General features: G+C 58.1%; 52 protein-coding genes (2 of these 52 running past the window's edge). 20 read left to right on the top strand and 32 right to left on the bottom strand.

Features of this window, described 5'->3' with window-relative positions; translation table 11 throughout:
- A protein-coding gene (locus C7436_RS16320) for a tellurite resistance TerB family protein (protein WP_121208464.1) crosses the window boundary here: on the top strand, positions 1 to 357 show its final stretch. 363 nt of this gene lie to the left of the window's left edge; the window shows 357 of its 720 coding nt (coding positions 364-720); its start codon lies beyond the left edge, outside the window; the stop codon is at positions 355 to 357.
- A 45-nt stretch (positions 358 to 402) separates the two neighbouring features.
- On the opposite strand, the gene C7436_RS16315 is transcribed toward C7436_RS16320, so the two are convergent.
- Together C7436_RS16315 and C7436_RS16310 are read right to left on the bottom strand one after the other, a co-directional pair.
- Positions 403 to 741, bottom strand: coding sequence for a zinc ribbon domain-containing protein YjdM (locus C7436_RS16315; RefSeq protein WP_011785654.1), 339 nt, complete (start codon positions 739 to 741; stop codon positions 403 to 405).
- Between the two features lie 40 nt (positions 742 to 781).
- Positions 782 to 1,324 (bottom strand): histidine phosphatase family protein, encoded by a 543-nt coding sequence (locus C7436_RS16310; RefSeq protein ID WP_228198166.1) that lies wholly within the window; start codon positions 1,322 to 1,324, stop codon positions 782 to 784.
- A gap of 303 nt (positions 1,325 to 1,627) precedes the next feature.
- On the opposite strand from C7436_RS16310, the gene C7436_RS16305 reads away from it, so the two are divergent.
- The 6 genes from C7436_RS16305 (at position 1,628) to C7436_RS16280 (ending at position 8,491) form a co-directional block, all read left to right on the top strand.
- Positions 1,628 to 2,080 (top strand): YaiI/YqxD family protein, encoded by a 453-nt coding sequence (locus C7436_RS16305; protein ID WP_011785656.1) that lies wholly within the window; start codon positions 1,628 to 1,630, stop codon positions 2,078 to 2,080.
- A gap of 79 nt (positions 2,081 to 2,159) precedes the next feature.
- The gene (locus C7436_RS16300; protein WP_121208462.1) at positions 2,160 to 3,947 is read left to right on the top strand and encodes an ABC transporter ATP-binding protein; all 1,788 of its coding nucleotides are present in this window, start codon (positions 2,160 to 2,162) and stop codon (positions 3,945 to 3,947) included.
- Between the two features lie 83 nt (positions 3,948 to 4,030).
- Positions 4,031 to 4,804, top strand: coding sequence for an ABC transporter ATP-binding protein (locus tag C7436_RS16295; RefSeq protein WP_121208461.1), 774 nt, complete (start codon positions 4,031 to 4,033; stop codon positions 4,802 to 4,804).
- The gene (locus C7436_RS16290) at positions 4,794 to 5,723 is read left to right on the top strand and encodes an ABC transporter substrate-binding protein (RefSeq protein WP_121208460.1); all 930 of its coding nucleotides are present in this window, start codon (positions 4,794 to 4,796) and stop codon (positions 5,721 to 5,723) included. The genes C7436_RS16295 and C7436_RS16290 overlap by 11 nt, the downstream gene beginning before the upstream one ends.
- The gene (gene fhuB / locus C7436_RS16285) at positions 5,710 to 7,743 is read left to right on the top strand and encodes a Fe(3+)-hydroxamate ABC transporter permease FhuB (protein ID WP_121208459.1); all 2,034 of its coding nucleotides are present in this window, start codon (positions 5,710 to 5,712) and stop codon (positions 7,741 to 7,743) included. The genes C7436_RS16290 and fhuB overlap by 14 nt, the downstream gene beginning before the upstream one ends.
- Positions 7,730 to 8,491 (top strand): (2Fe-2S)-binding protein, encoded by a 762-nt coding sequence (locus tag C7436_RS16280; protein WP_121208458.1) that lies wholly within the window; start codon positions 7,730 to 7,732, stop codon positions 8,489 to 8,491. The genes fhuB and C7436_RS16280 overlap by 14 nt, the downstream gene beginning before the upstream one ends.
- Positions 8,492 to 8,669: 178 nt before the next feature.
- Here C7436_RS16280 and C7436_RS16275 read toward each other — a convergent pair whose 3' ends face one another.
- Positions 8,670 to 10,847 (bottom strand): TonB-dependent siderophore receptor, encoded by a 2,178-nt coding sequence (locus tag C7436_RS16275; protein WP_121208457.1) that lies wholly within the window; start codon positions 10,845 to 10,847, stop codon positions 8,670 to 8,672.
- 213 nt (positions 10,848 to 11,060) lie between these two features.
- Between C7436_RS16275 and C7436_RS16270 the strand changes: the two genes are divergently transcribed.
- Entirely contained in the window at positions 11,061 to 12,188 is a 1,128-nt protein-coding gene (locus C7436_RS16270) for a PQQ-dependent sugar dehydrogenase (protein ID WP_121208496.1), read from the top strand.
- A gap of 3 nt (positions 12,189 to 12,191) precedes the next feature.
- Here the strand turns inward: C7436_RS16270 and C7436_RS16265 are convergent, their stop codons facing one another.
- Together C7436_RS16265 and C7436_RS16260 are read right to left on the bottom strand one after the other, a co-directional pair.
- A complete protein-coding gene (locus C7436_RS16265; RefSeq protein ID WP_121208456.1) occupies positions 12,192 to 12,605 on the bottom strand; it encodes a GFA family protein in 414 nt (137 codons plus the stop codon).
- An 86-nt stretch (positions 12,606 to 12,691) separates the two neighbouring features.
- On the bottom strand, positions 12,692 to 13,459 hold the full coding sequence (locus C7436_RS16260) for a glutathione S-transferase N-terminal domain-containing protein (protein ID WP_121208495.1): 768 nt from the start codon (positions 13,457 to 13,459) through the stop codon (positions 12,692 to 12,694).
- Positions 13,460 to 13,708: 249 nt separating this feature from the next.
- On the opposite strand from C7436_RS16260, the gene dacB reads away from it, so the two are divergent.
- Entirely contained in the window at positions 13,709 to 15,280 is a 1,572-nt protein-coding gene (gene dacB / locus C7436_RS16255) for a D-alanyl-D-alanine carboxypeptidase/D-alanyl-D-alanine endopeptidase (protein ID WP_121208455.1), read from the top strand.
- Between the two features lie 74 nt (positions 15,281 to 15,354).
- Here dacB and C7436_RS16250 read toward each other — a convergent pair whose 3' ends face one another.
- A complete protein-coding gene (locus C7436_RS16250) occupies positions 15,355 to 16,389 on the bottom strand; it encodes a fasciclin domain-containing protein (RefSeq protein ID WP_121208454.1) in 1,035 nt (344 codons plus the stop codon).
- A 175-nt stretch (positions 16,390 to 16,564) separates the two neighbouring features.
- A complete protein-coding gene (locus tag C7436_RS16245) occupies positions 16,565 to 16,825 on the bottom strand; it encodes a DUF2798 domain-containing protein (RefSeq protein WP_014420803.1) in 261 nt (86 codons plus the stop codon).
- A 154-nt stretch (positions 16,826 to 16,979) separates the two neighbouring features.
- Here C7436_RS16245 and C7436_RS16240 point away from each other — a divergent pair, with 154 nt between their 5' ends.
- The gene (locus C7436_RS16240) at positions 16,980 to 17,846 is read left to right on the top strand and encodes a DUF6279 family lipoprotein (RefSeq protein WP_121208453.1); all 867 of its coding nucleotides are present in this window, start codon (positions 16,980 to 16,982) and stop codon (positions 17,844 to 17,846) included.
- A 72-nt stretch (positions 17,847 to 17,918) separates the two neighbouring features.
- On the opposite strand, the gene C7436_RS16235 is transcribed toward C7436_RS16240, so the two are convergent.
- The 5 genes from C7436_RS16235 to C7436_RS16215 all read right to left on the bottom strand — a co-directional run bounded on the left by C7436_RS16235 (position 17,919) and on the right by C7436_RS16215 (position 22,886).
- Positions 17,919 to 18,689 (bottom strand): SDR family oxidoreductase, encoded by a 771-nt coding sequence (locus C7436_RS16235; protein ID WP_014420801.1) that lies wholly within the window; start codon positions 18,687 to 18,689, stop codon positions 17,919 to 17,921.
- Positions 18,690 to 18,703: 14 nt separating this feature from the next.
- On the bottom strand, positions 18,704 to 19,393 hold the full coding sequence (locus C7436_RS16230) for a histidine phosphatase family protein (RefSeq protein WP_121208452.1): 690 nt from the start codon (positions 19,391 to 19,393) through the stop codon (positions 18,704 to 18,706).
- Positions 19,393 to 20,457, bottom strand: a complete 1,065-nt coding sequence (locus C7436_RS16225; protein WP_121208451.1) for a phosphotransferase family protein — start codon at positions 20,455 to 20,457, stop codon at positions 19,393 to 19,395. Before C7436_RS16225 ends, C7436_RS16230 begins: the two co-directional genes overlap by 1 nt.
- 21 nt (positions 20,458 to 20,478) lie before the next feature.
- Positions 20,479 to 21,300 carry an SDR family oxidoreductase gene (locus tag C7436_RS16220; RefSeq protein ID WP_011785673.1) on the bottom strand — a complete coding sequence of 274 codons (822 nt, stop codon included), beginning with the start codon at positions 21,298 to 21,300 and terminating at the stop codon, positions 20,479 to 20,481.
- A 374-nt stretch (positions 21,301 to 21,674) separates the two neighbouring features.
- Positions 21,675 to 22,886, bottom strand: coding sequence for an acyl-CoA dehydrogenase family protein (locus tag C7436_RS16215; RefSeq protein WP_121208450.1), 1,212 nt, complete (start codon positions 22,884 to 22,886; stop codon positions 21,675 to 21,677).
- Between the two features lie 144 nt (positions 22,887 to 23,030).
- On the opposite strand from C7436_RS16215, the gene C7436_RS16210 reads away from it, so the two are divergent.
- Positions 23,031 to 23,933: a LysR family transcriptional regulator gene (locus C7436_RS16210; protein WP_011785675.1), complete on the top strand. Its 903-nt coding sequence runs from the start codon at positions 23,031 to 23,033 to the stop codon at positions 23,931 to 23,933.
- Here the strand turns inward: C7436_RS16210 and C7436_RS16205 are convergent.
- Both C7436_RS16205 and C7436_RS16200 read right to left on the bottom strand, forming a co-directional pair.
- Positions 23,927 to 24,283 carry a hypothetical protein gene (locus tag C7436_RS16205; RefSeq protein ID WP_011785676.1) on the bottom strand — a complete coding sequence of 119 codons (357 nt, stop codon included), beginning with the start codon at positions 24,281 to 24,283 and terminating at the stop codon, positions 23,927 to 23,929. The genes C7436_RS16210 and C7436_RS16205 overlap by 7 nt on opposite strands.
- Before the next feature lie 23 nt (positions 24,284 to 24,306).
- A complete protein-coding gene (locus C7436_RS16200; RefSeq protein WP_211329882.1) occupies positions 24,307 to 25,071 on the bottom strand; it encodes an EAL domain-containing protein in 765 nt (254 codons plus the stop codon).
- Positions 25,072 to 25,275: 204 nt separating this feature from the next.
- Here C7436_RS16200 and C7436_RS16195 point away from each other — a divergent pair, with 204 nt between their 5' ends.
- Both C7436_RS16195 and C7436_RS16190 read left to right on the top strand, forming a co-directional pair.
- Positions 25,276 to 26,430, top strand: coding sequence for an isocitrate/isopropylmalate dehydrogenase family protein (locus C7436_RS16195; RefSeq protein WP_014420795.1), 1,155 nt, complete (start codon positions 25,276 to 25,278; stop codon positions 26,428 to 26,430).
- Between the two features lie 43 nt (positions 26,431 to 26,473).
- A complete protein-coding gene (locus tag C7436_RS16190) occupies positions 26,474 to 27,733 on the top strand; it encodes an aspartate aminotransferase family protein (protein WP_121208449.1) in 1,260 nt (419 codons plus the stop codon).
- Between the two features lie 93 nt (positions 27,734 to 27,826).
- Here the strand turns inward: C7436_RS16190 and C7436_RS16185 are convergent, their stop codons facing one another.
- The 3 genes from C7436_RS16185 to C7436_RS16175 all read right to left on the bottom strand — a co-directional run bounded on the left by C7436_RS16185 (position 27,827) and on the right by C7436_RS16175 (position 29,909).
- Entirely contained in the window at positions 27,827 to 28,393 is a 567-nt protein-coding gene (locus C7436_RS16185; RefSeq protein WP_022990919.1) for a DUF1439 domain-containing protein, read from the bottom strand.
- Between the two features lie 89 nt (positions 28,394 to 28,482).
- Positions 28,483 to 28,674 (bottom strand): CPXCG motif-containing cysteine-rich protein, encoded by a 192-nt coding sequence (locus C7436_RS16180; RefSeq protein ID WP_022990918.1) that lies wholly within the window; start codon positions 28,672 to 28,674, stop codon positions 28,483 to 28,485.
- Between the two features lie 8 nt (positions 28,675 to 28,682).
- Positions 28,683 to 29,909: a pyridoxal phosphate-dependent aminotransferase gene (locus tag C7436_RS16175; RefSeq protein WP_011785682.1), complete on the bottom strand. Its 1,227-nt coding sequence runs from the start codon at positions 29,907 to 29,909 to the stop codon at positions 28,683 to 28,685.
- A 200-nt stretch (positions 29,910 to 30,109) separates the two neighbouring features.
- Between C7436_RS16175 and C7436_RS16170 the strand changes: the two genes are divergently transcribed.
- Entirely contained in the window at positions 30,110 to 31,090 is a 981-nt protein-coding gene (locus C7436_RS16170; protein ID WP_011785683.1) for a D-2-hydroxyacid dehydrogenase, read from the top strand.
- Here the strand turns inward: C7436_RS16170 and C7436_RS16165 are convergent.
- The 5 genes from C7436_RS16165 to C7436_RS16145 all read right to left on the bottom strand — a co-directional run bounded on the left by C7436_RS16165 (position 31,087) and on the right by C7436_RS16145 (position 38,712).
- On the bottom strand, positions 31,087 to 32,163 hold the full coding sequence (locus C7436_RS16165) for a fatty acid desaturase family protein (protein WP_228198164.1): 1,077 nt from the start codon (positions 32,161 to 32,163) through the stop codon (positions 31,087 to 31,089). The two genes, C7436_RS16170 and C7436_RS16165, sit on opposite strands and share 4 nt — an antisense overlap.
- A gap of 459 nt (positions 32,164 to 32,622) precedes the next feature.
- Positions 32,623 to 33,288 carry a response regulator gene (locus C7436_RS16160; protein WP_011785685.1) on the bottom strand — a complete coding sequence of 222 codons (666 nt, stop codon included), beginning with the start codon at positions 33,286 to 33,288 and terminating at the stop codon, positions 32,623 to 32,625.
- Between the two features lie 39 nt (positions 33,289 to 33,327).
- Positions 33,328 to 35,277 (bottom strand): acetate--CoA ligase, encoded by a 1,950-nt coding sequence (gene acs, locus C7436_RS16155; RefSeq protein ID WP_121208447.1) that lies wholly within the window; start codon positions 35,275 to 35,277, stop codon positions 33,328 to 33,330.
- Between the two features lie 298 nt (positions 35,278 to 35,575).
- A complete protein-coding gene (locus C7436_RS16150) occupies positions 35,576 to 37,117 on the bottom strand; it encodes a fatty acyl-CoA reductase (protein ID WP_121208446.1) in 1,542 nt (513 codons plus the stop codon).
- 269 nt (positions 37,118 to 37,386) lie between these two features.
- On the bottom strand, positions 37,387 to 38,712 hold the full coding sequence (locus C7436_RS16145) for a MinD/ParA family ATP-binding protein (RefSeq protein ID WP_014420790.1): 1,326 nt from the start codon (positions 38,710 to 38,712) through the stop codon (positions 37,387 to 37,389).
- Positions 38,713 to 38,960: 248 nt separating this feature from the next.
- On the opposite strand from C7436_RS16145, the gene C7436_RS16140 reads away from it, so the two are divergent.
- The 4 genes from C7436_RS16140 to C7436_RS16125 all read left to right on the top strand — a co-directional run bounded on the left by C7436_RS16140 (position 38,961) and on the right by C7436_RS16125 (position 45,071).
- Entirely contained in the window at positions 38,961 to 40,928 is a 1,968-nt protein-coding gene (locus C7436_RS16140; protein WP_121208445.1) for an HDOD domain-containing protein, read from the top strand.
- 24 nt (positions 40,929 to 40,952) lie between these two features.
- Complete coding sequence (locus C7436_RS16135; protein WP_014420788.1) at positions 40,953 to 43,130, top strand: putative bifunctional diguanylate cyclase/phosphodiesterase; 2,178 nt, start codon at positions 40,953 to 40,955, stop codon at positions 43,128 to 43,130.
- Positions 43,131 to 43,365: 235 nt separating this feature from the next.
- Complete coding sequence (locus C7436_RS16130; protein ID WP_011785691.1) at positions 43,366 to 44,019, top strand: class I SAM-dependent methyltransferase; 654 nt, start codon at positions 43,366 to 43,368, stop codon at positions 44,017 to 44,019.
- 44 nt (positions 44,020 to 44,063) lie between these two features.
- A complete protein-coding gene (locus C7436_RS16125; RefSeq protein ID WP_014420787.1) occupies positions 44,064 to 45,071 on the top strand; it encodes a DUF2156 domain-containing protein in 1,008 nt (335 codons plus the stop codon).
- Here C7436_RS16125 and murI read toward each other — a convergent pair.
- Positions 45,049 to 45,894: a glutamate racemase gene (murI, locus tag C7436_RS16120; RefSeq protein ID WP_121208492.1), complete on the bottom strand. Its 846-nt coding sequence runs from the start codon at positions 45,892 to 45,894 to the stop codon at positions 45,049 to 45,051. The two genes, C7436_RS16125 and murI, sit on opposite strands and share 23 nt — an antisense overlap.
- Positions 45,887 to 46,771 carry an NAD(+) diphosphatase gene (gene nudC, locus C7436_RS16115; protein WP_121208493.1) on the bottom strand — a complete coding sequence of 295 codons (885 nt, stop codon included), beginning with the start codon at positions 46,769 to 46,771 and terminating at the stop codon, positions 45,887 to 45,889. The genes murI and nudC overlap by 8 nt, the downstream gene beginning before the upstream one ends.
- Positions 46,772 to 46,863: 92 nt before the next feature.
- Between nudC and plsB the strand changes: the two genes are divergently transcribed.
- A complete protein-coding gene (plsB, locus tag C7436_RS16110) occupies positions 46,864 to 49,335 on the top strand; it encodes a glycerol-3-phosphate 1-O-acyltransferase PlsB (RefSeq protein ID WP_022990909.1) in 2,472 nt (823 codons plus the stop codon).
- Between the two features lie 18 nt (positions 49,336 to 49,353).
- On the opposite strand, the gene C7436_RS16105 is transcribed toward plsB, so the two are convergent.
- The 6 genes from C7436_RS16105 to ppc form a co-directional block, all read right to left on the bottom strand.
- Positions 49,354 to 50,190 (bottom strand): class I SAM-dependent methyltransferase, encoded by an 837-nt coding sequence (locus tag C7436_RS16105; RefSeq protein WP_121208444.1) that lies wholly within the window; start codon positions 50,188 to 50,190, stop codon positions 49,354 to 49,356.
- Positions 50,190 to 50,579: a hypothetical protein gene (locus tag C7436_RS16100; protein WP_011785697.1), complete on the bottom strand. Its 390-nt coding sequence runs from the start codon at positions 50,577 to 50,579 to the stop codon at positions 50,190 to 50,192. Before C7436_RS16100 ends, C7436_RS16105 begins: the two co-directional genes overlap by 1 nt.
- A gap of 87 nt (positions 50,580 to 50,666) precedes the next feature.
- Complete coding sequence (gene tsaB / locus C7436_RS16095) at positions 50,667 to 51,368, bottom strand: tRNA (adenosine(37)-N6)-threonylcarbamoyltransferase complex dimerization subunit type 1 TsaB (RefSeq protein WP_121208443.1); 702 nt, start codon at positions 51,366 to 51,368, stop codon at positions 50,667 to 50,669.
- A gap of 33 nt (positions 51,369 to 51,401) precedes the next feature.
- Entirely contained in the window at positions 51,402 to 52,055 is a 654-nt protein-coding gene (adk, locus tag C7436_RS16090; protein ID WP_011785699.1) for an adenylate kinase, read from the bottom strand.
- A gap of 226 nt (positions 52,056 to 52,281) precedes the next feature.
- The gene (locus tag C7436_RS16085) at positions 52,282 to 53,652 is read right to left on the bottom strand and encodes an HDOD domain-containing protein (protein WP_113879887.1); all 1,371 of its coding nucleotides are present in this window, start codon (positions 53,650 to 53,652) and stop codon (positions 52,282 to 52,284) included.
- Positions 53,653 to 53,713: 61 nt separating this feature from the next.
- Positions 53,714 to 56,359 (bottom strand): phosphoenolpyruvate carboxylase, encoded by a 2,646-nt coding sequence (gene ppc, locus C7436_RS16080; RefSeq protein WP_121208442.1) that lies wholly within the window; start codon positions 56,357 to 56,359, stop codon positions 53,714 to 53,716.
- 102 nt (positions 56,360 to 56,461) lie between these two features.
- Between ppc and C7436_RS16075 the strand changes: the two genes are divergently transcribed.
- Entirely contained in the window at positions 56,462 to 56,698 is a 237-nt protein-coding gene (locus tag C7436_RS16075; protein ID WP_011785702.1) for a hypothetical protein, read from the top strand.
- Between the two features lie 71 nt (positions 56,699 to 56,769).
- On the opposite strand, the gene C7436_RS16070 is transcribed toward C7436_RS16075, so the two are convergent.
- Together C7436_RS16070 and mazG are read right to left on the bottom strand one after the other, a co-directional pair.
- Entirely contained in the window at positions 56,770 to 57,114 is a 345-nt protein-coding gene (locus tag C7436_RS16070) for a hypothetical protein (RefSeq protein ID WP_011785703.1), read from the bottom strand.
- 148 nt (positions 57,115 to 57,262) lie between these two features.
- Positions 57,263 to 57,472 carry the final stretch of a nucleoside triphosphate pyrophosphohydrolase gene (mazG, locus tag C7436_RS16065; protein WP_121208441.1) on the bottom strand. Its footprint extends 630 nt past the window's final position, so only the last 210 of its 840 coding nucleotides appear in the window; the start codon falls outside the window, past its right edge; its stop codon occupies positions 57,263 to 57,265.

The following is a 57,472-nucleotide window of genomic DNA, read 5'->3' as shown; positions in this document are numbered from 1 at the left end:
GACCAGGAGCGTCGTGGGCTGGAAATTCTCCAGGCCATGATTATGGCCGCCCGTGCCGATGGCCATATTGATGCCAATGAAAGACAACTACTGACTCAGGAAATCGAGCGACTGGGCCCGGACGACGAACTCCAGGCATGGATCCAGCAACAATTCGATGCGCCACTGGATGCCAGTGCTCTGGCACGCAACGCCGATTCGCCCCAGGCAGCCCGGGAAATCTACGTCGTCAGCGCCGTGATGATTGACGAACAGAACCCGATGGAGCGTGCCTGGCTGGAACAGCTGGCCGGTGCCCTGAAGATAGAACCCAATCTGGCCAAAGAACTGGAACAACAAGTGCTGGCTGCCAGTTAATCAATCACAGCAGACGGCACCGGACTCCCCGGTGCCGAATCCAAGTCAGGCCTTCTTAACAAACTCCGACTTGAGCTTCATGGCCCCCACACCATCAATCTTGCAATCAATGTCGTGATCGCCATCCACCAGGCGGATGTTCTTGACCTTGGTTCCCACCTTCACCACCAGGCTGGAACCCTTCACCTTCAGATCCTTGATTACGGTGACGGTATCGCCATCCTGCAGCTCATTGCCATTGGCATCACGAACCACCTTGCCTGCTTCAGCCGCTGCCTGCTCGGCCTCCGTCCATTCATGGCCGCACTCCGGGCACACCAGCTGAACGCCATCTTCGTAGGTGTATTCAGAACTGCACTTGGGGCAAGGGGGCAACTGAGACATTATCATTTCCTGTTAACTGAATGAGCACAGGATTATACCACTATTGCCCCGGCGCCACCCTCGCCAGAATGTCCGGGTTCTCCGACAACGGCAACGCCAGAATCACCCCTTCATTCGAAGCCGGAAAAATGCCCGTCAACGCCGTCACATTCACCTGGTGTGAGACCATCACCACCGGCATGCCGGGCCCAAGGGCACTCACCAAGTTGATGGTTTCACGGGTCTGTTGCGGGCCATCGCCCCGGTTGCGAAAAAATGAATTCAGAGCCGGCCACTCAGTCACTGGCCCCATATTCATTTCCTGGGCGGTCTCAAGACATCGACACCACTGGCTGGAAAACACCCTCGCCTCATCAATTCCATGTTCTGCCAGAAACGCTTTCCACGCCCGGGCCTGCTCACGCCCCGTGTCGTTCAGGTTCCTCTGGGTACTGCAATCTCCGAGCACAAACCCGACTGGATCACCGGTGCCTGGAGCCAGGGCATGACGCAGCATCAAAACGGCTCTCCCCTCTCTAAGGGCAGCCCAGGCGTCCTTTTCTGAGGCATGGGTTTGAGAAAACCCTAAAGCGCCGATGGCCATCAAACAAAACACAAACGCTTTCATAATGATTCCTCAAAGATTCCGTCAGCGCGCATATCGCGGCGGTATCACCAGTGCCAGATCTGTGTCATTGGGGGTTACTTTCCAAAAATTTCGAAGGCCATGGATGGCCTGAGAGAAGCGCACATGGATGTGCTCGTAGCGGTTTTTGGAAAGTAGCCCCCAATGACACAGGCACCCAATGTCTTACCGCCTACTAGCCAATACGCGGAACCAAACTAACAGGCTCACCACATGAAAGGTTAAACTGACCAACAGCCAAACCAACGAAGGAAAACCGAAATGCCAATCTGGGTCGACGCCGATGCCTGCCCCGTTCCCATCCGGGAAATCCTCTGCCGTGCCGCTACCCGCTGGCAAATCCAGACCACCTTCATCGCCAACCACGCCATCAGCCTGCCACCAAGCCCACACATCAGCCGCCGGCAAGTCCCCCACGGTTTCGACGTTGCAGACAACGAAATTATGGACCAGATGAGCAAAGGCGATCTGGTGATTACCCAGGACATTCCCCTGGCCGCCGAAGCCATCGAAAAAGGCGCAGACGTCTTCAACCCCCGTGGGCAGGCCTTCACCAAAGAAAACATCCGCCAGCGCCTTGCCATGCGCAACTTCATGGAAGAAATGCGCAACGCCGGCCAGGTAACCGGCGGGCCGGCCCCATTCAGCCAGGGAGATCGAAAAGAGTTTGCCGACCAACTGGACCGGTGGCTGCAAAGAAACGCCCGCAAGTGAAAATGATTCTGTTTTAAAAAACGAAAGAATCCGCTACCCTTCCCGCCTCTGACAACCAGACAGCAGAAGGAAGCGGAACATGACCACACGCGCCCAGCACACCAGCAGCTTTGCCGCTCTCGGCCGCCTGCTTCGATACGCGCGTGGTTACCGGCGCCAGATCATCGCCGCCACCACCTGCTCCATCATCAACAAGCTCTTCGACATTGCCCCGGAAATACTGATCGGCGTCGCCATCGATGTAGTGGTGAACCAGGAAGAGAGCTTCGTTGCCGGCCTGGGCTTTGAGACTGCGCAGGAGCAGATCACCATCCTGGCGGTGCTCACCTTCTTCATCTGGGCTGGTGAGTCGCTGTTTGAGTACCTGTTCCAGATTCTCTGGCGCAACCTGGCCCAGCGACTGCAGTCCGATCTCCGACAAGACGCTTACGAACACGCCCAGCGTCTGGACATGGGCTTCTTTGAGGCCAACAGCTCCGGACAATTGGTAGCCACCATGAACGACGATGTAAACCAGCTGGAGCGTTTCCTGGATGGCGGCGCCAATGCCATGATTCAGGTAGCGGTTACCGTAGTGGCTGTGGGTGCCGTATTCTTTGTGCTGTCGCCACTGATTGCCCTGTTGGCGTTCACACCTATTCCCCTGATCATCTGGGGTGCCTTCTATTTCCAGCGCAAAGCCGGTCCACTGTACGCAGACGTAAGGGAGAAAGTAGGCGACCTGTCCAGCCGCCTGGCCATTAATCTGGGTGGCATCGCCACGATCAAGAGCTTCACCGCCGAACAGCGGGAAGCCAAACGCCTGAAGGACGCGAGCGAAGCCTATGTTGATGCTAACCGCCGCGCCATTCGTATCAGCTCCGCATTCATTCCGGTCATTCGAATGGCCATTCTGGCCGGCTTCCTGGCCACCTTTACCGTTGGCGGTATGATGGCGCTGGAAGGCAGCCTGAACGTGGGCGCTTACGGGGTGCTGGTGTTCCTCACCCAGCGACTGCTCTGGCCCCTGACCGGCCTGGCGGAAGTGATTGATCTGTTTGAACGGGCCATGGCCAGTACCCGACGGATTCTCGATCTGCTCGCGGAACCGGTAAACGTCCGGGATGATGCCGGCAAGTCCCTGGAACAACCCGTTCGCGGAAAGGTCTCATTCAACCAGGTGAGCTTCCGTTACGCCGGCAGCGGCGCAGGCATACAGGACATTACCCTGAGCGTTCCAGCAGGCAATACCCTCGCGTTGGTGGGGGCGACCGGCTCCGGCAAGTCCACATTGATCAAGCTGTTATTGCGGTTCTACGACCCCGCCCATGGAGACATCCGGATTGACGGCCAGCCCATTCGTGGGGTGAGCCTGAAGTCCCTGCGCGATGCCATTGGCCTGGTCAGCCAGGATGTCTACCTGTTTGAGGGCAACATCCGCGACAACCTTGCCTATGGCAAACCCGATGCCAGCGAAGAAGAGATCATTGATGCCGCTCGTACTGCCGAGGCCTGGTCCTTTATTGAGGCGCTACCGGAAGGCCTGGACACTCCTGTTGGTGAACGAGGCATTCGCCTGTCCGGCGGCCAGCGTCAAAGGCTGTCCCTGGCCCGGGCGCTGCTGAAGAATCCGCCCATTCTGGTGCTGGACGAAGCAACCAGCGCCGTGGATAACGAAACCGAAGCCGCCATTCAGCGCTCACTCAAGCGCATTGGTCATAACCGCACCGTTATTATGATTGCCCACCGGCTTTCCACCATTGTGGATGCGGACACCATTGCCGTGGTCGAGAATGGCCGGATTGTTGAGGAAGGCGATCACGACAGCCTGATACGCAATAACGGAGCCTACGCCGCGCAGTGGCGCGTGCAAACAGGTCAGGCGTAAGAAGGTAATGCTGTTTACCACTTATTATTGATAGGTATTCGCATTTAGATTATCCTGCCAGCCACAGAAACAGGGGAATCTGAATGTCCGCGTTTTTTGATGTCCGCGATCTCGCCGTTCACATTGGTAGCACGGCTATCCTTCATAACATTAACCTGGCCTTTAACGAAGGCCAGGTGACCGCCCTGCTTGGCCACAACGGCTCGGGGAAATCCACTTTGTTAAAGACACTGGCCAGGCAGATTCCAGCCAGTACCGGTGATGTCAGGCTTGAGGGTAACGCTGCGAAAAGTCTGGGCGCCCGCGCTTTCGCCAGGATTGTCGGCTACCTGCCCCAGCACCCGCCGGGCACCGATGGCCTGACGGTCCGGGAGCTGATCGCGCTGGGCCGCTACCCCTGGCGAGGCCCTCTTGGCCGCTACAGCGATGCGGATTATGCGCTGATTGATCAGGCTATCGCAGACACCGACCTCAAACCTTTTGAACACCGCTCTGTCGACACTCTCTCTGGTGGCGAGCGCCAACGCGCCTGGATTGCCATGTTGCTGGCACAGCAAACACGCTGCCTGCTGCTGGACGAACCCATCTCCGCCCTGGATGTAAAGCATCAGGTAGAAACGTTGCGCCTTGTTCAGCGCCTTGCCCGCCAGCGCGAATTGACCGTGATTGTGGTACTGCATGATGTCGATCTGGCCTCCCGCTTCTGCGACCGGTTGGTGGCCCTGAAAGCGGGCCAGGTGGTGGCCGATGGCACTCCGGCAGAGATCATGGACAGCCAGATTCTTGAGTCCATCTACAGCGTTCCCATGGGCGTGATGGAGCGGGCGCCGGGGCAATGGGTTTCCTATGTCCATTAACACGAAAGCCATGATGCTCGGCGCGCTGCTCTTTCTGCTGCCGATCGCAGGAACCGCCCAGACCTGGCACCACGAAGGCGGCACACTAACCCTTGAAGAGCCCCCTGAACGCATTATCGCGCTGAACTGGGCCGCCACCGAGACGCTGCTATTACTGGGTATCCCCCCCGTTGGCGTGGCAGACAAAGCCGGCTATCACACCTGGGTACAGGAGCCGGAACTGCCTGACAGCGTCGCCAATGTCGGCACCAGGGTCGCGCCCAGCCTGGAGGCAATCGCAGAACTGAAACCCGACCTGATCGTCACCAGCACCGAAATGGCTCCCGCGGCCGAACTGTTGGAGCGGATTGCGCCAACCTACGTCATCAGCGTGTATAAAAAAGACGCCCGTCCATTCGACAGGGCCCGTGAAATGCTGATAACCCTGGGCGAAATCACCGGCCGGATCGACCGGGCCGAATGGGTACTGGCCGATATCGAACAAACCCTGAACCAACAGCGGAAACGACTGGAGCAAGCCGGCATCACCGACAAGCCGGTTGCCCTGGTGAACTTTATGGATGACCGCCATGTCCGCATCTATGCCCCCAACGGTCTGTTCCAGACTGCCCTGGATAACCTTGGGCTTACCAATGCCTGGTCAGATCCAGGCAACTACTGGGGGTTTTCAGCCATAGGCCTTGAATCTGTGGCAGATGCACGAAACAGCCGCATCGTGGTGATAGAGCCACTGGTTCCGGGCCTGGCTGACAGTCTGGCTAACAGTCCCTTCTGGACCTACCTGCCACCGGTACAGAACGACGAGATCTACCGGATTCCCGCTGCCTGGCCTTTTGGTGGGGTTTATCCGGTGAAGCGCCTGGCCATTGCCCTGACCAACGCTCTGATTGAAGGGGGCAGTGACAATGTCCGCCGCTGAATCCGCTCTGCACACCGCCAGTCGCCCGGAGATTCCAGCCAGGCTCCCGATTGCGGTCGCGTTACTCTGGCTTACCGCATTCAGCGCCAGTGCCTTACCCTGGTTCGACCAACTGCACTTTTCACAGCTTCTCGCCGCATTCTGGACCTTTGATGGCAATCAGTACACTTCCGTTCTGGCCCACTTCAGCTGGGCACCGAGGGTCTCCATCGCGATACTGATTGGCTGCGCACTGGGATTGGCAGGAGCTGTTACCCAACAGGTACTTGGCAACCCATTGGCCTCACCCACTACCCTGGGGGTCGAAGCCGGAGGACAGTTCGGTGTTACCTTTGCCACCCTGTTTGCACCAGGTTTGCTGGCTTTCAGCCCTGATCTTGCCGCAGTAGCCGGTGGCTTGCTCGCCATCGGCCTGGTAATAGTGCTCACATGGCGGCTTGGCTTCTCACCTGTGACCGTGATTCTGGCCGGGCTGGTGGTTACCTTTTTTCTCGGCGCCATCAACATGGCCTTCCTGCTTCTGAAAGGTGAGTGGCTCGGTAATCTGTTTATCTGGGGCGCGGGATCTCTGGTACAGAACAACTGGACCCCATTCTTTGATCTGCTTCCCCGGGTGCTGGTTATTGCCGCGCTCATGCTGGCCCTGATGCGCCCGCTACAGCTGCTTCAGCTTGGTCAGGCCTCAGCAGATTCGCTGGGAGCAAAGGTGTCGTTACTTCGCGCCGCTGCACTTTTCCTGGTGGTGCTTATGAGCTCCGTGGTGGTGAGCCGGGTTGGTCTTGTCGCATTTGTTGGCCTGGCAGCACCAGTATTGGCAAGACTGCTGGGCGCCAGAACACTGACCGAACGGCTGTTCTGGAGCACACTGGCTGGTGGCGGCCTGCTGTTACTGGCGGATACTCTGGCCCAATGGGCGACTGCCTGGGATGGCGGCTCGCTGGTTCCGACCGGTACCACCACCGCTCTCATTGGCGGCCCGGTTATCCTTCTGGCGCTTCAGGGGTTCCGAAACACTCACCATATGCCTGACCAGGGCAACGGACCTGTGGGCTTTCTGCCGCGCCGCCGAAGCCCGCTGTTGGTTGCCGGAACTCTGTGCTCTCTGTTAGCCCTGACGATCATTCTTTCCATGAGTTGGTCTCCGGGTCTTGAAGGTTGGAACTGGACCCCGTTGGCGCAGTGGACAGACGCCTGGGTATGGCGAGGCCCAAGATTGATGGCTGCTATCCTTGCCGGCATGGCTCTGGGTATGGCCGGCACCCTGATTCAGCGGATGACCGGCAACCCCATGGGCAGCCCGGAGCTGCTGGGCATCAGCGGCGGTGCAGCGTTGGTGATGGTGGTTATGGTCCTGACAGGGCTTGAGATTGGCCGGCTTGGCCAACTGGCGGCGGCCACGGCGGGTGCCGCCGGCGCTCTGGGCCTGTTACTGTTGCTGGCCCGCAAGCACCAGTTTGCGGGCAACCAGCTGTTGCTTGGCGGCCTGGCACTGTACGTTTTCATGGATGCCGGCCTGAGACTGGTGATGGCCTCTGGCGGCACCGTGGCAGCACGCCTGCTGAACTGGATGTACGGCTCCACCTGGCTGATCTCGGAATCCGAAGCCATCGGTTTACTGGCACTGGTGGTAGGCCTTTCGACCTTGCTCTTGCTTGCCCTGCGACCGCTCACACTACTGCCCCTGGGCGAAACATCCGCCTCTGCCCTGGGACTGCGGGTGCCACGGGCGCGACTTCTTCTACTGGTGCTGGCTGCCATGCTGACCGCGGCGTCGACTGTAGTGATAGGGCCATTAAGCTTCGTCGGGTTGATCGCCCCGCACCTGGCCCGGGTACTGGGGCAGCAGACCGTGGGCCGGCAAATGCTGGTCGCAGCCCTGGCGGGGGGGCTACTGCTTTCACTGGCCGACTACCTGGCCCGGGTTCTGGTGTATCCCAATCAGCTACCCGCGGGGCTGCTGGCCGCCCTGGTCGGCGGCTTGTACTTCCTGTGGGGGCTCAGCCGTCATGGTCGCGGCTGAGGCAGCGACGCAATGGCTGACGGATTACCACAATCTGTTGGCCCGCCACGGCCTTGACGCTACCACTCTGATGGACAGCGCACTGGCACCCGCCAACCGCGAACAACCCGCGTTGTTCTCCCTGGCCCAGCTACTGGCAAATCCAGACCTTCTGCAACAACAGGTGCTCAAGGACTATCAGGATGCCGATCATCCGCGACTCCGCAAGGCGCGGCTTTCTGTCCTGCACCAGAGCCTGGCACTTCAGATTATCGGACCATTGGTGATCCGGCTGTTCAGGGATGGCAGCAGTGCTGCACTCGATCCCCGGCGGGTTTTCCTGTGCCCGACAACATCAACACCAGCGGACCCGTCTCGCTGGCAATATGCGGCCAGTGAACAGGAGATCATGGAGCCTGAGGCGTTCATAAGAATTCTCAGTGAACAGATGCAAGACTGGTACGGTGTGTTCCGGCAGCATTTCGGGGTTAGTCCAGGGGCCTACTGGAGCAGTGTCGGGCTGGCGTTGGGTGCGCCCTATTCGGTGGTGTGGAACCGGGTTAATCCGGCAGAGTTGTGTAAACAGGCCGGTAGCTGGCTGGCGCAGTTCAAATGCGAGGCCAACCGATACATTGACTGGATTCCGGCAGAATTCAGCCAACAGTGGTGTGCCATCCCTCAGCGCAAAGGGTGCTGCCTCAAATATTTATTGCCCGGAGGCGGCTATTGCGGAACATGTGGGATCTATCGGAAAGAGCGGATCAGCTAGCTCCGACCATCGAAACCAGTATCACTCCCAACGCAATCAATCCTATGACGGCACCTGAACCTGCCGCCAGCTTCAATCCATCGCGTATTTCCTGTTCCGGATTCATGCTCACTCTCCTTGAGGCTTGATCAACAAAAACCGGGGCAGCCAGCGCAGCGCCGACTGCCCCACTCTGTGATTAATACACCCAGGAAACGGTCAGGCTGGCATTGGCCGGCTCACCGTAGAAACCCTGGGCCGAGGCACCAAATTTCTTCAGGCTCTCGATGTACTTCTCGTCGGTCACGTTGTTTACGTTCAGGGTTGCATTCCAGTGTCGGGCGAAATCATAGCTTGCCATCAGATCCAGCACCGCATAGCTGTCCTGCTCTGTGACGATGGTCTCACCGGCATTCGGGCCGGTAGTCGCAACACCCTGTTCCTGGGTAATCTCAGACTGCCAGCGTACCTTGCCACCAAGCTTCAACCCTTCGACCCCCGGCACCTTCCAGGTAGCGCGCAACTGGGCTAGATGCTCTGGCACGAAGGACTTGGCCCCTTTACCATCCTTGTCCTCAATATCCACATAGGTATAACCGGCGAAGAGCTGAATTCGGTCGGTGAGATCACCCACTATTTCGGCCTCCACACCCTGGCTGGTCAACCCATCCACAGCGGTGTAATAAGAATCATTGGTTCCGGAGAACACTCCTTCTGCCTCGGCTACGTTCTTCTGCTCAGTCTGGAACAAAGCAATAGTGGTGTTCACACGGTCGTTCTGAAACTCACTTTTCAGGCCCAGCTCATAGTTGACCCCGTCAATAGGATCCAGTCGATCACGATTGATGTCCACCTCAGTCTGGGGAGTGAAAATCTCGGTATAGCTGGCGTAGACCGAATGATCGTCATTGATGTCGTAGATCAGACCTGCATAGGGTGTTTTCACGGCATCGTAGCTGCTTTCCTTGGTCGCTCCGTAGCTTTCGCCCTTGTTATCCAGCCAGGTCAGACGGAGCCCTGTAATGGCGGTGAGTTGATCGGTCAGCGACCAACGAGCGGCAGCATAGGTGGACGTTTCGCGGTCGGTCCAGTCAGAGCCGCCGACACCATTATCAAAAGCAGGCTTGGGGTAGTTCCCATCCCACTCATTGAGCGGTGGTAAGGGATTCCCGATGCCGCGGCCATAGCGAGACTCGTCCACCGTCTCTGAGCGAGACCAGGATGCCCCCAAAACCAGCTCATGGGTTCGATCAGCCAGTTGGAACGGGCCGGTAGCGTATGCATCCACGACCCACTGCTCTACATCCAGGTCGTACTGACTGGGGTAGGCTTTAAGTCCCTCACCCGTTTGGCGATCCGGAGTACCATACTGATAAAAGAGTTCGGACTCACTTTCATTCTCCAGCCGGAACACCGTGCCCGTGGCTCTCCAGCCACCAGCAAGCTCCTGACGCAATTCAACAAAGCTGTTGTGCTGGGTGTTGTCCCAGTAGGACCAGTCTGAAGCCGTGCTGGTTGAACGCGCAAAATCCGTCGCTGAGCCATCGGAGTAGAACAAAGGCAGCGCCCCCCACAACGGACTGTCTGTATCAGACGTCTGAACGGCGTGGCCAAGGGTCAGCAACGTGGTATCGGTCAGGTCTGCTTCCAGCACCCCGTAGAACATCTGCTTTTCGTTGTTATACCGGTCAAGGTAGGAGCCTTTGTCCTCATAACCGGCAACCACACGGCCGCGCACCGCCCCGGATTCAGACACGGCACCGGAAACATCACCGACAATCCGTTTTTTGTCCCAGGAACCACCAGTCACCGCAACCGAGGCATTGGTGTCAGCGGTTGGGCGCTTGCGAATAAAGTTGACTGTGGCGGCCGGGCTGCCGGAACCGGTCATCAAACCGTTGGCGCCCCGAACCACCTCCACGCGATCAAAGAAAGCGGTGTCCAGCTCACCCTGAACGTTGTCATATACCGCCGGCATGCCAACACCGTCGTACTGGAAGTTGTTGATATCGAAACCACGTGAGGTGTAGTACGTGCGGTCTGTTTCCACCGACTCTACGGTGACACCGGTGGTGCCTTCCAGAACATCGTTAATGTCGTTCTGGGCGAAATCGTCCATCTGTTCGCGGGTAATGACCGTGACGGCCTGAGGGACCTCCCGGTGTGACAGCTCCATCTTCATGGAGGTTGTGCTGGCTCCGCTGATGTAACTCTCCGTCGTTTCCGAGGCCACCTGGCCACGGGTTGCGGTAACATCCAGGGCTTCCAATGCCTTCGGTTCGCTGCCCTGCGCTGCTGCCAGTCCCGGCAGAGTCGCACACATCATGGCAGTGATCAGGGTTTTTCTTCTAAATCGGGGCTCCGGATTCAGAGACATCTAACGGCTCCTTGGTTGATTAAGACCACGTCATTTTTAAACCCCACTATGTTAATGCGAATGGTTTAGATTTGAAATACCAAATGTAAATGCTCCGAAATTATCGCGAAACTCTATATCTCCAGAGGCTCGCATCGGCCGCAATACCACGACCTGCTATGGTTATTGCAGGTGCTGAAGATCTCTAAGAACAACAGAGAGGCGGAGACGGATATGTTCAAGCGCAAATTCTGGAAGTGGACTCTGGCCAGCCTACTGGTCTCGGCAGCCCTGGCCACACAGGCAAACCAGACCTATCAATCCGAAAAGGCAGACTTTCATCTGGAAACCGTAGCCGCAGGGCTGGAACACCCCTGGGCCATCGCTTTCCTGCCCGACGGATCTGCACTGATTACCGAAAGGGAGGGCCGTTTACGAATTCTGGAAGATGGGCAACTTCGCAGTGAACCAGTCAAAGGCCTGCCGGAGCTAGTCGTTTCGGGCCAGGGTGGCCTGCTGGATGTACTGCTGCATCCGGATTTCGAGGCTAACCGGCTGTTGTTCCTTAGCTACGCTCACCGTAATCGCGAGGGCATGACCACCCGGGTTGCCCGGGCGACTCTGGCTGACGACTCTTTGCAAGATGTCGAGGTGATCTTCGAGGCTCTTCCCCGTTCAAACACCAGCCGGCACTTCGCGGGCCGGATGCAGTTTGATCGCGACGGCAATCTATACATCTCAGTCGGTGACCGGGGTGAAATGGATCGTGCTCAGGATACCGCAGACGATGCCGGTGGCGTTCACAGAATCACCATCAGCGGTGAGCCGGCAGAGGACAACCCCTTTGCCGATCAAAGCGGCTTCAACGCGTCTTTCTTCACCTATGGCAACCGCAACATTCAGGGTATGACCCGGCACCCACAAACCGGTGAGATCTGGAGCCATGAACATGGCCCCCGGGGCGGCGATGAGGTCAACGTCCTTCGCGCGGGTAATAACTATGGCTGGCCCAAGGTCACCTACGGCATTGACTACTCGGGCCTGCCGATCTCCAGCCGTACCACGATGGAAGGCATCACAGAACCATTGCATTACTGGGACCCATCCATTGCGCCCTCTGGCATGGTGTTCTATACCGGAGATCTTTTCCCGCAATGGCAGGGCGATCTGTTTGTCGGCGCCCTGAAGCTTCAGAAACTGGTGCGCTTGTCCCTCGACGGAGAAAAAGTCATCGAGGAGGAAGATCTGCTCACCGACGTGGGTGAACGTATCCGCGATGTGCGTATGGGGCCAGACGGCGCACTCTGGCTGCTGACCGACTCCGATAACGGCAAGGTATACCGGATGGTGCCGGCGGATTGAGGCTCAGTGCGGGTCGTTGGTTCTTTCGGTTTTTTCGAACTGCGGAAGGTTGTCGGTGATCTCGAACCAGTCGGATTTCGACCCCACATAAACGTGCTGGGCCGCCTGTTTTCCCAGCGGCTCATTGATCACGCCAATTCGCAGCCGGAGGATGCCCGGAATAGCGTCGACCCGGCTGTAAAGAGGGCTTCCACAACGGCTACAGAAGGCCCGGTATTTGCCGGGTCGGGATTCAAATTCGGTGATCCGGTCCTCACCGGCCGTAAATCGGAACCGGACAGCCTGAACCGGCGCACTGGCTGAAAAGGCACTGCCATGATTGCGACGGCACTGGCTGCAATGGCACAGCGCTATAGGCCCAATCGGGCCATCGTATTCAAACTGGATATCACCACAAAGGCACTGGCAGGTATACATAACACTCCTGGCTCCGCGAAGGCTCACTGTTCGCGCAGATGATACCGGCTGGCAGCCGGATTAGCAGCCCCGGTTCCGCAAACTCGTTACCCGTAGTTTTTTTCCAGATAAGCAAGAATGCGAGCCGATTCAAACAACCCCTCCCCGCTATTGGGATCTTCCAGATAGGGCACCTGCACCCGGCCATGTTGCTGGAAAAACGCGTCCCGCTTGCCGCCAGGAATGGGCCGATACGGACCGGGTTTGATGCGCTGTCGGGCAGGTCCGACTTCGGTCCAGTGTTCCTTGCCCAGATTATGCAAGGTGTACGGAATCTCGTTTTCGCAGAGTCGTTCCCGAATCAGGCGCGAGAACGGGCTGCCCTCGAAACTCGACAAGTGAAGCCCCTGCTCAGGCCGCCGGGCTGGCCGCGCCCGCATCCCGCGAAGCTCACTGGCCCCGGAGCCTGCAGCGCCGAGTGCCGGTTGCCAGGGACGGCCCTGGTAGTAGCGAGGCACGGAACGATGCGCATACTGGCGGAACAGATACTCGATAATCGCCTCGGATTCATACAGCACTTCGCCGGTGTTCTGGTCATGCAGCAGGGGAAACTGCTGCTTGCCCCCCAGGGTCTCGGCTTCCGGGCGGAATACCCGACCACCCTTCGGGCAGGGTCGAATCTCAACGTCCAGATGCAATGCCGTCAGCACCTCACGAACACGGCGGCAGTATGGACAGGCTTCAATGTCATAGAGAACCAGCGGCTTCTCAGGTTGCGGAACTGCCTTGATAACCAGGCACCCGCGCCAGGCTGCAAAAGAAGAAGTGGCAACCGATTCCAGCACATTCACCTGATGCTTCAGCGTTTTTAACATGATCGTTCCCTTGTTTTCGTCATTTTCTGCATTGTCCCACAGGAGAATCTGTGCCCATTGGCCCGCAGGCCCCTGTGCCGGCGTCATACTAACTCACTGATTCTTCAGGCCACTTACTCGATGTCACAAAAACTCAATATAAACAAAGACTCTACTGCCATTTTTTAACGTCATGTATAGCTTTTCTGCATAGTACATACGCAAAGAATGGGCTATTGTACAAAGAGAACACAACAACGGATTTCGGTCATGAATACTCAGGGGTTGCAGGCGGGCAAAGGCCTTGCCACAGGCAGATTTGCGTCAGGAGCAGTGGCGCTGGCCATCGCGTTGGCCAGCGCCCCGCTCGGCCAGGCTTTCGCTCAAGAACAGACCTCTGCGGAAGAGGCCTTTGCCAGCTCCCGTCACTGGGCCAGCCAGATCCGAAGTTACGCCAGCAAATCCCTGAACAGCGATGAAGCTCTGAGTGTTGCCGTTATTCCCCTCAACGGCCCCGGCATTGAGCAGTATGTAAACGCTGACACACTGATGAGCCCGGGCTCCATCATGAAGCTGGTAACCACCTATGCTGCCCTGGAACTCCTGGGCCCTACCCACCACTGGAAGACCGATTTCCTCACAGACGGCATGATGGTGGGCGACAGCCTTGAAGGAAACCTCTACGTACGCTTCGGCGGCGATCCCAAACTGACTCTGGAACGACTCTGGAGCACCCTGCGTGAACTCAAGAGCATGGGCATTAACCGTATTGAAGGCGACCTGGTGCTTGACGGTAGCTATTTCCGCGTCGACGGCGGTTTCCCGACGTTCGAGGATAACGGCGATAACCCCCACGCGCCCTTTCTGGTGGAACCCTCCGGCTATCTGACCAACCTGAATCTGCTGCATTTTCAGGTGCGCGCCGATGAGCGTGGAACACAGGCCTGGACAACCCCGGATCTGGGCGAAGTCTCCATTGATAACCGGGTAACCGCATTACCGGAAGGTCCCTGCCCTGCCCGCAGCCGGTTTGATTGGGAACCGGTATTTCATGAAAACCATCAAGTAACGGTTCGGGTAACCGGACAGTTACCGCAAGGCTGCCGCAGCACCACCTATCTGTCTCTGCTACCGCACGAACGGTACTCTGCTTCCGTGATTCGTTCTGTGCTATCGGAAATGGGCATTATTATCAGTGGTGGCGACCGCTTTGAGGGCACACCGGAAGACGCACGGCTGATCATGCGCACCACCTCACCTGATCTGGTTTCCATGGTGCGAGACATCAACAAATGGAGCAGCAACGTCATGGCCCGCCAGATGCTGCTGACCATTGGCGCCGAGTTCCGCAAGGAAGATGACAAAGACGACCGGGTAGCCGGTATCCGCACAGTGTACGAATGGCTGGAGAATATGGGCATCAACACCGCAGGCATGGTGATTGACAATGGCGCCGGGCTCACCCGCCATGGTCGCATCACGGCCCGGCAAGGCGCCCAGATACTGCAACAGGCCTGGGACAGCCCCTACGCCTCTGACCTGATGGCCTCCATGCCCATTATCGCCATGGACGGAACCATGGCGCGCCGGCTTCGCAACACCGGTATGGATGGCGAAGGCCGAATCAAAACCGGTTATCTGGAGAATGTTCGCTCAATCGCGGGGTTCACCCGGGACGATAACAACACCACCTGGGCCATTGTCGGTATGGTGAACAACGATCCGGCCTGGAACGGTCAGGCGGTTCTGGATCGGGTTCTCTACTCTCTGCATTTCCGGCCTCCCGTGGGCATGACCTTATCCCAGTCTGCCGACGAAAATCCGGCTTCTTCGATTCAGTAAGTCAATATAAAAAGGCCGGCTGCAGCAGCCGGCCTGGCATTCATACTTTGTTCAAAGAAAGCGTGTTTCGTCTGTCAGTCGACTGTAAAAATTACCTCGTCGATCACATGAATCACTCCGTTAGACGCCTCAACATCAGCTTCGACGACGGTACTGCCCTCGATAACCAGAGCGTTGTCCTGTATATCAACGTTCAAGTTGTTGCTGGCCAATGTTGTTACAGTTCCGCCGTTAGAAGCGTATGCCGTAAGAGAGCCGACCGTAGTTCCGAGAATATGCTGGCTCAGAATGGCTGGCAGATTCGGATCATTGAGCAAGTCGCCGGCTGTAATACCGAGATCCGTCAGTAACGCCTCAAAAGCGGCATCTGTTGGTGCGAACACCGTCAAGGTTGCATCAACGTCCGCAGCTGCAGTGAGCAACGCTGCCGCACCAGGGGTCTGGAGTGCCGCAAGTAGCGTTGTAAACTCCGCGTTTTCAGCCCCCGCCAGCGCGGTTACGATTTCTGCAATCGTTGAGTCTGTATCACTGAGATCGCTCGGCGGCGGAAGCAGCACTTTGTCGATAAGGTGAATAACACCATTGGTGGCGTCTACATCTGGCCCCGTTACTCGAGACGTGTTGACGTATAGCACGTCTTCTCCGCTTTCCTGTGAAATAGACAGCGCGACGTTTTCACCATTCACGGTTGGAACGAGGTTTTGTGGAACCGGGCTTTGCGCAACGCTGATCGCAGCGGCAGCCTTCACTTCACCCACAGACGTTGCAAGGACATGGTAGGTAAGAACCGTGTTTAATAACTCCGTGTTGGCTAACAACTGTTCCGCCGTAAGTCCCAGGTCGCCCAGCAGGGCTTCAAAGGCGGCGTCGGTCGGTGCGAGCACCGTTAACTGATCATCTCCGCCGAGCAGTTCCGCGATGGATGGATCGGCTTCAAGAACGGCAGCTTCCAGAATGGTCGTGTTTTCATTCTCAACAGCGATTTCCAGAATGCTTTGGGTTGCAGCATCGGTGCTGCCGTTATCGTCGTTATCATCGTCATCAAGCCAACAACCGGATAGCATGACACTGCCCGCTAAAACCATCGGTAAAGCGTATTTTGCTTTCATTTTTCGTGCCTCGTCTGGAGGGTTGATTACCAGGTTAAAGTGGTTCGAACCTGCACTGATTCAGTCCCTGACCAGTGTCGAAAGCAAATTACGGTGAGGCGAGAGAAACGGATTTACAAACTTTCACATTTAGGCGAACAATTGTAAGGTGAATAGCAGCAATACACTGGCCTTATCAGTCTGGCCGGCGTTCTTTGGAAAACAATCGGGCCATGGTCCAGTCCGCCATTTTGCCTGCCATTGGTGCGATAAAGCTGACCAGCGGGAAGGCCACCGTCCAGGCGACCACAAATGCTGCGCCCCAGCGATGGAAATAGCCCTCGGTCAGGCCGGTATTGATCAGGGTGATAATCCCAGACATCAATAGCGACATGATGCCGGACATGTAAAAGGCAAAAACAAACTGGCGCACACGCGTTTGCTTGTAACTGGACATGTTTTCCTTCCCGGTTTTAACGTATGGAACACTGCCGAATCCAATCAGGCGACCGCAGCGTAGGAGAAAAGACACTGCCGCCGATGCTGGATCGCAACATCTTAGTGAGCATGCAACATTTTTCCATACGGCTTTTTACCAAGGAGCACAGGTAATGGATGACCCAACGCCCGGAACACGCCGCGCCCGCTGGATCGTCGGGCTGATGTTACTGACGTTTTTGGCGGGCTGCAGTCAGACGCGCCTGGCCTACCGCTACGCCGACTGGGGCGTCGTCTGGTGGGTAGAGGATTACATCAGCCTGACCGGTGAACAAGAAGCTCAGTTGAGTCAGGATCTGGAAGCGCTCAGACAATGGCATTGCTCAGCAGAGTTGCCCCGTTACCAGCAATGGTTGGCAGTCCTCAAATCAGATCTGGCGGAAGGGACGCCGAGCGAGGCCACGGTTCTGTTCCACCAGGAACAACTCATGGACTTCTTACCCGGATTGTTGGAACGGGCCACTCCGGTAGCCGTTAATCTGCTGTCTTCTCTATCGGATGAGCAGGTAGCGCAACTAGCCGACAACATGGCGGAGAAGCAGCAGGAGCTGGAGCAGGAAATGCTGGAGGGAACACCCGCTCAAACGGCACAGGCGCGCTCTGAACGGGCTATTGAGCGTATTGAACGATGGCTTGGCGACCTGAATCAGCAACAGCGGGCCATCGTCGAAAACTGGTCAGCGAACCGTGGCCGGCAAACGGAAATCTGGTTAACAGGGCGGAGAAACTGGCAATTGGCATTGCTCGACACGCTGGAGAGACGACGCCAGTCCGGCTTTGCTGAACAGGTGAACGAGTTGCTGGTTCACTCAGAGCGCGCCAGAGGAGCGGAATACCAGGCCATGCTGGCCGAAAGCCGGGTGGCGATGGCCGGCTTGATGCACGATCTTCTGCAGGCTGGAGATAGCCGGCATCAAGATCAGCTGCTGGCCAGAGCCAGTGAGCTGAAAGGAGATTTTGCAGCGCTGACCTGCAGCTAAACACGGATCGCGATACCAAAAAAGGGCCGGATGAATCCGTATCATCCGGCCCTTTTTGCGTCTCGATCTGTGTCAGACCGTCAGGTAACCACCATCCGCATTAATGCAGGCTCCTGTGGTATAGCTGGAAGCGTCAGACACCAGGTACAGCACAGTACCCGCCATTTCATCGGGATCCGCCACACGCTTCATCGGGATGTGGGCCATGGCCTGCTTCTTGATGGCCTCATTGGTGGTCAGGGCGCTGGCAAATTTGGTATCGGTCAGGCCCGGCAACAAGGCATTTACCCGCACATTCTGCTGGCCCAGTTCCATGGCGAAAGATTTGGTCATGGAAATCACTGCTGCCTTGGTCACCGAATAGATGCCCTGGAAGTGGCCGGGGTTTACGCCGTTAACCGAGGCCACGTTCACAATGGAACCACCACCGTTCTTTTTCATCAGCTGAGCGCCACGGGCGCACATGAAGAAGTAACCACGGATGTTCACATCTACGGTTTTGTGGAAAGCACCCAGGTCGGTGTCTTCCACCGGACCGAAGTATGGGTTGGCGGCTGCGTTGTTCACCAGGATATCCAGTTTGCCGTGCGCTTTGGCGATGTGCTCCCACACCGCTTCAATCTGGTCCATCTCGCCAATGTGGCAGGCGAAGGCTTCGGCGCTGCCGCCGTCTTCACGGATGCTACTGGCCACGGCCTCACAACCGTCAATCTTGCGGCTACTGACAATCACGTGAGCACCGTAATGAGCCAGCGTACGGGCGATACTCTCGCCGATACCGCGGCTGGCGCCGGTTACCAGGGCGACTTTGCCAGTCAGGTCGAACAGGTTTTTGTTGCTCATGGAATTCCCTCAGCTTATCGGAATGTCACCAGGGCGGGGTCTTCCGCTTCCAGGTGGCTATAGTTGTTGAATACGGCCAGGCTGCGCCGGGGGCCGGAATACAGAATGCGGGACACGCTGGTGTTGGCAATCACATTGTTCATCTCCAGCGCCTTGCGGTCTGACAGTTCAAGCAGGCGCTGGGCAATGACCGCAATGGGGCCGCCAGAGGTAGACACAATCACATCGGCACCATCGGCCAGTTCGATCAGCTGATCCAGTGCATGGCCAACCCGCTGCCGGAATCCGTTCCAGGTTTCGCTGTATTCCTGGTCGAACTCGCCACTCACCCAGCGGGTCACTGCCTTCTCGAAAGCCTGCTGGAAGGCTCTAGCAGGTTTGGGAAAGCTGGCGAGGTCCCGCGCCATCACCTGTTTATCCGCCCATTCCGGACGCAGGCGCTCCACCACTTCCAGATGATCAAACTCGTTCAGGCCTTCCAGCACCTGCATATCCGGCAGGCTGACACCGTAACCGGTAGTGATCGCCTCCACAGTTTCCCGATGGCGCTGCAGGTTACCGCCAAAAACAGCACCCGGCTCCACCTTGCCCGCCAGCCAGCAGCCCAGAATCCTGCCCTGCTCCCAGCCTCGCGGCGAGAGCTGGTCGTAGTTTTCCTTGCCGAAACTGGCCTGACCGTGGCGCACCAGATAAATCGTGGCCATTACAGGGTGCTCTCGCTAATCAGGCGCCGGCACCGTTTCTCCAGATAGTTGGCGGCGTGGCCAAAGGCGGCGAAGCGTTTGTCTTTGGTCTGGCCGTGATAAAAGCGGTAGTAGATTTGCTGGATGATCACCGCCAGGCGGAACAGCCCGTAAATTTCATAAAAGTCGAACTTTTCCGCCCGGAAGCCGGATTTCTCCATGTAGTAGTCCACCACTTCTTTACGAGTCAGCATGCCCGGCCGGTGCGTGGGCTGGCGCCGCAGCATCTGGAACGGGCCTTCATCGTCGGCTTCGATCCAATAGGCCAGACTGTTGCCCAGGTCCATCAGCGGATCACCAATAGTGGCCATTTCCCAGTCCAGCACGCCAATCACTTCAAACGGGTTGTCCGGGTTCAGCACCACATTGTCGAAACGGTAGTCGTTGTGAATAACCACCTGAGCGATATCATCCGGCATCTTATCGTTCAGCCAGGCCATGACCTCTTCGAAGTCACCGACATCGTCGGTACGGGCCTTGCGGAAGCGGTCGCTCCAGCCGCCAATCTGCCGCTGCACGTAACCCGCGCCCTTGCCTAGCTTGTCCAGGCCTGCAGCCTTGGCGTCCACCGTATGCAGATCCACCAGCTTGTCGATCACGTTCAGGCACAGTTTGCGAGTGTCTTCGGCGCTCAATTCCAAATCCTTCGGGAAATCCTGGCGCAGAATGATGCCCTTCAGGCGCTCCATTACATAGAAATCACACCCCAGTACACTGTGATCGTCGCAAATGGCAACAATGTTGGGCACGTAGGGATAGACTGGCTTCAACGCCTCCATCACCCGCGCTTCCCGCAGCATGTCGTGGGCGGACTTGGCGATCTTGCCGAACGGTGGCCGGCGCAGCACGTATGACTGGTCGCCATAATCCACCTGATAGGTCAGGTTGGACGCACCACCGGGGTACTGCTTGATGCTCGGCTGGCCTTCCAGGCCCGGAATGGCCTTCTTCATGAACTGGTCGACGGCGCTGATATCCAGCTCTTCGCCTTCACGGATGTCTACGGCCTGGTCGATCTGTGTCATTCAATCTCTCCTGTGATGTGTTCAGGCGTTCGCCTTGCTACCCATCTTGCTCATCCAGCGCTTGGTTTCCTGGTGCATCAGCCAGTCAAACGCCCAGGGTGCGTGGCGCTTGAGCATCCACATGCGGCGCTCTTTGGCGTGGGGCAGTACCCAGAAGTCTTTGTCTTTCACACTGCGGAAGATATCCTCGGCCACGTCTTCGGCGGTGATGCTGGAGCGCTTCATCAGCTTGTTCACGTTCTGTTGAATACCGGGAATATCCGAACGCATGGTGCTGGCCAGGTTGGTCTGGAAGAACGCCGGGCACACGCAACTGACGTGAATGCCGGAATCACGCAATTCCTGGCTGAGGGTTTCCGACAGGGCTATCACCCCGGCTTTGGAAACATTGTAGCTGTCCATCAATGGCGCCAGCATAAGCCCGGCCATGGAGGCGACATTCACAAACGCGCCGGAGCCTTGTTCCTTGAACAGCGGGGTAAAGGCTTTGCAGCCACGCACGACGCCCAGTACGTTGATGTCGAGAATCCATTCCCAGTCACCGATGGTGGTGTCTTCAATGGAGCCTGCGGAGGCAACGCCGGCGTTGTTCACGACTACGTCCACTCCACCCCATTTCTGGACCAGGTCATCACGGACTTTCTCGAAGTCGCTCAGGCGGCGCACATCGCATTCCACGAAATAACCTTCGCCACCGGCCTGGTTCAGTTCCGCCTCAACAGCCACGCCCTGCTCCGGGTTAATGTCCCCGATGCAGACTTTGGCCCCTTCTTTGGCATACCGCAACGCAATCGCCCGGCCCAGGCCACTGGCCCCGCCGGTTATAAATACCCGTTGTGTCATCGTTGTTTCTCTCCGTTATGTTTTGGAGTTCCTGTTCTTTTTTACCCCGGAGTAAGAGTTGGTACCGGAGGGGCTGTCCAAAAACCGCTACAAGCACATCCATGTGCGCTTCTCTCCGGCCATCCATGGCCTCCGACATTTTTGGACAGCCCCTCCGGTACCAACTCCCATACCACTGAGCATGCTGTTCTGACAGCCCTCTCCTGAGCACGCAGGAGCCGGTGGGCCGGGGGTTCTGAAAATTTGTGGAGCCATGGATGGCGGAACACAAGCGCCACATGGATGTGCCGCCAGGAGCGCTTTTCAGAACCCCCGGGCCACCGGCGCCCACCTCCGCACTCAGAGGCTAGAGGAGTAAAACTCCCACGCCCGACTCAGGACTTGTACTTCCGAAGCTCCAACCGCGCCACCATAGCCCGATGAACTTCATCCGGGCCATCGGCCAACCTCAGAACCCGAGCGTAGCCGAATAACGCTGTCAGCGGGAAATCATCGTCGCTGACACCGGCCCCGCCGTGAATCTGAATCGCGTCATCCACAATCTGCTGAAGCATCTTCGGCACCACCGCCTTGATCATGGACACTTCCTGCAACGCGCCCATAATGCCCTTGGTATCCAGGGCCCAGGCACATTTCAGGGTCAGCAACCGTGCCTGTTCGATGTTCATACGGGCATTGGCGATGATGTCCGAATTGCCGCCCAGCTTGGCGATTGGCCGACCGAAAGCTTCGCGGGTCATAGCGCGCTTGATCATGATCTCAAGAGCGCGCTCGGCAGCCCCGATGGCACGCATGCAGTGGTGCACGCGGCCTGGCCCCAAACGGCCCTGAGCGATTTCGAAGCCGCGGCCCGGGCCGGCGATGATGGCGCTTTTGGGCAAACGTACGTTGTCGAACAACACCTGGCCGTGGCCGTAGGGCTCGTCGTAGGCGCCAAAGACCGGCAGCATGCGCTCGATGGTGATGCCCGGGGCATCCAGCGGCACCAGCACCATTGAGTGTCGGCGGTGCTTTTGGGCATCCGGGTCGGTTACACCCATGAAAATGCCCACTTTGCAGTCTGGGTGGCCAATGCCGGTGCTCCACCATTTGCGGCCGTTGAGCACCACTTCGTCACCTTCTACGGTGGCGGTGGCTTCCATGTTGGTGGCATCGGAAGAGGCAACCGCCGGTTCGGTCATGCAGAAGGCGGAGCGGATTTCGCCGCTCAGCAGTTTCGGCAGCCATTCGGCTTTCTGTTCTTCGGAGCCGTAGTGGATCAGTACTTCCATGTTGCCGGTATCCGGCGCGTTGCAGTTGAAGATTTCCGGGGCGATGAAGCTGCGACCGGTTTCTTCGGCAATCAGGGCGTAATCAGAGTTGAGCAGGCCACAGCCGTACTTGTCGTCAGGAAAGAACATGTTCCACAGGCCCTGGGCCTTGGCTTTTTCTTTCAGTTCTTTGATGATCGGCAGCACCACCCAGCGGTTTTCCTGAGAAGCAAGCTCCTTGTGATACTGCTCATCAATGGGAAAAATCTCGTCGCGCATGAACTGTTTCACGCGCTTCAGGTAATCCTGGCCTTTCTCGGAAATATTGAAATCCATGGTGCAGCTCCTCGCGCTGGCCGCCCTGTCGGGGGCAATGTCGATCAGATGGGAATCAGTCTAGGAGCCAAAGCATTATTACGCGACTGAATTGTTCTTATCGTTTATCATTAACCATGCTTATTCAGAAAACGGAACCTCATCATGGCGCTGAATAGACCGGACCTGAACCTGCTGCATGTTTTCGACACTATCTATCGGGAAGGAAGCCTGACGCGGGCCGCAAAGGCTCTGCATCTGACCCAGCCTGCCATCAGTCATTCCCTGGCTCGGCTTCGGGATCATTTCAATGATCCGCTGTTTACCCGCCAGGGTAACCAGATGGTGCCCACCCCCCTGGCCCGACGGTTTCTGGAATCCATGCGCCCGGGGTTGAACCAGATCCAGAGTGCAGTGAATCAGTTTCACGCCTTCGACCCCGCCAGCCAGCGTAAAACCTACGCTCTCGGCCTTCGGGATGTTCTGGAATCCACCTTTCTGCCTCAACTGATTTCAAAACTCGCGCCCTATCCGGACATGGAGGTGCAGAGTCAACGGGTGGCAAGACGAGACATGGAAACGCAACTGGCCGCAGGCAAGCTGGACTTTGCCATTGATGTGTTACTGCCGGTGAGCAACCAGACCAGCCATGAACTGCTGAGGCAGGACCGACTGGTGGTCTTGGCGCGAAAGGGTCACCCGGTTATCGCGCAAGGGCTGGATATGGCCAGCTATCTGGAGGCCCGGCACATTCTGGTGTCGTCACGAGCCGAGGGCCCGGGTATTGAGGATTTCGAGCTCTCCCGCCACGGCGCCCAGCGCACTATTCGCCTACGCTGCCAGCACTACTACGCGGCCTGCCGGGTGGTGGAGAGCTCAGACCTGTTACTGACGATGCCGGAAACCTACGCCCGGATCATTGCCCAGAACACCGACATCGAAGTGCTGGCGCCGCCGGTGGAGATGCCGTCGATTGATGTGCATCTGTATTGGCACAAGGCTTATGAACAGGAACCGGCGCTGGTGTGGTTTCGGGACTTGCTGCGAAACCTGCAAAAGGCTCAATAGGCTCCGACCAGCATCAGAAAGCCGAAGAAGCCAGCCGCGGTAATCGCCAGAGATACCGCCACGATACCGAAGCCCCACCAGATAGCCGCACCATCGGCAATGTCAACACCATGACCGCGCAGGGTGCGATAGAACGCCCATGGACCAAGCACGAACGCGCCCACCACGGCAAACACCAGGCCGATGGCGATTCCGGCAAAGGTCCAGGTAGCCAGTACAGTCGCGCGGTCCGAGGTCTGGTCGGTCACGCCATGATGTTGCAGAAACTTCTTGCAGAAGAACCAGACCAGGGCAAACAGGGCAGCCACAAAGACCAGGCCGCCAATCAGGGTAATCAGGCGATAGAGCACAGAAACATCCTGTTAAGAGTCAATCAGTCGGGAAACACTGGCTCCGGCAGACATTCGAATCCCGGTTTGGCGAACAGGTAGCCCTGGTAAAGGGCAATCCCTTGAGAACGAAACCAGAAGTATTCTTCCGGCGTTTCCACGCCCTCCGCCACAATTCGGCCGCCAAGCTGGCGTATCATGGTGATGATACCTGAGACCACTGCCTGCTTGTTGGGTTCCGCATGAATGTTGCGAACCAGCCCCATATCCAGCTTCAGCAAATCCGGCGGGCTCGAGATCATCAGGTTGTAGCGGGAGTAACCGGCACCGAAATCATCAATGGCGGTGCTGAACCCCATGCTCTTGTAGGCCTCGATGATGGAGGTTAGGTGATCAACCGAGGTCATCTCCTCACCCTCTACCACCTCGAAGATGATCTTCCGGGTGTCGAAATCATAGGTCTTGGCGGCCGCCAGCGTGGTGCGAATGCAATATTCTGCCTGATAGACCGCGTTGGGCATGAAGTTGATGCTCAACATGGCCTTCATATCAAGCCGCGACGCCAGCTTCACCGCCTTGACCCGGCATATCTGGTCGAACGCGTACTGGTTCTGGCTATTCACCTTATCCAGCACAGTCATGGCCCCTTGCCCTTCGGTTCCGCGCACCAGCGCCTCGTATGCAAACACCGTTTTATTGGTGGCATCAACAATAGGCTGGAAGGCAAAGCTGAACGAAAAATCCAGGCCATTACCACAGGCGCACTCGTCGCAATGGGATTCATCAAAAAGAACAGAGGGTCTATCCACAGAAGCTCCAGAGCGGCTCGCTCGAAATGAATTCGGGTGGAACTGTAAAAGAATCAATCACATTCAACTATAGACACCATCCGCAATCGGGTAAAACGAAAACTCGTTATACCACCCATAGTCGGGTGGCATCTGCCGGCTGCGGGTCTACACTGGTTTTGGTGTATTTAATCAGTCAAGTCGCTCTTGCAAGGAGGTTCATGGATGGCCCAGACCACCCGTATTGCAGTAACACCCGGAGATGGTATCGGCCCGGAAGTGGTCGCGGAAGCCGTGCGCTGCCTGGAGACACTGCGATCCAGGCACAGCTTGCCACTGGAATGGACCCGTTTTCCATGGCCTTCTCACGCTTGGCATGAAGAACACGGTGAATCCTGGCCCGCAGATGCCCTTGAGCAGCTCAAGGCCTACGACGCCATATTGCTGGGCGCGCTGGGAGATCCGGGCCCCATGCACGACCCGGAGCGCTATCTGTTACCGGACAGCATTTCGCTCGCGCCCCTGCTGGACATGCGAAAAGGCTTTGACCAGTGGGTGTGTGAACGCCCGGCACGACTGCTCCCCGGCGCTCGCCAGTACCTGAAAGATGACCGCGCCAAGGACATCGATATGCTGGTGATTCGCGAGAACAGCGAGGGTGAGTACGTCAGTCAGGGTGGCCGGCTGCGCCCGGGATCGCCCGACGAAGTGGCCACCCAGATGGAGGTGTTCACCCGCCGGGCCACTGAGCGCATTATACGGTACGGCTTTGAACAGGCTCGTAAACGGGCCGGAGAACGTATTCAGCAAGGCCGCACCCGCAGCTTCCGGACACTGGATGGCAAGACCTGCGAAAGCCAGGTATGCCTGATCACCAAGCGCAATGCCCTGCGCTACTGGGGTGACATGTATACCGAAGTGTTTGAGGAAATCAGCCGGGAATTCCCGGATGTAGCCACCCATCACGAACTGGTGGATGCCGCCTGCATGAAATTTGTCTCCAGCCCCTGGGCCTTTGACGTAGTCGTAGCCAGCAACCTCCAGGGCGATATTCTGACCGATCTGGCCGCCGTGATCTCGGGGGGCATGGGGGTAGCTCCGTCCTGCAACCTGAACCCGACCGACCCGGACATGCCCTCCATGTTTGAACCCACCCACGGTAGCGCGCCGGATATCGCCGGCCAGGGCATCGCTGATCCAACCGCCATGCTGTTTACCACCGCCCGCATGCTGGACTGGCTAGGCCGAAAAGATCCGTTGCTGGCCCAGGCCGGGCAGGAACTGTTTGATGCGGTGGCCGCGGATCTCGCAGAGAAAGGCTCTGAACAACGCAGCACCCGGGAAATCGGGGATGCTATTTGTAAACGCCTTGGGGCCTGACTAGGCTGCAAAAGAGGTATTCCATTCACTTCGGGAGGTGTCCATGACCGACCACAAAGGCAAACTGTCTCCCCTGCTCAAGCAGGCTACCGGCATCACCGCTGCCAAAGGCGAAGGGGCCTATATCATTGATCCTGAAGGTCGCCGTTACCTGGACTTTACATCCGGCATTGGTGTCACCAGTACCGGGCACTGTCACCCGAAAGTGGTGGAAGCCGCCCAGAAACAGGTAGCCACCATGATCCATGCCCAGGCCACCACAGTCATGAACCCGAGACTACCTGAACTGGCAGAAAAACTCGGCGCCGTGACCCCGGATCCGCTGAATGCCTTTTTCTTTTCCAATGCCGGCACCGAAGTTGCCGAAGGTGCCATCCGCCTGGTGCGCCAGGCCACCGGCCGCCCCAATGTGATCGTATTCCATGGCGGCTTTCATGGTCGTACCATGGGCTCACTGTCCATGACCACCTCCAGCGTGGGCCTGCGAGCCGGTGTCAGCCCCATGATGGGGGGCGTGGTCGTCGCGCCATTCCCCCACGCCTTCCATTACGGCTGGAGCCTGGATGAGGCCACGGACTTCTGCCTGAGAGAGTTGGATCGCATCTTCGTGACCTATTCCGCCCCCAAGGAAACCGCGGCCATGCTGATTGAGCCGGTTCAGGGCGAGGGTGGCTATGTGCCGGCCAACGCTCGTTTTATGCAGGGGTTGCGGGAGCGCTGCGACAAGCACGGCATCATGCTGGTGTTTGACGAAGTACAGGCCGGGTTCGGCCGCAGCGGCAAGTTCTGGGCCCACGAACACTTCGGGGTAACACCCGACGCCATCATGATCGCCAAAGGCCTGGCCAGCGGCTTCCCCATTTCTGCTCTGGCGGCTTCAGAAGAAACCATGGCCAAGGGCTGGCCGGGTTCTCAGGGCGGCACCTATGGCGGCAACGCTGTAGCGGCGGCTGCCGCCATAGCAACCATCGACGTGATTCAGGAAGAGGGCCTGGTGCAGAACGCCGATGCGATGGGCAAACGCCTGTGGGACAACCTGCACAGTTTGAAAAAGGACTACCCGGAAATGGCAGATGTCCGGGGCAAAGGCCTGATGGTTGGCGTGGAGATGCGCCGCGGAGACTGCCCGGACGGAGAACGCGCCGGCAAGATCCTGAAAGAATGTGAAAAGCGGGGGCTGCTGATGCTGCGGTGTGGCCCATACCAGGAGATAGTACGCTGGCTGCCGCCGCTGATCGTCAACCAGCACCAGATTGACGAAGCCACCGGCATCTTCGAAGAGGCACTGAAAGCCACGGCCTGAGCCATAGGCCGGTACCAGCAAGCAGAAAGGCCGGGAGGAACGTCATCCACCCGGCCTTTTTTGCTTCCACTCACCGCAAGGCAGGATCTGGCCTTACTGATCCGCCATCACAAACTCCAGTCGTCCCGGGGCTACCCGCACATCCATCGGTACCATCCCGAACATGCGCTGGGCGAAATCGGTTTCATCCAGACGATACACCGGCATGGTTTCCAGCATCTGAGCCACCGCTCGCATGACATTGTCGGTGATGGGTGCCAGATCCCCTTTGAAGAAGGGCGAGTCAATCGAGCTCTCCAGCAACTGCAAGCGGCGGATATACACCGCTTTCTCCTGGCGGTCGTATACCGGCGCGCCCTCCACTTTCAAAGCGAGGTCCACGGGTAACTTGGCCATCAACGCATTCAGGGCTACCTGTCCACGCAGGTCGATCACCGCTACGTCCCGACCATCAGGTCCAAGGGTAATATCCGCGTCATCCAGGCTGAGACTGAGAGGCGACCCACTCTGCAGCTGTTTTCGATCAAACTCCGCCACCACATCCTTCAGGTGACCCTCAATCTCACCCTCGGAGATGGCGTAGGGCGAAAGGCTTGCGCAGCCGCTAGCCGTCAGCACAACGAACAGAGACAGCAGCCAGGCTTTGGCGTGATTCAACATGATTGGATTCCCTGCAAATTGGTCGGCTTTTATCCTGCGCCAGAGCGCCCTGCACCGCAACCGACTGGCATTAACGATTGGTCATGCGCTTACTCATTCTCTGGGCGGGCATCCACACTGACGACTCGCCCCTCTTCCAACTGGACAGTCAGAACAATGGGCTGACAGCACACCTGGCAGTCCTCGACATATTCCTGCTCAGGCACGGTCGGGTCGACGCTGATATCCAGCGTCTCCCAACAGTAGGGACATTGAATCAGGACGGATTCCAGAGCCGACATGCCAGGCCTCAGAACTGCTGTTTGGCCATCCAGGGGATGATCCGGTCAAAGGCCTCTTCCATACGCTCGCAGGTAGTGGAGAAACTGAACCGCAAGGCGTTGGTGCAGTGCTCACCAAAGGCGTCCCCCGGCACCACGCAGACACCGGTTTCCTTCAGCATGCGCAAGGCCAGATCCGAACCATCCACGTGGGGCGGCAAGTCCGGGAAAGCGAAAAAGGCACCGCCGGGCTTGTAGCCGGTCAGGTAAGGGGTTTGATCAATCAACTCGACAACCTTGTCCCGACGCTCCCGGTAGATATCCACCATGTCCTGAACGCATTGCTGGTCGGCCGTCAGCGCCGCCACGCCGGCAAACTGGGATGGGGTATTGGCCACTGAGGTGGTGAACATATGGTACCGGCGCAGGGACTTGATCGCCGCCTGGCTGGAAATGACCCAGCCCACGCGGAGGCCGGCCATACTGTAGGTTTTGGAGAAACTGCTGATGCACATGATGTTGTCCAGGTCCATGGAGCAATTGAGGACACTGGCAAAATCATCGTCATCAAAAATCAGGTGGTCATACACTTCATCAGCGTATACCTGGATACCACGATAGGCGCACTCTTCCAGAATGGTCTCCACGGTACTGCGGGGATACACCGCCCCGGTGGGGTTGTTCGGGTTGTTCAGGATCAGCGCAAAGGTGCGGGAGCCCATGGCCCGAATCACATCGTCCGGATCCAGCTGGTGGTTGTTCTCGGCCCGCGTGGGAACAAACTTCACCTCACCCCCGGTCATCCGGATCAAAGGTGCATACAACAGAAACGATGGGTCGGTCACGATGAACTGCCGCCCGGGCGCCGAGGTGGCCGAAATGGCCAGATACATGGCTTCAGTCGCGCCGCTCGTTACCAGGATGTTGTCACGGGTGAGCTTGCGGTTGTAGCGCTTGCCATAGTAATCCCGTAGTGCAACCAGCAACTCCGGCAGGCCGGCATCCATGGTGTAACCGGTCTGGCCGGCATTGAGCGCATCAATGTAGGCGTCGATAACATGCTTGGGCGTGGGCAGATCTGGCTGGCCGATCGACAGGTGAATCACATCCTTCATGGTAGATGCCATATTCACCAGGCGACGAATCCCCGAAACAGGAATGGCCTGCATGGCAGGGTTCCAACTGGCCTTGGTCTTCCGGTACTTCACTTTACGCGGCTTGGTCTGGCCGGTGTCCTTGTTCGCGGATTCCGCCATAAGCACCTCCTGGGGGACAGGGTAAACAAAAGAGTACCTTTGCAGGTTAGTCAGGAAAGAGGGGGGGTACAAGCAAGCGGGACTAAAGGATAACCGAACCCCTGAAAAACCGGTTCCGGCCGCCTCAGGTTGACCAGCCCACAACCGCCTACCAGACTAGTAAGACAGTCGTTATTGAGTACACCATTACCGGAGGTTACATGACAGATTCACGCAAACCGGTCGTTACCGTTCTGACAGCACCGGGAGAGCCGGCACCGCCGGGTATAGAGGCGGTCAAGGCCCGGGCTGAAGTGCGCTTCGCCTGCGACGAACCCACCCTGCGTGAAAGCCTGCCCGGCACCGATGTCATGATGGTCACGGACTTCCGTACCGAAGCCCTTGAAGCGGCCTGGCCCTGTGCTGACAAGCTGCAATGGATTCACGCCACCAGCGCGGGCGTAGATGCGCTGATGTTTCCCGCCCTGATCAAGAGCGATGTCGTGGTCACCAACGCCCGTGGCATTTTCGACCGCACCATCGCCGAATACGTACTCTGTACCATCCTGATGTTCGCCAAGGATTTCCCCCGCTCCATCCGGCTGCAGATGAATCAGGAGTGGAAACACCGGGATACCGAACGGGCCGAGGGCAAACAGGTACTGGTGGTTGGCGCTGGCTCCATCGGCCGGCAGATTGGCCGGCTGGTAAATGCCATCGGCCTGCACGCCCACGGTATCGCCCGTACCCCGAGACATGATGACCCGGATTTCGTGGCGGTGCATGGCAACGATGAGCTCTATGAGCAGCTTTCACACGCAGACTTCGTGGTGATTGCGGCACCGTTAACGCCACAAACCGAAGGCCTGTTTGATGCCAAAGCCTTTGCCGCCATGAAAAAGACCGCACGCCTGATCAACATCGGCCGCGGCCCGATCGTCAATACCGAAGCCCTGCTCAAGGCACTCGACGATGGCGAGATTGCCGGCGCCGGACTGGATGTTTTTGAGGAGGAGCCCCTGCCCTCGGATCACCCGCTCTGGCAGCGGGAAAACGTGATCATGACCGCCCATATGGCCGGTGATTTTATCGGCTGGAAGCGGGCGCTCACCGATCAGTTCCTGGAGAACTTTGATCGGTGGCACAAGCGGGGCGAGCTGTTTAACCTGGTGAACAAAGAGCTTGGCTACGCCGGGAGTTAATTCAGATTGGCTGCTGAGTACTCTGATTGTAACGGCAGCAAATCAAACACCCGGCTTTCATCATTAGGATCCACCAACTCCGTCGGAGATTTATAGACCCGCGGGGTGGTGTACAACATCTTGAGCGCCGTGCCATGAGGCATGGCCATATAACGCTCCGGCTCGTTTTCCTCCAGCCACTTGCGAACCCTCGGAGCCATGTTGTGGGCCATTATCGGAAAAAAGTGGTGTTCAATATGGTGGCTGAATCGGAAATGCAGGCGGTCCAGCACCGGATGGCTGCGCAGGCTCATCGAGTTATCCAGCGGGTTATTGGTGGCTGTCTGCGGGCGCAGGAAGTGATTGGTGAGGATATAGCCCTGACCCAGCGCGTTGGCCACCATGAACGGAATCAGCACCGTAAACAGCGCGAGCGAGCCAGAAACCGCAGCCAGCGCCAGCCACCCCCCCAGGCACAGAAACACCTGCGCGATGGCCTTCCGACGATCAAACCCCTTGAACTGCTTGCGGCGTTTCGCCTGAATCCACAGCACCAGCTGGGCGTGGAAGGTGAAGGAATAGGTCAGAAAGAGATAGCTGTACCAGGTACCCGAACCCGGAGCCAGCTTGTGAAACTTCTTCTGGCCCGGGTTGGTCTTGTAACGGCGCAGTGTACCGAAGCTGTCCGGGTCTGTATCACCGGTATTGGTGTTACCGTGATGCACGACATTGTGCCACTTGCGCCAGAACTCCGGCGGCACCAATAACGGCCCAAACCCCAGCCAGCCAAACACATTCTGCCAGCGCCGGCTCATGCCCAGTGCGCCGTGTAAAACCTCGTGAGCCAGCAACGCCTGGCAACCTATGGTATGCCCCACCAGCAACGCCAGCCCCAGATTGGCGTACCACGGCAAACCCGCCATCAGGATAACCGCCAGCCCACCCCAGATAATGGCCTGCAGGGGCAGAAACCAGATCACCCGCCAGGTCTGCGGCTTGAAGGTGTCAGCGGGAAGTTCCTTTTTCATGCGATCCCGGAGTTCCCGTTCGTCCGGTTTTCCGAAGACAGCACTCACACTTGTTTCGGGTTTCACTGCTGCGTTCATCTTTTACTTGTCACCATTTGCTGTTGAACACACTCACCATGCACGAAACCTTCAGCGCACACTTGTTAGCTGAAAACTACAACAGTAAACTCAATAAAACAATGGCTACAGACAGAGAAAGTGAACCGGCACAGAAAAGTAAGAACAAGCGTATTCCGATAAGCAATCACCAAAGCATGATGCCACGGGTGAGGAAGCCCTCCCTGAGATTTCTTTGGCCATGGATGGCCAAAGCAAAGCGCACATGGGTGAGGCAAGCGATTATGAAGCGAAGCTTCATGCGCAGCAGAACGACGGCAATCTATGATTGCTGGCTGGACCCGCTTGCGGGTGCTCGTAGCGGTCTCAGGGAGGGCTTCCTCACCCGTGGCACAGCACCAAACTTGCGGGCAAAAAAAACGGGAGCCCAAAGGCTCCCGTTTTGAAACAAACTGAAAAGCTAAAACCTCAACTCCCCGAAAGCGACTGCTCCGAAGGATCCAGCTCCATCTGCTGAATGGCAATCACCGCCTGGGTCCGGTTACGAACCCCAAGCTTGCGGAATACCGCCGTGATGTGAGCTTTGATCGTCGCCTCCGAAACATCCAGATCGTAAGCGATCTGCTTGTTCAGAAGCCCCTCAGCCAGCATCCCCAACACCCGGAACTGCTGCGGTGTCAGCGACGCCAGACGCTCAGAGAAATCCGTGGTCTCAGCCTGCATACGCTCAATCTTGTCGGCGACACCCTCCGGCAGCCAGACATCCCCCTCCAGTACCGCCTGTATCGCCTCGGTAATGGTCGGCAAAGGTGCCGATTTGGGAATAAAGCCGGAAGCACCGTAATCAATCGAACGGCGCATCACCTGCAGATCCTCTGAACCGGACACAACCACCACAGGCAAACCCGGGTACTGGCCTCGCATGAACACCAGACCCGAAAAGCCATGGGCACCCGGCATGTTCAGATCCAGCAGGATCAGGTCCGCGTCCGGGTGCGACTCTACCGCCGCCTGCAGCGCCTTGATGCTGTCGACCTCCACCGTCTCGGCATCCGGCACCGCCTGATTGACCGCCTGTTTCAGTGCTGCCCGAAACAGCGGGTGATCATCAGCGACGATAATTGTTTGTGTCATTCAACAGATTCCTTACAGGTTAGTGCCAGCAGCGAGGCGTTACTTGAACGCCCGACTGCTGATCAGCTCATCCACTACGCCCGGATCAGCCAGAGTGGATGTATCTCCAAGCTGATCGTGCTCGTTAGCGGCAATTTTACGCAAAATCCTGCGCATAATCTTGCCAGACCGGGTCTTGGGCAGTCCAGGTGCCCACTGAATCACATCCGGCGAGGCAATCGGGCCGATTTCCTTACGCACCCACTGTACCAGCTCCTTCTTGAGCTCGTCGCTGGGCTCCTCGCCCTGCACCAGGGTTACGTACACGTAGATGCCCTGCCCCTTGATGTCATGCGGGTAACCCACCACGGCAGCTTCAGCCACCTTGTCGTGGGCAACCAGCGCACTCTCAACTTCCGCAGTGCCCAGTCGATGGCCAGAGACGTTCAGAACGTCATCCACCCGACCGGTAATCCAGTAGTAACCGTCCTCGTCCCGACGGGCACCGTCACCGGTGAAGTACATACCCTTGTAGGTGCTGAAGTAAGTCTGAACGAAACGCTCGTGATCACCGTAGATGGTGCGCATCTGGCCCGGCCAGCTGTCGAGGATCACCAGGTTGCCTTCGGTCTTGCCTTCCAGGATGTTGCCTTCGTTATCCACCAGAGCCGGCTGAACGCCGAAGAACGGCAGAGTCGCGGAACCCGGCTTCAGGTCCACCGCGCCAGGCAGCGGAGAAATCAGGATGCCGCCGGTCTCGGTCTGCCACCAGGTGTCTACGATCGGGCACTTGCTGTTACCGATAACGCGGTGATACCACTCCCAGGCTTCCGGGTTGATCGGCTCACCCACAGAGCCCAACAGCTTCAGGCTGCCGCGGGTGGTGCCGTCCATGCAGGACTCACCCTGCGCCATCAGTGCGCGGATAGCGGTCGGCGCAGTATACAGGATGTTGACCTTGTGCTTGTCGACCACCTGCCCCATACGCGAACTGTCCGGATAGTTGGGCACGCCCTCGAACAGCAGGGTGATGGCGCCGTTTGCCAGCGGGCCATAGAGAATGTAGCTGTGGCCGGTTACCCAACCAAAGTCAGCGGTACACCAGTAAACATCACCATCGTGATAGTCAAACACGTACTGGTGGGTCATGGAGGCATAGACCATGTAGCCACCGGTGGTGTGCAGAACGCCTTTTGGCGCACCGGTAGAGCCCGAGGTGTACAGCATGAACAGCGGGTCTTCCGCATTCATTGGCTCTGGCTGGCATTCGGCCGAGGCGTTCTTCATCAGGTCTTCGTAACGCAGGTCGCGCCCTTCGGTCCAGGGCACCTGATCGTTACCGGTGCGAGACACCACGATCACCTTGTCGACCTTGGCGTCGTCCTCATGCTTGAGGGCGGAATCCACGTTCTTCTTCAGCGGGATGGCACGGCCACCACGCAGACCTTCATCTGCGGTAATCACGAAACGGGATTTGCCGTTCACAATCCGTGCGGCCAGAGCTTCCGGAGAGAAGCCACCAAACACCACAGAGTGGATCGCACCAATACGTGCGCAGGCCAGCATGGCAACGGCAGTTTCAACAATCATGGGCATGTAGATGGTAACCACATCACCCTTCTTGACGCCCTGATCCTTGAGCACGTTGGCAAACTTACAGGTCTCTTCGTAGAGCTCCCGGTAGGTGACATTCCGGGATACCGAGGGATCGTCCCCCTCAAAGATGATCGCGGTCTGATCGCCCCGCTGTTCCAGGTGACGGTCCAGGCAATTGGCCGAGGCGTTCAGGACACCGTCCTCGAACCATTTGATGGACAAGTTATTGTAATCGTAGGTACTGTTCTTGACCTTGGTGAACGGCTTGATCCAGTCAATACGCTTGCCATGCTCGCCCCAGAAGGTATTCGGGTCCTCTACGGACTGGCGATACATTTCCTCATGTTGCGATTTGCTGACCAGTGCGCGCTCGGCGACCTCCGGACTTACCGGATATACCTGCTTGTCAGTCATTGTGCTCCCCCTTGATCTGAGTCTGTTGTCATTGTCGGTTTTTAAATTCAGGGTGGTCGGGCGTTTTTCGCCCGCAAGACAGATGCCTGTAGTTCAACATGTGTGCCACCGCACAATGAATTAGACTAACGTCCTAAGATGCCCGGCAATTAGGGGCAACCTGCTCAGAAATGCAGCGATAAGGGCAGGGACGGGCCACTACCAGGTAATACTCTCAAGGATAGTTTGCCCGCAGGAAATGGCCAAAACAGAAGGAAGAAACCGGGGCAGAAGCGCTTTCCTGCCCCGGCGACGTTTTTCAGGCTGCTTTTTTACGCTGGCGCGCGGTTTTCAGGCTGTACACCTTTCGTTCTTTCAGGGCATAGCGATTGAGCCCGGCCAGGTGAATCTTGCGCAGGTAGAGTTCCCAGTCAATGAGGCGGGCATCCACCGGGAACAGCCCTTTATCGACCTCACCCATCCGGTTCGCCAGCGCCATCAGCTCATCGTTGCGGAAGATATAATCCGGCGCGGTGTAGAAACCAAAAATGGTTGCCAGCGACTGGGTGGTATCCAGGTTCCTGAGCATTTTCAGGTCCCGGGAATTTCCCAGTAATTTGAGCACACGGTCCGTCAGGGAGAGCGGTAAGCGAACACCACTGATCACCAAATCAAACAGCGCCCGGTTAACCGCCAGAAACGGCTTGCTGGGCTGCCGGTAGAACAGGTGATCGTAGGCAGCGTAATTGGCTTTTGATTCCGCCATGAGATGGTCGATGAACTCACCCAGGGAGATTGGATTGCCGCCCCCGCTGCAACACTGATAGATGCGGCGCCGACCGGGTTCTCCAAGAGCTTCCGCCAGGGAAAGGATGATGGAGTTGGCCACCAGGTCCACTGGAATCACATCGATGATACCGGAGCGTTTGCCCGGGAACAGGGTCACTTTTTCCCGTGCGTAAGCCAGGATGATGGCATCTGCCACCTTCACCCCCTCAATCCAGCCGGGTGCCGGCTCCTCCAGGGCACTTTCGATAATCGAAGGACGCAGAATGGTCAGGGTGCGCCCGCTTAACGCCTTCATCAGCAACTGTTCGCCCAGCCACTTGGTAAAGGTGTAGGTATCGCTCCAGCCATAGCGGTTGGCTTCCCGAATTCCCAGGTCCACCAACTTCTTCTCCAGCACCTTGCCGGAATAACGGGCCTGAACGTCTTCAATTTTATCCTGCAGCAGGCGAACGAGCTCTTCTATCTCATAGTAGCCGTCCGGGGAACGCGGCACGGCCTCGCCTGCCGGCTTGATCACCGATTCGGTGACCTGCCCCGAATTCATGCCATTGACATAGCAAGTGGAGACCTGCAAGACCGCAAGCTTCGGGTTCAAATCCACCAGGCCGGCAATATTCCGAAGGCACAGGGTGTTGATGGCCAGAGCCTTGTCGAGCTCTTCACGGAAATTCACGCTCGCGGCGGAGTTGATCACCGCATCCAGTTCGGTGGCGAGTTTGCGATAGTCTTCCTGCCCTATCCCGAAACCCGCTTCGGTCACCTCACCGGTCACGCAGTGAATGCGCTCTTCCAGAAAGGCGTCAAATGCCTCTGAATCGGCCTCGCGAAGACGGTCAAACACCGAGGACGTGGCAATTTCTTCCAGGAAACGGGAACGAGCATCCGGGTGCCGTTTATTGCCCCGGATCAGCAGGTAAATAGCGCCAATATCAGGCACCGCCCGAATCAGCTTTTCGAGGACCACCTTGCCCAGAAAGCCGGTGGTACCGGTGATCAGAACCCGCTTGCCGCGTAGCTGTCCGAGCACCTTTGATGATGAAGTGTCAGCGTGATGTACCTGCTGTATTGCCATGATAGAACTCCTTCTCTGAGATCACTAATGCCGATCTGACGCCGGCCAGTACTGTGCGGGCGGGGCACATCCCTTTCCCCGTCGTCACTGATTCCCTGTTGCAACCGCCTGTCAGAGTGCCTGCATATTGCGGGCCACGAGCCACGATATCGGTCAATTCTCACACAACGAACGTGACAGCACGGTGACAGACTGCAAAATTACGACACAAAAAACGCTAATAAAATGACAATTAAAAAGGCATATGGATCGACCCTGAAACGGCTGCCTCATGAGCCCGTCCGGTCTTTGCCCGCCAGCGCCCGCAGCAGGTCGTCCAGTGAGACATTGGCCGGTTTTTCCCGCAGGGCGCGTACCAGTTGCTCCTGCTCACCGAAACTGACCCGGTCATACAGAGGGCCCTCAAGGCTGTGATGAACCGCCTGAGAGGGGGGCTGGTCACTCGGCGGTGGTGCCAACTCATCTGACAAATGCCGCAAATGACGAGCAAGACTGGCGCGATCGCGAGTCGGCAGCTTATCCCAGTTCATGGCGGCGAGACTGGTCTGAATGATCTCCACCGTGTCGGCATCGGGACTGCGCCCCAACAGTGCAAACAGCCGGGTAAATGCTTCATATCTGAGCATGACATCGTCGGGTACCGATATCATGGCCTTTTCTAATTGTGCGATCAGATCCAGACAATGCTGCCGGCTGCTTTTATCCGCCCCGCTGCTCTGACCATTACCTGCGTCCGCCTCAGTGGCGCGTTTGGCGGCCCGGTACCAATAAGCGGCGATCCCCGCCTTTCTTGGGGGCAGTCGGCCAACATGAACGTTCAGCATCTCGGCCAGGGAGTGAAACTGCCGACAGGAGGGGTCCGAAGCCGGCAGCACCGTCACCGGCATCTGGTCCAGCACTGACTGACGCAGAGTTTCATCACGCCAGAGCCCGCCCAGATAATGCAGCGACCATTGCAGATGGCGCTGACAGGCACCATTAAAACGCTGAAACACAGAGCGCGCCTGACTGGCCCCCTGCGCCATATTAACGATCACTGCCGGAGTCCGGCGGTAGCCGCGGCGTTTGAGTACCTTCATCAGAGAAAAAGCGTCGGTTAGTGAGGCCGGATCAGGCGTGACAACCAGACAGGCCAGCTCGGCAGCAGCAATCATATGCAAGCCCACCGACTGTAAACCCGACGCCGTATCGATAATAACGGTGTCGTAGCGGTTCTCAAGCTCATGCAGTGCCCGCAGAACAGCCAGACCGCCCTGCTCCGACATCTCCATACAGCTCTGCACACCGGATGCACCTGGGATCAGATCCAGCCCGGCGTAGGTGGTCATGATAATATCCTGCATGGCGCATCGCCCCGCCACCACATCGGCAAGCGTGCGCTGAGGGTAGGCACCTACCATAATGCTGACGTTGGCAAGGTCGGTATCGCCATCCAGCAGAAGCACCTTCTGGCCCTGCTCAGACAGGGCAATGGCCAGGTTCAGCGCTACCGTGGTCTTGCCAACACCGCCCTTTCCGCCCGTAATGGCAATGGTTCGGGTCTGGCGCGATTTTTGCGCTGGGTTCTGGCTTTGTGTCTGCTTGGGGACTTCCATGAAAAACAGCCTGGACGCTTAAACTTGTCACTATAAGCGACATTTTAACCTGTAAAAAGGGTACACATATCACAGACCGGATGATAGATTGCTTAAAAAAGCACCAATAAGTATTTAATAGTGACGGATTATTGTCTAAGCTCAGGGACCAACAAGAAGAATGAACACCCTGTCATATTATTTCAATACAGAACAGGGAAGCTTGCGCACGGCCATTAGCGGACCGCGCAGGACCAAAGGGGCGTGCCATGACTACAGCGACGGATATTGCGTCAGATCTACAGCTGCCGAGCCTTCCGGAGGTTATCCTGCGCGCTCTGGACGCCTGCCATTCCGGTCAAAGCTATCGCGAAATCAGTCGTATCGTTTCTGCCGACACCGCCCTCGTTACCCGGTTACTCGCCCTCACCAGTTCCGCGCTATACCATCGGGGAGCTCCCAGCCATTCTGTTGAACAGGCCCTGTTGAGACTGGGGACCCGAAAATTCCAGACGCTGCTACTGACGTCCGCCCTGCGACAGCTGATGTTTGAACTTGGAGGCGATGAGTGGCAACAACTGAGGGACTTCTGGCGGCACTCCCTGACCACCGCACTGACGGCCAAGACGCTGGCTACGCTGACCCGCTACCCGGAACCGGAAGAGGCCTTTCTTCTGGGGATGATGCATAACATTGGCGAGCTCATTGCGATCAAAACACCCTGCCCCGAACGCAAGCAACAGATACTGAACCAGCAGAACGACATCGCCGCCGGGCTGGTGTCCTCCTGGGGGCTGGGCACAATGGCTGTCGATGCCATGCGCTATCAACAGGCCTTGCCCGGACAACTGAGGGATGCCGGGCACCTGGTCAAGGTGGTCAGTCTCTCTACCCGGCTAGCTCTGTCTGATGCCGTAGGCGTAGGGGCAGCGGCCACCATCTTCGGGTTGCAGGAAGATCTGACCCGTGAGATCAACAAGAAGATCGGCGAAGAGGTTGCCAGCGTGGCTGCATCCCTCGGTATCCCTCTGGATACTGATTACGATGCACGCGAGGCCAGACGTCAGCTGAACCAGCGGCTGCTGGAACACACCATGGTGCGAACCGCGCTGGCGTTGCCAGCCTCTGGCCCGGAAAACCTCTCCACACTGGTGTCGGAAGCCGCCAGCAGCCTGGCACTGATCACCGGTCTGCCCGTGCTCTGCTTCAGCCGGGAGGGTGAGGATCTTACACTACGTTCAGGCACCTGCCGGCAACTGCCGGAGATGTCCGTTAATCCAGCCTACGGCGACAGTGCGCTAACCACTGCTCTGAGAACCGGCACCACCACAACCATGGATCAGGCCGAACCCACCGTGCTTGATCAACAGCTGTGCTCCTTGCTGGCCGCACCCTCACTACTGGCGCTCCCCGTTTCAACCGGGGACAGTGTGTTCGTGATTGGCATCGACGACCAGACAGTGGCGGGTGCGCGCAACCTCGGAGAGTTGTTCACCCGGGAACTCTCGGCGGTTCTCAAGCTGTCATCTGCCGATCGCCTTGGCTCGGACCAGCAAATGGTGAACGATCGTCTGCGCCGACAGGTACACGAGGTCAGTAACCCGCTCACCATTATCCGCCAGTACCTGTTCCAGCTGCGCAGCCGGCTCCAGGATCCAGATGTTCAGGATGAGCTGAACATCATTCAGGAAGAACTCGAGCGTGCCGGCAACCTGTTGTTGCAGATCAGCCAGCACGCGGCCGAAGCAACAGGCTCCGACACCGATCTGAACGAAGAACTGACCGGTCTGGGCAGAATCCTTCGGGATAGCCTGTTCCATGACGATCACCGGGAGCTTCACCTGCACCTCTGCAAAGCGGACACTCAAGTACAGGCAGCCCCCTCTGCGGTCCGCCAGATCGTCCTTAATCTGGTCAGAAACGCAGTTGAGGGCTTTGGAGAGCGGCCCGGAACCCTCACGTTGAAAACCACGGCACCCCTGTTTCAGAACCGGCGACGCTGGGTTGAGTTGCAGGTCACCGATAACGGTCCCGGCATTCCGGAGCCATTGCAACGCCGACTGTTTGAACCGGTCAACAGCACCAAGGGAGATGGCCATAGCGGCCTGGGGCTGAGCATTGTTAAACAACTGATTGATGACATGGAGGGCATCATTGCTTGCCACACCGGACAGGAGGGCACGGCCTTCCGGATACTGCTGCCGGCGGCAAGTCATAACGATAACGACACCGACTGACGACGAAACCACGGACACACAGCCATGGCAAGCGAACAGACCACAGAGTCCTCCAGCCTTTCACGACGCCCCAGTATCCTGGTGGCAGACGACGAGCCACGCCTGCTCAAAACCCTGGCCGACCTCCTCCGGAGCCGGGGTTTTGAGGTGTCAGAAGCCCACGGTGGGCGACAGGCCTGTGAACAGCTTCACCGGCAGGCCTTTGATCTGGCCCTGCTGGATCTGAACATGCCAGAGCTGGACGGTTTCCAGGTAATGGCGGAAACCGGCCGGCTGCAGCCGGATTGCGGTGTCATTGTGGTCAGCGGAGAGTCGTCTTTCAGCACCGTCAGTCGGGCCCTGCGCCGGGGCGCACTGGATTACATCCGTAAACCCTTTGACCCGGAAGAATTGCTGGCAACTGTGGAAGGGGTTCTGGGCAAGCAGTCGCTTATTCGCGCCCATGAGATGGTTCAGTCCCGGCTGGAGAAATCCGAGGCTCTGCACCGCTATATCGTCAACAGCTCGCCGGACATCGTGTTCATGCTCGATGAAACCGGGCATATCTGCTTCATCAACAACAAGGTCGAAAGCCTGCTCGGCTATCAGCCCTCAGAGCTCTGCGGGCAGCATTTCCGCCACATACTGGATGACCGGGACGTGGCCCGTGGCACCTATGCTCTGCAGGGCCCCAACATCTCTGCCGATAATCCCCGGGTACTGGAGGTCCGCCTGAAAACCCGGGGCAGCCGCAAGGCCACCCGTCATTTCGAGATCACCGCCTTCCCGGTAGACCCACAAACCTGGCCCCAGACCGGCAAGACCCAGGGCGGCTGCACCGGCCAGCCAGCGCGTTATTATGGCATCGCCCGCGATGTCACCGAGCGCAAGGAGGCCGAGGCCTTCATCAATTTCCAGGCTTACCACGACCTGCTGACCCGGCTGCCGAATCGGGCTCTGTTCAAAGACCGGCTGGAACTGGCCATCACCCATGCACGACGCAGCCAGCAGAAACTTGCCGTGATGTTTCTGGATCTGGACCGCTTCAAGGTGGTTAACGACACGCTCGGACACGCCATGGGAGATCGCCTGTTGCAGGCGGTCACGCATCGACTGGAAAAGTGCCTGCGCCGGGGAGACACCCTGTCCCGCTTCGGGGGCGATGAATTCACCCTGTTATTGCCGAGCATTCACGGCAACGACGACGCAAGGAACATTGCCCGTAAACTGATCAACGCTCTGAAAGCGCCGTTCCAGCTGGGAGACCACGAGGTCTTTGTGGGGGTCAGTATCGGGATTTCAGTATTCCCCGAAGCCGGCGAGACCATGGATCTGCTGATACAGAACGCCGATATCGCCATGTACCACGTGAAAGCGCGGGGTAAAGATGGCTATCGCTTCTATTCCGACAGCATGAGCATCAACACCGCCAACCGGCTGAGCCTGGAACGGGATCTTCGCCTGGCACTGGAACGCAACGAGCTCCGGGTGTTTTACCAGCCTCAGGTATGCTCCCGTTCCAACCGGGTGGTGGGCCTGGAGGCCCTGGTGCGCTGGCAGCACCCGGAACGGGGACTGCTCTACCCCGGGGATTTCCTGCCCCTGGCAGAAGAAACCCGGCTGGTTGGCAAACTCAGTGAACAGGTTATCGATCAGGCCTGCCGCGACGTGGGCCGCTGGATCAGTAGCGGGCATTCCGACCTGCGCCTGGCGGTGAACCTCTCCCCCAGCCAGGTGGAGCACCCCAGATTCGTCGAAACCCTGATGAACCGGGTGGCCGCCCACAACTTCCCGGCCGATAACCTGGAAATCGAAATCACAGAAAATGTGATCATGAATGATCTTGAACAGATCAGCCGCAAGCTCAAAGAGCTGGCCGCCACCGGCGTGCGCATCGCCATCGACGATTTCGGTACCGGCTATTCCTCGCTCAATTACCTGCACCGTCTACCGATTCACACTCTGAAGGTGGACCAGTCCTTTGTTAAAGCCATACGCAGTGGCGAAGACGGAGCCTGCATCGTCAACGCCATTATCGCCATGGCACACGGCCTGAAACTCGAGATTGTGGCCGAAGGTGTGGAAACCGACGACCAACTTGCGTACCTGAAAAGCCTCGGCTGTCACCAGGTTCAGGGCTTCTTCTACGGCCCCGCCCGACCCGCCGCCGACATTACACGGTTGCTGGCCAAAGATGGTCTGGCCTTCGCACATACCGGCTAAAACGATTATCGATTGTCTGACACTCCGAACCAAAACATTGACCCGGTTTGCAAAGTGTATCCTTACGTTACTTTGTGTATCCGGAAATGCGCAGTACTGCACATCTTTCAACCTACCCCTTCTCTAAGCTCGGTTTATCAGTAACCGATCACCGGAATGTCCGACAGGCTGTCGGAGCAACAATCACAATAACGGTGGCGGACAACCAGGGAACAAGAAGAAGGCAGCAGTCATCATGCGCGACAAGTACAAGTATATTGGCCCCGTCTACGATTTTCTCAGCAATCTCTACAGCGGCAAGAACATCCATCGCTGCAAGACCGCCATGCTGGATGTGGAAACGGTAAAACCCGGAGACCGCATTCTCTTTGCCGGCGTCGGCCACGGCCGGGACGCTATCCGAGCCGCAGAGCTGGGAGCGGAGGTAACGGTGGTCGATCTGTCCGAGACCATGCTGCGCAAATTCGCCGATGCCCAGCATAAAGAAGCGCCTCATCTGACCATACGCCGTATCCACAGCGACATCATGAAGGTGGATGAGTTCGAGCAATACGACATGGTAGTCGCCAACTTTTTCCTGAACGTGTTTGACGAAGACATGATGGTCAAAGTGCTCGAGCACCTGATTCGCCTGGGCAAGGCCGATGCCAGAGTGGTTGTCGGCGACTTCTGCTACCCGACGGGCAACATCCTGTCCCGCATGTTCAAGAAACTCTACTGGTACATGGCGGTGTTCATTTTCTGGCTGTTTGCCAACAACGCCTTCCACAAGATCTACAACTACCCCGAGCACATGCAGCGCCTGGGCCTGCAGGTAACCGAGAAGAAGCACTTCAAGCTTCTGAACATGGACTGCTACTGGTCCATCCTCGGCCGAAAACAGGCCTGAACCCCTGACACCAAAAACAACAACAGGTTATCGGGAGCGTCATCATGTCAGACCAGATTCTTGCACTGGACCGTACCCAGGGACTCACCGACGGACAGTTTACGTTTTCAGAGCGGGTGAACTACCTCAAGCAGTTCGGCGTGCACTCACAGTCCTTCTCGACTCTGCAGCCGGGGATGCAGTACTTCGATGTTGAAGGGATGGGCTACGTGGCCTACATGCGTAAATGGGGCGGCACCTTTGTGCTGTCAGACCCGGTTTGCGCACCCGAGAACTTCCCGGTGATTCTGGAGCGCTTCCACCAGAAGTTCCCGAATGCCTGCTACATCCAGGTCTCCAAACCGGTGGTGGATTTCCTGCATCTACGCTTCGGGCTCTACGGCACCCAGTTTGGCAGCGAATCCCGCATCGACCTGCGCAAATGGTCCCTCAGCGGCAAGAAAAAGCAGATTCTGAGAACCGCCCTGAACCAGGCCGAAAAGAACGGGATCACGGTGAAAGAGCGTTTCAGTGATGACCACACGCGGGAAATCTCGGAAGCCTGGATTCGCACCCGAAAATGCAAGAGCAACGAAATCCGTTTCCTGATTCGCCCGATGGAAATGGATTATCGGGAAAACGAACGCCATTTCTACGCCTATCAGGATGGCAAAGCCGTCGGCTTTATCTACTTCGACCCGATCTATCGCAACAACGAAATTATCAGTTATGTGCCCAACATCTCCCGCGCCAACGCGGATTTCCGTCAGGGTATCTTCTATACCCTGATGGCCCACGCCATGGATGTTTTCAAGGCCGAGGGTGTGCCATTTCTGGACCTGGGCCTGATACCTCTGTCCCTCGACAAGGCCACGGAACACCAGGAAAGCCGGCTGCTCAAGAAGATGCTCCACGGAATCTATGAGAAAGGAAACTTCCTGTATAACTTCAAGGGGCTGGAGTTCACAAAATCACGCTTCCGCGGCGATGGCTTCAAAACCTACTGCTGCCACAAGCGGGCGATCCCGGCGCTGGAATTCCTCGCCATGTTCAAACTGACCCGGTTGCTGTAACGCCGGGCCAGTGACCGGCCACCATTACCACCGGGATGCCCATTTCCGACATGAACGGGCCCAGGTCTTCCGGCGCATCACCAGAAAAGCAGGCACTGGTCACCACAGCCCCGGACTGGTTCGGCGGTGTCTGCGCACAGGCCAGGTCACCGGCCTGTTCAAACCACCAGGCCACGCGGCGGGCTATCGCCTCGCCGGACTCCACCCAGTGCATCACCTCCGGCAACGCCTTGCGTAACCAGGGCAACAATAGCGGGTAATGAGTGCAGCCCAGAACCACCGTGTCGACACCGCCTTCGCGCAGCGGCACCATGGCGTCATCCACCTCCACCTGATCCGGCGCAGAGCCGCCAACCAGCTCCTCAGCCCAGCGCACCAGGGCCGGATGACCAAGGCGGAATACCTCACAATCCCGGGCATACTTCTGAATCAGATCATCCAGATAGGCGCGTTTGACCGTCGCCGGTGTCGCCAACAGGCCAATGCGGCGATTGACGGAACAGGCTGCCGCCGGTTTGACCGCCGGCACCACCCCGACCACCGGCACAGCAATAGTGGCCCTGAGCTCGGGCAAGACAACGGTACTGGCGGTATTACAGGCCACCACCACCACATCGCACGGAAACTCAACCAGACATTGCCGTATAAGCGTGCAACAGCGCTCGATTACCACCTGTTCGGGCTTGTCGCCATAGGGAAAGCCGGCATTATCTGCCAGGTAAACCAGCTCCACACCGGGCAACGTCTGGTGAATACAGGCGGCGACACTCAGGCCACCGACCCCGGAATCAAACACCAGCACCCTCGGGCGACGGTCAGTCATGGTGGCTACCACCATTACCGGCAGCAATCTCTGCTTTCAGGGCATTGATCAATCGCCCTGCTATGGTGGTTTCTGGCGGAACCGGAGGATGTTCATCCACCGTAAACCAGCCAGCATCCGCCAGTTCCTCTTCCTGCAACCGCAATTCGCCGCTCTCGTAGTCGGCAAAGAAGCCCAGCATCAACTGGTGAGGAAATGGCCAGGGCTGCGACCCCTGATAGCGAATGTTGGTCACCGCCAAACCGGTTTCCTCCATCACCTCCCGGGCCACCGCCTGCTCCAGATTCTCGCCCGGCTCCACAAAACCAGCGATCAGACTGTAGAAGTTGCGGGTGACCCGCGCGGATTTTGCCAGCAGGAAGCGGTCGCCCCGGCGAATAACGGTAATGATGCAAGGGGCAATACGCGGGTACCAGGGGATGCCACACCGGTTGCACCAGCGCGCCCGTTCGCGGGGATGGGCTCCAGTTTTCTCTCCACAGCGGCCGCAGTAACGATGGTCCTGCCACCACTGCCAGACCTGATAACCGGTACTGAGCACATCCGCCGGCGCCCCGGGCGTAAGCAGCATAGCCTCACGCAGGGACAGCGTCTGCATGCCCGGCACACCGGTGTCCGGCAGCATAGTGACATACAGAGGGCGCCCCTCCCAGGCGCCCAGGGACAGCGCCTCCGGCCGGCTTCCACCCATTTCCGGGCCACCCCAGCGAAGGAACCAGCCATCCGCCGGCTTCAGAATACTGTTGCCCGTGAACGCCAGCAGCAGATCACCCTGCTCCGGCGAGGCCTCATTCCACCCGGGTACCCACTGTGCCTTGTCGTCTGCCATGCCCTGCTTTTCCTGCTGCCTGAATACCAGTCCCGGAATGTACCACATCACATTCATCACCAAGAATTGGTGCACGACTTTCCGCTACCGCCCCAACCCGTTAAACTTGGCGCCTGTTTCCAGGACCGGAGTAACCGTTTATGCGACTTTATCAGGGCATTCGCAGCCTGATCCTGTCTCTTTTCCGAAAGATCCTGTTTTTATGGGTCAGGACTGATGTCAGTGGCAATACCCTGGAAGCCCTCGGGCTGGACCCGGACAAGCCCGTCTGTTACGTGCTCCAGTACAGCTCACTGTCGAGCCGTCTGGTGCTGGAGCAGGAAGTCATCCGGGCCCGGTTGCCGGGAGCCACAGATACCTTGCCGGTCAAAAACGGGCCCTCGCATTCGTTTTTCTTCCTTTACAAACGCATTGGCGGCCTGTTTCGGGGCGGCCGACACAAGCCGGTGCCTACCCGGGAATTTACTGATCTGGTCCACTTCGGGCTGGAACATCCGGATCAGGACGTCCAGATTGTGCCCGTCTCGCTGTTCTGGGGTCGCTCACCCGACAAGGAAAAGTCCCTGGTCAAGCTGCTGCTCTCAGACACCTGGTCGGTCGCGGGCCGCCTGCAGAAATTTCTGATTATTCTTGTGCATGGCCGCAACACCTACGTGCAGTTCAACCAGCCGCTGTCACTCAGGCAGGTGGTGGACGAGTATCGCGACAACGAACAGAAGGCCAACCGCAAGCTGGCGCGAATTCTGCGAACCCACTTCCGTCGTGTACGCCAGGCGGTGCTGGGGCCGGATTTGTCGCATCGACGCACCCTGGTGGAGGGGCTGGTACGCACCCAGGCGGTCAAGGAAGCCATCCGTGAGACTGCAGCGAAGGACGACATCCCGCCGGAGAAGGTCCGCGCCAAGGCATACAAATACGCCGACGAGATCGCCGCGAGCATGTCGATTGTGACTATTCGCTTCCTGGAGCTGGTATTGGCCTGGCTCTGGAACCGGATCTACAACGGTATTGCCATCCACAACATTGGGGTAGCCAAGGAAGCGGCACAGGACAACGCTGTGGTCTACGTACCCTGCCACCGATCCCACATCGATTACCTGCTGCTGTCCTATGTGCTCTACAAAAACGGCCTGATGCCGCCCCACATCGCGGCAGGCATCAACCTGAACATGCCCATCGTGGGGCCAATCCTGCGCCGTGGCGGCGCGTTTTTCATGCGCCGCAGCTTCAAGGACAACCCGCTTTACGCCACCGTGTTCAACGAGTACATGCATGTGATGTTCACCCGGGGCTACTCGGTGGAGTATTTCGTCGAGGGCGGCCGCTCCCGGACCGGCCGCATGCTGCCGCCACGCCCGGGCATGCTGTCGATGACCGTGCGCAGCTTCCTGCGGGATCACCGCAAGCCCATCGTTTTTGTACCGGTGTACATCGGCTACGAGAAGGTCATGGAAGGGCGCTCCTACCTCGGCGAGCTGCGCGGGAAAAAGAAACAGAAAGAAAGCATTTTCGGTCTCGCCAAGACCGCTCGCAAACTGACCAACTCGTTTGGCCGCGTTGCCGTCAACTTCGGTGATCCGATCCACCTGGACAAGGTGCTGGACGATGTTCACGAAAGCTGGCGCCACGAAGCCTATGACGCCGAGTATCGCCCGTCCTGGCTGAACCAGGCCGTTGATAATCTGTCCCAGCGTGTGGCCAGCAACATCAACGCCTCAGTGGCCGTGAACCCGATTGGCATGACGGCCACCGTTCTGCTGGGTACCGAGCGGCTGGCGATGGACGAGGGCCAGCTGATCCGCCTGCTGGACAAGTATGCCGACCTGCTGCGCGCCTATCCCTATGCCGAAACCATTACCCTGCCGGAAGGTACCGGCCGGGACTGGATTGCCTATTGCGAGAACATGGGACTGATTACCCGTCAGCCCCAGAAACTGGGCGACATTATTGCCCTGGAAGGCTCGAACGCCATCCTGATGACTTACTACCGCAACAACATCCAGCATCTGTTTGCTCTACCAGCGCTCATTGCCAGCCTGTTCGAGAACAAGGCCAGCCTGAGCCGGGAAAAGATCGTTTTCCTCACCAGCGTCGCCTATCCCTACCTGCAGTCAGAGCTGTTCCTGCAGTATGATCAGGAACAGGTAGACGCGGTGATCAACCAGTGGATTGATGTGCTGGTGGACCAGGGCCTGCTGATCAGGCTTGAGGATGAGCGGCTGGGACGGCCCGAAGAAGGTACCGAAGCGATGCTGCGGTCGCGGATTCTGTCCCGCTTCATCATCCAGACCCTGGAACGCTATCACATCACCCTGGGCATACTCAGAAAATATGGCTCCGGCAACCTGACGGCGGCGGAGCTGGAAGAACAGAGCACCTTGCTGGCGGAAAGGATGTCGATCCTGTTCGGCCTGAATGCACCGGAGTTCTTCGACAAGACCCTGTTCCGGAACTTCATAGCCAATATGCAGAAAAACGGCGTTCTCACAACCGATGAAGACGGTCGGCTGTGCTATGGCGAGGGTCTGGATGAAGTGGCTGAAGACGCTCGTCTGGTTCTGAGCGTGGAGAAACGACAGGCTATCCAGCAGGTCACCATGCTCGACGCCTGACAGATCGCTGCGGCACGGTCAGGTCGGCAACGCCCGGATCGGGTAAATGTCGTAGCGACTGCTTTTACCCTCAACCCGCGCAGCCGGCTCCGGTCCGGCGATCGCGGGTGCCTTGCGGGGGCGTTTGACCACCACCCGATAGCGGGCACAGCCGAGCGCGTCCTCCAGGAGCTGGCTGGCGTCGTCATCATCACCCACCACCTGCCGGAACACCTGCATCTCCTTCTTGACCAGCGCAGACTTGTCCCGATGCGGAAACATCGGGTCCAGATAGACCACATCGACGGCTTCGGGTCCTGCCTGGTTCATCCAGTCCAGTGAGTTGCCAGAGTGCAGCGTCATTCGCGCCACAATCGGTGCACAGGCCTCATTCAAGCTAGCCCGGTACAGGCCATCGGCCAACAGGGCATGAATGATCGGGTTACGCTCGAACAGTGTCATCTGGCACCCCAGGGAGGCCAGTACAAAGGCGTCCTGGCCGAGGCCGGCGGTGGCATCAAGCACCTGCAACGGAGCGCGGGTTTTCTGCATACCCACGGCGCGCGCCACCAACTGGCCAGCGCCACCACCGTGCTCGCGCCGGTAGCCCATCTTGCCACTGACAAATTCCGCCCTGACTGGCCCGGGTGCACCTTTACCGGTTTGCTGTAACGCCAGCCCATGCTCGTCCATGAACAATAGAAGACCCCAGTCCCGAACCTGTTTGGGGGCGACCACGCCCAGCCAGTCAAGCCCCAGCTCGGTGGCCAGCGTACGGGCTACGCCCGGTTCAGCCAAGGGGCTATGAGCAACGGCCAGGATGTGACGGAGAGACGAGGAATCCGGAAGCTCGGTGTGAGAGGAAGGCGACGGCATCAGACCAGAATATCAATTCCGCTCAGCACGCTGCCGCTCTCAAACTCCTGCCCGGCAGCGGCAACGCCGGCAAAAGCCGACAGCGCGCGGGCGGCAGGAAGCGGCAATTCGTCTGCGCGGAAACGTTCAAGCCGGGCATCTTCCGCCGCGCGCCGGGCTTCGACACGCCGGCTGTCCAGTTCCGGGCCGGTACCACCGGGCTGTGCCGGATTACCGGGGGCGGTATCCCGATCCTGACGGGCGGTATTGAGCTGGTTGCGAACATCACCCGTGGCAAGTGCCTGGGGGTCCGCCGCCGGGGTGCGGGATACATCCGTGCGTTCCCGGGCCGGGGAGTTATTACCCGCCTGGTACAACGAAGGATTTGAGGGATTGATGCCGCCAATCATAACGCACCACCGGGGTGAGGATTCAGAGTCGTCATCGCATTATGGAGGATCTGGTGCAGAATGCAAAGACGGCGGTTGGAGCGGGGTTCACTCCCGACCGGGCAACTTCTTCCAGGCCACTTCGTCCCGGATATACACCGGTTGTGCCTGCTCTGCTGGCACCGCCTGCCCGTTCGACATTCCCTGTTCGGCCAGCTTCGCCACCTGGGCCGCTGCCGGCAACAACGTATCGTCAATGGCTGAGAGGCGTTCAACGAGCTCACCGGGCATCTGCTCTTTCAGGGTCCAGCCCTGACCGGCGCCGTACCAGTTGCCACCGGCATCCGGTGGCAGAGTCACCGCATCAGGCGGGCAGACCCGCTCCTCGCTCAGCAACACTGGAAGCCCCGCCTCACAGCGGAACACGCCCCAGTAAACCTCCCCCATGCGGGCGTCAAAGGCCACCGCAATGCAATCACCCTCCTGCAGGGCGTGCGTTTCGATCGCCGCGAGCGCCACCGCCGCCAGGGACGACACTGGAACCACGGGGATATCCAGCCCCCAGGCCAATCCCTGGACTACACCGGTTGCAATCCGCAGCCCGGTGAAAGAGCCTGGGCCCCGGGCGAACGCCAGCGCATCGAGATCGGTTGGGGACAGGCCCTGCTCCGCGCACAATTCGCGAACCATGGGCATTAACAGGCGAGTGTGGCCCCGTGGGGCCAGCTCGAATCGCTCGGTCACCCGGCCATCCAGCCAGAGTGCCGCGGAACAGCCCTCGGATGAGGTATCCAGTGCCAGAAGTTTCACAGAATCAAGCCTCCGGGGCTGAGCCGGTTTCGATCACTTCAGTTGGGACAGAATCTGATCGCGAATGCTGTCGAGGCTGCCAACGCCTTCAACGCGCACATACCTGGGCGCATCGGCCGGGGCTTTCTCTGCCCAGCTCTGGTAGAAGCCCACCAGCGGCGCTGTCTGCTCATGATAGATTTTGAGGCGCTTGCGAACGGTCTCTTCCTTGTCGTCTTCACGCTGGATCAGCGCTTCGCCGGTCTCATCGTCTTTGCCTTCTACCTTGGGCGGATCGTATTTAACGTGGTAGATACGGCCACTGCCCTCGTGTACACGACGGCCAGACAGGCGGCTGACGATTTCTTCGTCTTCAACCGAGATTTCGACCACGTAGTCGATGGCGATACCCTGGTCTTTCAGGGCCTCAGCCTGGGGAATGGTGCGCGGGAAGCCATCCAGCAGGAAGCCGTTCTTGCAATCTGGCTGCTGGATACGCTCTTCAATCAGGGCAATGATGATGTCATCAGACACCAGGCCACCAGACGCCATAACCTCTTTAACCTGCAGGCCCAGCTCCGATTCGGCTTTGACCGCAGCGCGGAGCATATCACCCGTGGAGATCTGGGGGATCTCGAAACGCTCGGTAATAAACTGGGCCTGGGTGCCCTTACCTGCGCCTGGCGCGCCTAACATAATGATTCGCATAACGTTGTGCTCCCATTGCTTTATATTATCGTTTGAAAAGTTATGGCAAAGACCTCTGCCTTTGCGACAACCTCTCGACGGCTCCGGACCGTGTATCCGGCGCACACGCACAAAAACGAGGCAGCATTATACGAACTCACACCCGGCAGAGAAAGTCGACCTCCGTATCATTGTCCGAATGCTGGGCTGTCAGCTGCCTCAACGGCTGGTGCAGGGCTGGGAATAATCAGGAAGCGAGGGAAGACGCCAGCACGTCCAGATCGGAAGCCACCTGGTCCATGTCGCTCTGAACCCGCTCCAGCACATCCGCCCGGAGCCCAAGGCTCTCAACCAGTGCCGGCAGGTCGTCAGGATTGAGTTCGTCACCAATACCACGCTCTTTGAGTATGGCATTGGCCAGCTGCACCATCTGGACATATTCCTCGTGCTCGCCATGGTATCCGATGTGCTGGTGCATGCCGGCGGCTTTGATCACGGCTTCCGGCAACTGCCACAGCCGGTGCAGAATACCGCCAATGGCACCATGACCAACAGCCAGAATATCCTGGCGCTCACTGTGGCCAAACACTTCCTGCTCGAGCGAGTGCATGCTTGCCTCCGGGTTGATTTCCCGCAGAGCATTAAGCTCTTCAAACTCCGATGGAAACAGATGGCCCACCAGCAGCAGGCCGAAGTTGTGCAGCAATCCGCACAGATAGGCGAGCCCTTTGTCGCGGCCGGAATAGGCGGCGAGGTTCTGGCACAGGAACGCGCAATAAAGCGAGTGGCGCCAGAAATTATCCATGCCGAGCATGCCTCCGCGGGGCACATCAAACGCCCGCACCGAGGCAATACCCAGGGCAATGTGGGCAACCCGGTCAAAACCGAGGACCCGGGTGACCGCTTCCTGTACAGAGTTTATCTGGCCGGGGTAGTTGAACAGCGCTGATCGGGCATAGCGCATGATCTGCGCGGTCATACTGGGGTCGAATTCGATCAACTCGGCCAGCTCTTTGGCCGTCGCTTCAGTATTGGCGGTCAGCCGCAGGATTCGCAATGCCAGGGCCGGCATTGGCGGCAGCCGATAAAGCTTTTGCAGTTTGTCTGCCACGTCTTCCAGAGTCAGGGCTTCGCGATCTTCCACGCCCTGACCACGAATAACCAGATGTCCCTGCCGGGCGCCAGCCTGAGCCAGGCGGAAGGCCCGGCCGTCCATTTCAACCAGGCTGTGGTCCGTGCCACCGGAGAAGATCACACTTTCGGCTGTCACTACATCTTCATCCACCAGAACCGGCAGCTCCCAGGCGGCTCCGATCGGAGGTACGAATCCGGCGTCACAGTCCCCGAACAACCGGGAAGTCTGGCGCGCCGTCAGCGGCTGCAGGCGCCGACCGGTGAACTGGTGCACGGCATCCATATCAAGCGTGCTGTCAAAACGGTGTACCACCATAACCACCCCATTGATATCGATCAGCAGGGTCGCCTTGATAAAGTCATGCTGGGGTTTACCCGAAGCAAGCACCGCCGCGTCCAGATTGGCAACGGGCTCCGTTTCCAGTGGCTGGTAGGTAATGCCCTTGCGGGCCAGAAAACGCGAAAGCCTCTCCGACAATGCCAACGGGGGTAACTCCTTAAAGCAAATGGGCCGGGGCTGTCCGGCCCCGGCCTTATTATGCACCTTAACCGGTATTTCGCATACCGGCAGAAATTCCGGCCATGGTCACCTTCAGCGCCCTCTCGACCAATTCCGGCACCTTTCCAGCCCCCTCGCTTTCCCGGTCACGCCTGAGTAATTCTGCCTGCAGATAGTGCAGCGGATCAGTGTAGGGATTCCGGACTTTCATTGAATGGGCAAACACCGGCTCCTGCTCCAGCAGAGTCTGTTGCTGTTTAAGCTCCAGCAGACGCTCAATGCAGCCCTGCAAACGCTGCCTCAGGCTCTGGCCAAGCGCCAGCAAGTGCTCATCCTCAACCAGGGTCTGCTCGTAATAGCTGGCAATACGCAAATCTGCCTTGGCGAGGACCATTTCCAGCATATCCACGTAGGTGCGGAAGAACGGCCAGCCCTGCATCATCTCCCGCAGTTCGGGCAGGCGGTCCGCCTGGGCCGCCTCTTCGAGGGCAACATCACTGCCCAGCCAGCTTGGCAGCATCAACCGCATCTGGGTCCAGGCAAAAATCCACGGAATGGCTCTCAGGCTTTCAACGCCCCCTGTGGCCTTGCGCCGGGCCGGCCGGCTGCCAAGGGCAAGTTTACCCAGAGCCGTTTCCGGTGTGACCTGACGGAAGTAAGGCACAAAATCCGGATTCTCACGGACGACCTCACGGTAGGACCGCAGCGAACGCTCGGTCAGCCAGTCCATGACCTCGCGCCACTCATCCTTTGGCACAGGTGGTGGCGCCAGGGTCGCCTCAATCACCGCTGTGGTGTACAAGGTCAGACTCTGCACCGCCAGCCTCGGCAGACCAAATTTAAAACGGATCATCTCGCCCTGCTCGGTAATCCGGAAGCTGCCGTTCACCGAGCCCGGCGGCTGGGACAGAATCGCCCGATTCGCCGGACCACCGCCCCGGCCCACGGTGCCGCCGCGGCCATGAAACAGTGTCAGATGCACTCCATACCGATTGGCCACTTCGGTCAGCTTCTCCTGGGCCTGGTACTGGGCCCAGGCCGCCATCAACTGGCCGGCATCCTTCGAGGAGTCTGAATAGCCGATCATCACTTCCTGGCGCCCGCTGCAGTATTCCCGATACCAGTCCACCTCGTACAGGGCCGCCATACTGTCGGGCGCACCCTTGAGATCATCCAACGTTTCGAACAGCGGTACGACGCGCATGGGGAACGCCATCCCCGCTTCCCGCAGCAGCAAAATCACGTTTAAAACGTCCGAGGGCTTGCTGGCCATGGAAATCACATAGGAACCCAGGGCTTCCGGTGTCTGGCCAGCGACCACCTCGCAGGTTGCCAGAACCTCGCGCACCGGCTCGGAGGGTTGCCAATTCCGGGGCACCAGGGGGCGCCGCCCTTTCAGTTCCTTGACCAGAAACGCCTGGCGCTCCTGTTCCGACCAGGACAGATAGTCACCCAACCCTAGGTAGTCCACCATCTCTGCCACCGCCTCGGCGTGGCGTGAGGCCTCCTGGCGGATATCCAGTCGGATCAGTGGCAGGCCGAAGGTGTGCGCCCGGCGAATGGTATCCAGCAGCGGACCATTGGCAATGGCTTCCAGCCCGCACTCCATCAGGGAGCGATAGCACAATTCCAACGGCCCGGTGAGATCCTCATTCTCGAACAGAATGCCCGAATCGTCTGCCGGCTCGCCCTTGACGCTGGCTTCGGCCCAGTCCCGGGTCTTGATCAGGCGCTCCCTCAATTGGGCCAGCACCTGGCGATACGGCTCCCGGGAATCTCCTACCTCGGCCCGCAATTCATCGCTTGCCTGCCACATGGAAAGCTCTGCTCTCAGCGCCTGGATATCGCGCAGATAGAGATCTGCGGCCATCCAGCGACCGAGCAGGAACACTTCCCGGGTCACTTCGTGGGTGACATTGGGGTTGCCATCACGGTCGCCCCCCATCCACGAAGCAATACGGATCGGCGACACCTGCAACGGAAGCCCCTGACCGGTCGCCTCCGACAACGAGGTATCCAGGCTACGGAGAAATTTCGGCAGCGCCTGCCAGAGACTGTTCTCGATAACGGCGAAGCCCCACTTGGCCTCGTCCACGGCGGTCGGCTTTTCATGCCGAATCTCGTCGGTATGCCAGGCCTCGGCAATCAACAGCGACAACCGGTCAACGATTTCCTCCCGTTCACCGGGCATCAGGTCGTCATGATCCAGCCTCGACAGGCAATCGGACATTTCATCGTACTTGAGGATCAATGTACGCCGGGCCACTTCGGTGGGGTGCGCGGTGAGCACAAACTCTATGCGTAAATCTGCAACCTTCCGATGCAACTCTTGCGGGTCTATCCCCCCGGACTTCAGCCGATCAAACACCTCCCCCAGGGATTCCACCATCAGATCTGACGGATGCCCCTGCTTGCGACGAATTCCGTGGTACTGCTCAGCCAGGTTGGCAAGGTTGAGAAACTGGTTAAAGGCTCGGGTCACCGGCAGCAGCTCATCATCGCTGAGCTGGCCCAGGAGTTTCACCAGGCGTTGTCCGGAACCACTTTCCTGGCGCCGGTCAGCCTTGGCGGCGGCGCGGATTTCTTCAATGCGGTCGTAGCAGTCCTGTCCGGGGAATCGGAGTATGCTCTGGCCAAGCAGATCGCCCAGCAAACGTACGTTTTCTCGAAGATCCGGGTGCAGTTCGGTCACGGCAGGTTCCTTCTGAATTGACGGAAACAATCTAAACTTACGATACTAGGGAGCAACGCAGAAAGTCTATTGACGATTCAACCACTTCGCTCAGGAGCTGACATGAAAGTGACCGAACTGCCCCAGCATTGGGAAAAGGAAAAACAGGCCCAGGAGCGCAGCCATGAATACAACCTGCGCCTGCCTCTGGAAGATGCCGCACGGATTGCGGCCCTGGCGGAACTCTACCCGGACCGGAGCGAAAGTGAGATCCTGAACGACATGATTGCCGCCGCTCTGGACGACCTGATCAGCCAGGGCCCGCTGAAAGACCGATTGGCAGAACAGAAGAAGTCGTAATACAAACAACAACGCCGGGCTGAGCCCGGCGTTGTTGTTACAGAATCTATGGCAATGGGTGTTGGCAACCGTCAGGCAACCGACTCCAACTGGCGGGCCTTGAGGCGCTTGATGTGTTTCTGGCTCAGGGCAACGAATTGCGGTGTCAGGCCTTTGTCCTCATAGATTTCAAAGCCATCCTCGTCGTAAGCCACAACCTTCTCACCCTGAACGTAGGGGAAACTGGTTTCCAGCTCGTCGAGAGCGGCGGAGATCAGATCCCGCATCAGATCCTGAGTGGACTTCATCGGATACAGTGCCGCAAGCTTCTGCAAACGGTCATGATGCTGGTCAGCCAAAGACAGATAGGCGGCGTCCCGGGTCAGTCTTCCACGGCCGTGTTTATCCCAGTGCTTGACCAGATCTTTGATCTTCATGGTGCCTTCACTCCTGCATCTTGTTTGATGGCACAACGCACTTTTTCAGTGCGACTGTTCCCGGAAGTGTAGACGAAGAATGACAGGCCGGTGACGGAAAATTGGTAACGGATTGTACCTATCGGTGACGGTTTCCAGTTCCGCTTCCCTACTCCTTTTCCACCCCTTTCACGCTCTGCCACACGGCATCCAGCGCTTCCAGGGTTTCTTCATCCAGATTACGACCTTCTTTTTCCAGCACCCGCTCAATGGCACGGAACCGGGCATCAAACTTATGATTGGTTCGCTTCAGGGCCTGCTCGGGATTTACTTTCAGGAAACGTGCCAGATTTACGCAAACAAACAGCAGGTCACCCAG

Origin of the sequence: Marinobacter nauticus (genome assembly GCF_003634635.1) — a bacterium.
Taxonomy (GTDB): Bacteria; Pseudomonadota; Gammaproteobacteria; order Pseudomonadales; family Oleiphilaceae; genus Marinobacter; species Marinobacter nauticus.
This window is presented reverse-complemented; position numbering and strand designations above follow the sequence as displayed.

Excerpts from the sequence above, each read along its gene's own strand:
- C7436_RS16315 (WP_011785654.1), bottom strand. The coding sequence starts at position 741 with ATGTCTCAGTTGCCCCCTTGCCCCAAGTGCAGTTCTGAATACACCTAC.
- C7436_RS16310 (WP_228198166.1), bottom strand. The coding sequence starts at position 1,324 with ATGGCCATCGGCGCTTTAGGGTTTTCTCAAACCCATGCCTCAGAAAAG.
- C7436_RS16305 (WP_011785656.1), top strand. The coding sequence starts at position 1,628 with ATGCCAATCTGGGTCGACGCCGATGCCTGCCCCGTTCCCATCCGGGAA.
- C7436_RS16300 (WP_121208462.1), top strand. The coding sequence starts at position 2,160 with ATGACCACACGCGCCCAGCACACCAGCAGCTTTGCCGCTCTCGGCCGC.
- C7436_RS16295 (WP_121208461.1), top strand. The coding sequence starts at position 4,031 with ATGTCCGCGTTTTTTGATGTCCGCGATCTCGCCGTTCACATTGGTAGC.
- C7436_RS16290 (WP_121208460.1), top strand. The coding sequence starts at position 4,794 with ATGTCCATTAACACGAAAGCCATGATGCTCGGCGCGCTGCTCTTTCTG.
- fhuB (WP_121208459.1), top strand. The coding sequence starts at position 5,710 with ATGTCCGCCGCTGAATCCGCTCTGCACACCGCCAGTCGCCCGGAGATT.
- C7436_RS16280 (WP_121208458.1), top strand. The coding sequence starts at position 7,730 with ATGGTCGCGGCTGAGGCAGCGACGCAATGGCTGACGGATTACCACAAT.
- C7436_RS16275 (WP_121208457.1), bottom strand. The coding sequence starts at position 10,847 with ATGTCTCTGAATCCGGAGCCCCGATTTAGAAGAAAAACCCTGATCACT.
- C7436_RS16270 (WP_121208496.1), top strand. The coding sequence starts at position 11,061 with ATGTTCAAGCGCAAATTCTGGAAGTGGACTCTGGCCAGCCTACTGGTC.
- C7436_RS16265 (WP_121208456.1), bottom strand. The coding sequence starts at position 12,605 with ATGTATACCTGCCAGTGCCTTTGTGGTGATATCCAGTTTGAATACGAT.
- C7436_RS16260 (WP_121208495.1), bottom strand. The coding sequence starts at position 13,459 with ATGTTAAAAACGCTGAAGCATCAGGTGAATGTGCTGGAATCGGTTGCC.
- dacB (WP_121208455.1), top strand. The coding sequence starts at position 13,709 with ATGAATACTCAGGGGTTGCAGGCGGGCAAAGGCCTTGCCACAGGCAGA.
- C7436_RS16250 (WP_121208454.1), bottom strand. The coding sequence starts at position 16,389 with ATGAAAGCAAAATACGCTTTACCGATGGTTTTAGCGGGCAGTGTCATG.
- C7436_RS16245 (WP_014420803.1), bottom strand. The coding sequence starts at position 16,825 with ATGTCCAGTTACAAGCAAACGCGTGTGCGCCAGTTTGTTTTTGCCTTT.
- C7436_RS16240 (WP_121208453.1), top strand. The coding sequence starts at position 16,980 with ATGGATGACCCAACGCCCGGAACACGCCGCGCCCGCTGGATCGTCGGG.
- C7436_RS16235 (WP_014420801.1), bottom strand. The coding sequence starts at position 18,689 with ATGAGCAACAAAAACCTGTTCGACCTGACTGGCAAAGTCGCCCTGGTA.
- C7436_RS16230 (WP_121208452.1), bottom strand. The coding sequence starts at position 19,393 with ATGGCCACGATTTATCTGGTGCGCCACGGTCAGGCCAGTTTCGGCAAG.
- C7436_RS16225 (WP_121208451.1), bottom strand. The coding sequence starts at position 20,457 with ATGACACAGATCGACCAGGCCGTAGACATCCGTGAAGGCGAAGAGCTG.
- C7436_RS16220 (WP_011785673.1), bottom strand. The coding sequence starts at position 21,300 with ATGACACAACGGGTATTTATAACCGGCGGGGCCAGTGGCCTGGGCCGG.
- C7436_RS16215 (WP_121208450.1), bottom strand. The coding sequence starts at position 22,886 with ATGGATTTCAATATTTCCGAGAAAGGCCAGGATTACCTGAAGCGCGTG.
- C7436_RS16210 (WP_011785675.1), top strand. The coding sequence starts at position 23,031 with ATGGCGCTGAATAGACCGGACCTGAACCTGCTGCATGTTTTCGACACT.
- C7436_RS16195 (WP_014420795.1), top strand. The coding sequence starts at position 25,276 with ATGGCCCAGACCACCCGTATTGCAGTAACACCCGGAGATGGTATCGGC.
- C7436_RS16190 (WP_121208449.1), top strand. The coding sequence starts at position 26,474 with ATGACCGACCACAAAGGCAAACTGTCTCCCCTGCTCAAGCAGGCTACC.
- C7436_RS16185 (WP_022990919.1), bottom strand. The coding sequence starts at position 28,393 with ATGTTGAATCACGCCAAAGCCTGGCTGCTGTCTCTGTTCGTTGTGCTG.
- C7436_RS16180 (WP_022990918.1), bottom strand. The coding sequence starts at position 28,674 with ATGTCGGCTCTGGAATCCGTCCTGATTCAATGTCCCTACTGTTGGGAG.
- C7436_RS16175 (WP_011785682.1), bottom strand. The coding sequence starts at position 29,909 with ATGGCGGAATCCGCGAACAAGGACACCGGCCAGACCAAGCCGCGTAAA.
- C7436_RS16170 (WP_011785683.1), top strand. The coding sequence starts at position 30,110 with ATGACAGATTCACGCAAACCGGTCGTTACCGTTCTGACAGCACCGGGA.
- C7436_RS16160 (WP_011785685.1), bottom strand. The coding sequence starts at position 33,288 with ATGACACAAACAATTATCGTCGCTGATGATCACCCGCTGTTTCGGGCA.
- acs (WP_121208447.1), bottom strand. The coding sequence starts at position 35,277 with ATGACTGACAAGCAGGTATATCCGGTAAGTCCGGAGGTCGCCGAGCGC.
- C7436_RS16150 (WP_121208446.1), bottom strand. The coding sequence starts at position 37,117 with ATGGCAATACAGCAGGTACATCACGCTGACACTTCATCATCAAAGGTG.
- C7436_RS16145 (WP_014420790.1), bottom strand. The coding sequence starts at position 38,712 with ATGGAAGTCCCCAAGCAGACACAAAGCCAGAACCCAGCGCAAAAATCG.
- C7436_RS16140 (WP_121208445.1), top strand. The coding sequence starts at position 38,961 with ATGACTACAGCGACGGATATTGCGTCAGATCTACAGCTGCCGAGCCTT.
- C7436_RS16135 (WP_014420788.1), top strand. The coding sequence starts at position 40,953 with ATGGCAAGCGAACAGACCACAGAGTCCTCCAGCCTTTCACGACGCCCC.
- C7436_RS16130 (WP_011785691.1), top strand. The coding sequence starts at position 43,366 with ATGCGCGACAAGTACAAGTATATTGGCCCCGTCTACGATTTTCTCAGC.
- C7436_RS16125 (WP_014420787.1), top strand. The coding sequence starts at position 44,064 with ATGTCAGACCAGATTCTTGCACTGGACCGTACCCAGGGACTCACCGAC.
- murI (WP_121208492.1), bottom strand. The coding sequence starts at position 45,894 with ATGACTGACCGTCGCCCGAGGGTGCTGGTGTTTGATTCCGGGGTCGGT.
- nudC (WP_121208493.1), bottom strand. The coding sequence starts at position 46,771 with ATGTGGTACATTCCGGGACTGGTATTCAGGCAGCAGGAAAAGCAGGGC.
- plsB (WP_022990909.1), top strand. The coding sequence starts at position 46,864 with ATGCGACTTTATCAGGGCATTCGCAGCCTGATCCTGTCTCTTTTCCGA.
- C7436_RS16105 (WP_121208444.1), bottom strand. The coding sequence starts at position 50,190 with ATGCCGTCGCCTTCCTCTCACACCGAGCTTCCGGATTCCTCGTCTCTC.
- C7436_RS16100 (WP_011785697.1), bottom strand. The coding sequence starts at position 50,579 with ATGATTGGCGGCATCAATCCCTCAAATCCTTCGTTGTACCAGGCGGGT.
- adk (WP_011785699.1), bottom strand. The coding sequence starts at position 52,055 with ATGCGAATCATTATGTTAGGCGCGCCAGGCGCAGGTAAGGGCACCCAG.
- C7436_RS16075 (WP_011785702.1), top strand. The coding sequence starts at position 56,462 with ATGAAAGTGACCGAACTGCCCCAGCATTGGGAAAAGGAAAAACAGGCC.
- C7436_RS16070 (WP_011785703.1), bottom strand. The coding sequence starts at position 57,114 with ATGAAGATCAAAGATCTGGTCAAGCACTGGGATAAACACGGCCGTGGA.